Source organism: Paenibacillus sp. FSL A5-0031 (assembly GCF_001956295.1).
Classification (GTDB): domain Bacteria; phylum Bacillota; class Bacilli; order Paenibacillales; family Paenibacillaceae; genus Pristimantibacillus.
In genome coordinates this window covers 57,672-115,342 of record NZ_MRTD01000009.1, presented here as the reverse complement: position 1 = coordinate 115,342, position 57,671 = coordinate 57,672, and the positions used below count along the sequence as shown (strand labels likewise).

Sequence of the window (57,671 nt, the reverse complement as noted above, 5' to 3'; positions counted from 1 at the left end):
TGGCAAATAAATCGTCTGCGGCGCTTTGCCCGGTCCAGCATATGAAGTAACAGCCAGTGTAACTTTTCTTCCGTCCTCACTTATATCAGCCACCTTGCCATAAACCATAGCTTTCGACTCATACGCCTCTTCAAAGTTCCATGGGATAGGTGAGCAAGCATGGACAAAATTAGCGTTCACTACGATAAACAAACAGATGCAGCTAAGTGTTAGTAATAGTACTTTATTTCTCATGTTCATCACTCCCATTCATTCTTATACCCTATAACGATGGAATGGAAATAATTGTTGCTAATCTGCTGCCGACTTCAAAGCAATAACCGCAGTCGCATCTGATTTAAGTCAACGGACTAATATCTTTTCGAAAATAATAATGTTTGCTGCCTAAGGGCGCGTCTTCAAAAACCGCCACTTCTCTATAACCGTTTTTCTTATAAAATTCCGGCGCCTGAAAACTAAACGTGTTTAGCTTAATGAAGGTGCATTTCTTCTCTTTAGCTATTTTCTCTATTTGGGATAGCAGCTGGCTGCCGAGACCTGTGCCTCTAAGAGCTTGATCTACCCACAAAATATCGACCTCTATCCAATTCCAGCAAAAGACGCTTAATAGCCCGCCAAGGATTTTACCTTCGTCATCCTTTATCGTCAGGTTTATTTCCTCATAATTGTTTTTTAACTCATCAGGGACATGCCCATGATTATACTCGATCAGTTTTCTTTTCACGTATTCGCTTTCTTCTTTGCTTCCATAAGTAATTTCAGCTGACACTAGTTTCCACCGCCAAATAAGATAATATAATGATCACTTTCCAATTATAGTATATTGCACATTCAAGATGAAGCGTTTTGCTTAATCATGGAAACGGCTGCGGAAGCTGCTAGGCGACTCCCCCGTCCAGCGCTTGAACTGCCTGCTGAAGTGCGCAATATTATGGTAGCCAAGCCTCGCCGATATCGACTCTACCGTTGCTTCGGGATTCATCAGCAGCAGCTTCGCCTTTTTCAGCATCAATGAGGACAAATATTGACGTGGAGATACGCCATACACTTGGGTAAACATGCGATTAACCGATGACATGCTGTAACCAACCGAATCCGCAATTAATTTTATCGTCTCCACCTCCTCCTCCTTCTCCCCCCTCTCAGCCGTGCTTTCAACTGTACGCTCCAGCATGGCTGCGATTTGAGAGGCTGCAGCAGATTTCCGTGCGCCAGCTGCATCGCGATTAAGCTCAGATAATGTGCCGCTCAACCCGGCAAACAGCTCAAATAGCGCGGACAAAATATTCATGCGAGACTCGATTCTCACGACTGACTCTTCGGAGGTTAATGCCATTAATTTATCCAAAGCTGGCTTGATTGCTACTGCCAGCTCACTGCCAGCTTCGTGAAAACAATGGCTATTGCGAATAAGAAGCTCACGGAAAGACCTTTCATCGACGTCAAAATGCAAGCAGTAATAGGTCATTTCATCATTACAAACGACAGAGCTTTCATGATTGTCCCCCGGATTGAGCAATATAAGATCACCTGGACCTTGCTTGTAGGCATGTCCGTTAACCTTCATCTCCTGCATTCCCGATAATACGAGATTCACTTCAAATAGAGGATGCTTATGAAGCGGATATTTCCAATCCGGGTCCACTGTACGCCAGTGTGCCGCAAATACACGGAAGGTCGAGTCCATATCAGGCAGCATAAATTCCTTTCTTGCCGGTTCTCGTTTTGCTTGCATACGTTGCCCTCTCCTTCCGAAATCGCGAGTCTAATAAACTGATTGATTTGGGTAAATATCAACATGGTATGGATATGGGAACGGGTTAAAATCATTGCTATGATATAGATAGTATAGATTACAATTCATTTCCTAAAAAGGAGAAAAGATATGACTGCCATCCAAAATCCGATTTTACCTGGCTTTAATCCAGACCCCTGTATTTGCCGTGTAGGAGAAGACTACTATATTGCGGTTTCAACCTTCGAATGGTTTCCCGGCGTTGGTATTTATCATTCTAAGGATTTAAAAAACTGGAGGCTTGCCGCAAGACCTTTAAGCAGGCTCAGCCAGCTGAACATGATGGGCAATCCTGATTCTGGCGGTATTTGGGCTCCCGCACTATCCTATAGCGACAATAAATTTTGGCTCATCTATACCGATGTGAAAGTAACCGAAGGACAATGGAAAGACTGCCACAACTATTTGGTTACCTGCGACACGATTGATGGCGAATGGTCCGAGCCCATTCATGTGAACAGCTCCGGCTTCGATCCATCGTTGTTCCATGACGAGGACGGCAAAAAGTATTTTGTAAACATGATGTGGGATCAACGGGTCGGCCATCATAACTTCTATGGTATTTTGCTGCAGGAATACAGCGCGAGTGAGCAGAAGCTAATCGGCAAACCTGAAATTATTTTCAAAGGAACCGATATTAAGCTGACCGAAGCTCCTCACCTCTATAAAATGAATGGCTACTACTACTTGCTTACGGCTGAAGGCGGCACCAAATATGAGCATCAGGCGACCATCGCTCGCTCCAAACAGCTTACCGGACCATATGAGGTGCATCCGGAAAATCCGTTAATCACATCGTTCCATGCACCGCGTATTCCATTGCAAAAGGCGGGCCATGCTTCCATCGTTCAAACGCATACGGGCGAGTGGTTCTTAGTGCATCTAGTTGGACGACCTCTCTCCAGAGAAGGCCAGCCGCTGCTTGATCCGCGTGGATACTGCCCGCTTGGCAGAGAAACAGCTATTCAGCGGCTCGAATGGCGCAATGATTGGCCTTATGTCGTCGGCGGCAACCAACCTTCCCTTGTCATTGAAGGACCGAACATTCCCGAAGTGCAATGGGAGCGCGATTACCCAGTTAAGGACGATTTCGATAGCAGCACGCTAAATCTGCATTTCCAAAGCCTGCGCATCCCTTTAGGAGATCAAATTGTTTCTTTGACCGATAACCCTGGACATCTTCGTCTATACGGCAAAGAATCATTGACTTCTAAATTTACACAGTCATTTATCGCAAGGAGATGGCAGCATTTCAACTTTACAGCTGAAACAAAAATCGCATTTCATCCGACGTCCTTCCAACAATCAGCCGGGCTTGTGAACTACTACAACACGCAAAACTGGACATCCTGCCAAATCTCATGGAATGAGGAAAAGGGAAGAATCTTGCAGCTTGTTGCATGCGATAATTTTTCGTTCTCTGAGCCGCTTCAAGGTAGCGAAATAGCAATTCCAGAAGACGTTGCCTATGTGCATATTCGTGTTGACGTAGAGAATACACTGTATTACTACTCTTATTCGTTTGATGGCAAGAGCTGGACTCGTCTGCCTGTAAACTTCGAATGCTACAAGCTATCGGATGACTACATTCAAGGCGGCGGCTTCTTCACAGGCGCATTCGTCGGCATGCAGTGTCAAGATACATCGGGACGCAGCCTGCATGCAGACTTTGATTATTTTATATACGACAATCATTAATGAAGCAAGAAAGCTTTTGGGAGCTGAGCATCGTTCCTAAGAGCTTTCTTTTTTTATACTTTGCATAAACGAAAGAACCTCCATAACCACTGCTGTGATTGGAGGTTCTTGTACGATTCAGATACTGCCAAGCGGACGACGTCCCATCATCAGCTTTAGCCTTTGACTGAACCTGCCGCTATGCCTTCAACGATACGATCACTTAAGAATAGGAATGCAATCAATATTGGCAATATACTAATCATTAATGTAGCGCCGATTGCGCCCCAGTCCGTCGTATACTGCCCGATGAAGTTTTGCACGCCGACCGTCAGCGTTTTATAGGCATCTGAGCTTATAAATGTATTAACGAAAATAAATTCATTCCAATTATAAATCATGTTAATAATGCCTGTCGTTGCGATAACAGAGCCTGTCATCGGCAGTACGATTCGGAAAAATATTTTGTTCACGGAGCAGCCGTCAATAACCGCCGCTTCTTCTACCTCACGCGGCAAAGCATAATAGAAGCCAAGCAGGATCATAATCGTGATCGGCATATTGAACGCTACATAAGACAAAATAAGCGACAACGGATGATCAATGAGATGTATTTTGTTGAATATGCTGAACAACGGAATGAGCGTCGAATGCACCGGAATCATCATCGCAACCATGAATAGACCGAGTACAAAAGAGCTTCCTTTCCACTTCAACCTTGTTATCGCGTAGGTAACCAGGCTGCCTAACACAATCGTAAGCACCGTCGCTACAACCGTAATCCATACGCTGTTGAAAAAATAAACATCAATATTTCCAGCGCTCCATACCTTCTCGTAATTTTCCCACCTAGGATTCATAGGCAGTGACAGCGGAGGAAGATTGAATACTTCCTGATTGTTTTTAAGCGAGAAAAACAGCAGCCATACGAGCGGGAAAATTTGCAATATGGCAACGACCGATAACACGATATATAGTACGGAATAACCCAGTTTGCTTGCTATCCAAGCGCCGGAGCTTTTGTTTCCGTTCCTCAGCTGTCCTGCAGTTCCGGGCATCATGAAGCTTCCCTCCTTACGAATATTGAATCGTATCTTTTGTAGCAGTCAATTTTCGGATTATCCAAGTTACGATGAGACAGATGATAAGCAGGAAGAAACCAATTGCACTGCCATAACCAAAGTCATATGCCCGGAAAGCTTGGTGATACATGTACGATGCCATCACTTCACTGGAGCCATTTGGCCCACCATCTGTCATGACATAGATCAGATCAAAGTATTTAAGCGATCCAACAATCGCCAGCACGATCGTTACTTTAATGACCTCCATCGCCAGCGGAAGCTTGATTTTGTAAGCGATTTGAAAGGCGTTCGCGCCGTCAATCTTCGCCGCTTCCTCAAGTGAAGCTGGGATGTTCTTAAGCGCAGCGTAATAAATTAAAATATAAAAGCCCGCATACTGCCAGAGGATTGGAATGAATAAAGCAAACAATACCAGTGATGACTCAGCCAGCCATGCGGGAGGATTTGCAAACCCAATGGATTCGAGAAAGCTGTTCAGAATCCCATTCGTTGGATGATAAATTTTCAGCCAAAGCTGTGCAATCGCTACGGACGACAGCAGCATCGGAATCAAATATATTTTGCGAAAAAAATTGACGCCCTTTAGTTTGGCGGACAACACCATAGCAATAACTAAATAGAGAATGAGACTAAGTGTTGAAAAAACAGCTAACATAAGCGAATGGCCCGCGCTGTTCCAAAACATTTTATCCTTAATTAGAGCTTGATAATTATCCAAACCAATAAATTTCATCGCTCCAATGCCATTCCACTGGTTTAATCCATAATAGCCAGTCAGAACGATTGGAATGTATACAATAGCTAATATCAAAAGCAGGGAAGGCAGCACATACAGCGCAATGATTCTTTTGTTCGACATGACCTTATCCAAATTAGCCGACTCCTTTCTCATTCTCAAGCAGTAAGCATTTACCCGGCATCATATGCCGGGTAAACGGCTTCCCTGCTCCCTATTCTAGAAGCTGTCAGTTTCCTTTGGAAATGGCCGCATCATGCTCTTCAGAGAATTTCTCTGGTGTCACTGCTTTGCCGAATAACGCTTGAATTTGGTTGAGATGCGTTTCTGCGGCATTTGCTTGCATTTGTACATCTGCAAACAAGGTAATGCTGCTAGCTTTGTTCATTTCATTGAACAGATCTACATATAGCTGAGGCAGCTCAAGCTTGGAAGTATCCACCTTCGTTGCTGGAATAACACCTGCTCCAGTAACGGATTGCTCTCCCCATTTTTCCACAAAATATTCTACGAAAGCTTTCGCTTCTGCTTTGACGTTTGAGCTTTCTGAAACGAACAATCCAACGCCTGGTCCGCCTACCCAGCTGTTGATATCGCCTTTGCCGCCTTCAACCGTTGGGAACTTGAAGAAACCAACGCTGTCGCGGAACTCTTTAGGAATATCTTCATTCGTTGTGAAGTTAGGAAGCTCCCACGTACCCATCATGTACATAGCTGCTTTGCTGTTCAGAAACTCTGATTTTGCTTCTTCGTTGGACAAGCCGTTAAAGCCTTTTACGAATGCGTTGCTGTCTACAAGCGATTGAACCTCACTAGCCGCTTTTACTAGGTTTTCATCCTTGAAAGATCCTGAGCCGCTAATTGCTTTGGACAATGCTTCTTGTCCTGCAAAACGATCTGCAAGGTACATATACCACAATGATCCAGTCCAACGATCCTTGTTGCCAAGGGCGATTGGCGCGACACCGTTTTCAGAGAGCGTTTTCACAACTTGCTTAAATTGCTCGTAGGTTTGCGGCACTTCCAGCTTGTATTTCTCAAAAAGCGCTTTATTGTAATATACCGGTGAAATATTAAATTCAAGCGGCAAACCATACGTTTTACCGTCTACAGCATAAGCCTCTGTTGTGCCGCTGACGAATTTGCCATTAAGATTTCCGCTTAGCAAATCATCCAGCGGTGTGAACAGCTTGCCCTCTACATACGGTTGAAGGAAGCCCGCTGCCCAAGTAACGCCTACATCCGGCAGTTGGTTTGATGCTGAAAGCACTTTCAATTTATTTTTATATTGTTCGTTATCGAGCACTTCTTGTTTGATCGTAACGTTAGGGTTCTCTTTTTGATATTCAGAAATAATTTGATTCACAATTTTGTTTTGTCCAGCCGATACACCCTCAGGCCATAAGTGCATAAAGTTAACCGTTACTTTCTCGGAACCGCTTCCATTTGCACCATTCTTTGAACCCTCTTTACCGCCATTGTTCGAATTTTGACCGCAGCCTGCTGCAACAACTGCAAGACATAGAGTCAATAGGAGAATCGTCCATTTCTTTTTGAACACGTTTACAACCCCTTTTCTGCTGGTGATAGATTTGAATCTTACAAATCCATTTTATCAACACGATGTCAGCATCGTAAGGGTACATGAATTGGGGAAAATACTACTTTTATTGGATTGTCTCCTCGGAATGAGCGATCGTTCTTCGGTATTGACCCGGGCTAGTTCCTTCAAGCGAACGAAATACTTTCACAAAATATTTCGCCGTTTGATAACCGACTTGTTCAGCAATATCAGCAATCGCAAGTCTTGTCGTAGACAGTAATTCCTTAGCTCTTTGCACCCTTTTTCTCGTCAAATAATCGCTAAACGTAAGCCCCGTCTGCTCCTTAAAGAGCACGCTGAGATAGCTTGCATTCATATGCAAATGCTCTGCTGTATCGCGCATAGTGAGCGGCTTCTGCAAATTGTCTTTTAAATACTGAATCGCTTCTTGCACCTGCGGGCTATAGCGGTCTTCTTCCTGCGCAATATCCAGCAGCTTCGGGTCCATTAGCTTCTCCATGCGCTCAATCCGGTGTTTGCTTTCTTCTCTTTTCATAGCAAGCTCTACCGCTTTAATAAGTTTAGTTTTATCCAAAGGCTTGAGCAGATATTCGACCACGCCAAACTGCAGCGCCTTCTGTGCGTAATCAAATTCAGGGTGACCCGAAATAATGATGACAACAGGAGGATGCGGCAGCTGCTCGTTTATTCGCTCCACTAAATCGAGCCCTCCGATTTCAGGCATGCGTATATCGGTGATTAGCAAATTCGCCTCGTTATGCTTCAGCCACTCCATCGCTTCTATTCCATTGGATGCGGTCTCTATCCGATATTGTCCAGCTGACCATGCTTCAAGCACTTTGCGTACGCCTTCCCTCGTTCTCGGTTCATCATCCACGATCAGTATGGTTTTCAATTGAAATTTCCCTCCCATGTTCATTCGGTATCTCAAAGGCGACGGTTGTTCCACTGCCAATCTCGCTCTTTATTTCCAAGCCTTTGGTCTCCAAATGATAATAAAGCAGCAATCTTCGCTCCACATTGCTTATGCCAACTCCAGTTCCTTTGGAGGAAGCTTGATGCTGACCCTTGTCCATTGCTGCGTATAACGCCCGAATTTTCTCCTCATCCATGCCTGGTCCATTATCCGTTACAGCGATGCGAGTATAACCCGTCCGCTCAGACGGCTCGACCCGAACAACAACGGTACCTGCCCCAATTCGCTGCTCAACGCCATGCAGAATAGCATTTTCCACGAGCGGTTGAATAAGAAGCTTAGGAATTGGCACACTGCGGCAATTTTCATCTGATTCAACCTTCCATGTCAGCCTATCGATCATGCGCATATCCATTATTTTCAAATAACGCTGCGCATGTTCAAGCTCATCACCGATCGTTACCCATTCATCCTCATCCGCGTGTGAAATGACATACCGGAACAAACCAGACATCGCAATAACAACATCCGCCAGCTCCTCTTCGCCTTTCTCATCCAGCGCCCAATAAAAGGCTTCCAACGTATTAAACAAAAAGTGCGGATTAATTTGCGCTTGCAGCGCCTTCAGCTCCGTCCGGCTTTGAACAATTTCCTTCTGATAAACAACATCAATAAGTTCATTCAAAGAGCCAACCATCTGATTGTACGTATTATTAAGCTCGTTAATTTCCATCGTTTTGGACGTAACCGGTATCGGCTTCAAGGTCCCAAACTTCGCATTGCGCATCACTTTAATCAAATTCAATATCGGGCGAGTAATCATCGTTGATAAAATAAACGTTAAAATAAGAAATAACATGCCGCCTACTAAAATCGAAACAATAATAACGGTACGTAAAATCGAAATGCCTTCGGCAGCATACTTTATCGGCGTTAAAATAATAATTTTCCAGCCGGTCATTTCCGATTTTTTCTCAATGGCCATGAACCGTTCTCCGTCCAGCGCTACCGTCTCATCCCCTTTATTAAGCATCTTCTCAACGTCTACTTCCTTCGAAAAATCGGAGGTAATCGTCTGATTCTCGGCATCGAATAAACCCATCATTTCGCTGGAACCATTGTCAGCGTTTCCATTCGATTCGGTGAGCTCAAAATATTTTTTATCAATTTGCACCATCAAATACCCTGCATGCGAGAAGGAATGGTCAATAAGCCGAACATGGCGAATCGCAATGATGGAATCGGGGTACCTGGGGTCCATCCCGAACCAGACCAACCTGCCTCTGCCCTTGTCCACAAGGCTAAGCCAGTCCATAGATATCCGGTTGTCCAAGCTTATATCCGTGAGAGGGAACAGCATCCGATAGTCCGTTGTGTACAGCTCCAATGAGCGAATCCCCGTTGCATAAGCTTCTTGCTTTCGTATCTCCTGCTGAAGGGATTGACGCTCTTCAAAGCTGATCTTTCGTCCTTGCACCTCTTGTGCCATCAACCGCTGGATCGTTGCGCTTGTTGCTACCTGCATTGTAAACGTATCGATCTGCCGCAGCAGCACATCCAGCTTGCCTGTCGCTTGAACAGCCGTTTGTTGAATATGTTTTTCCGCATTGTTGCGCAGCAGAACCGAAACTTGATCATACGTAAAAAAGCCGACCGCCCCCAGCACGATAACCATAACGAGCATGAAGCCAAGGAAAATTTGATTACGCAATGTATTCATTTGTCCGAAACGATTCATGCCTACACTCCTTGTCCCATTCATTTCGTTTTTACTATACACAATTAAGATAATAAAAAGAAAGCCCTATCATTTCCACTGCTAATATATTAATTAATTAGATTAATAATCCATTGTTCACTGTAATCAGATATAATGATCATAAGCTTATGGCATATCAGAATATCTGCTTGCTAATCATCTTAGAGAGGGGAATTCCGATGACTGTCGATTTCCTAGTACGCAATAACGTAAATGTTTTAGGCAAAGGTGAACAAACGATTGTATTTGCTCATGGATTCGGCTGCGATCAAGATATGTGGCGCTACATCGTCCCGAGCTTTGAAGATGATTACCGCATCATCTTGTTTGATTATGTAGGTTCTGGAGAATCGCAAATTGATTATTATGAACCCGAAAAATATAGTAGTTTACATGGTTATGCGCAAGATGTCATTGAAATTATGGATACGCTGCATGTAAAGGATGCTATATTTGTTGGCCACTCCGTTAGCAGTATGATTGGGATGCTTGCATCCATTCACAATACGGAATATTTTAAACACATCATTATGCTTGGTCCTTCTCCGCGTTATGTAAACGACCTTCCTGATTATTATGGAGGTTTCCATAGGCATGAAATTGATGAATTGCTTCATATGATGCAAATGAATTTTATTGGCTGGGCGAGCTACCTTGCGCCAATCGTCATGCAAAATCCAGAACGCAAGGAATTAACTAGCGAATTGAAAAAAAGCTTTTGCTCTAAAGATCCCCATATTGCAAGGCAATTTGCTGAGGTAACTTTTTTATCCGATTGTCGCGCTGATCTCATTCATGCAACCGTCCCTACCCTCATTCTTCAATGTTCTGACGACAGCATTGCTCCTATTGAGGTTGGCGACTATTTGCATGCTCATCTTAAAAACAGTACTCTTCAGCATATGCTCGCAAAAGGCCATTACCCGCACTTAAGTCATCCCGAAGAGACGACGCAGTTGATCAAACAATATCTATCCACCAACTAGAACTTGAAGAGAGGCATTCGTAACATGGATACCCAGTTAAATTATGCCCCCTGTGGATTTTTCACTATTTCAAGTACAGGGGTCATTCTAGAGTTCAATCAAACGCTGTTAAACATGCTTGGTTTTGACCGGCAGGAGCTGCTGAACCGACATATTGAAACCACTATGTCTCTTACGAACAAACTGTTTTTTCATACCTATTTTTATCCGTATATCCAGTTGTATGGGCATGTGAATGAAATGTACTTCTCGTTTAAAACGAGAGATCAGCTTGATGTGCCTGTACTGTTAAACGGTATTCGTCACGAACGGGATGGCGAAATTGTTATTGATTGTGTCGTTGTGGAAATGCGCAAACGCATTGAACATGAGAACGATATCCTGCAAACCAAAACAAAGCTGGAGGAGCTTTATCGGGCAACCAATGAAGCCAACAAAAAGCTTGAACTCCTGCATGAAGAATATGAAAGCAAACAATCGCAATTGCTAAATTTGAACCACCAGTTGGAAAAGCTAGCATCAACCGATCCTTTAACTGGGCTCAAAAACCGCAGGTTTTTTCAAGAGAGCTTACTCGCGAATATCGCATTATTTCAACAAACTGAGCTGCCATTTTCACTCTTAATTATTGATATTGATCGTTTTAAAAGCATTAACGATACCTATGGGCATCCGGTCGGTGATTTAGTTCTTACAGAGCTAGCACAATTACTCGTATCCGAGTCAAGAGAAGACGACATTGTTGCTCGATTTGGAGGAGAGGAATTCGTCATTATTATTCCTAATACCAATCAGGAGAATGCCATATTAGCAGCCGAAAGGTATCGCAGCAAGACTGAAACAGCTCATTGGGGAGAATATCATGTGACGGTTAGTATTGGCGCAGCAACGATTACGCAGGAGGATACCGATCAATCTTTGCTTCAAAAAGCTGATCAAGCGCTCTACAACTCCAAAAAAAGCGGGAGAAACCGGGTTACACACTACTCCAATTTGGAGGAGGGCTAATCGCTTGTTCCCCATTTTAAAAATAGGAAATAGACCGAGAACCACATCATCGAATGGTTTCGGTCTATTTTGATTTCTAATTATCATAAAAAGTGATCATACTCTATTCGCATTCTATATAAATTGATGATTCGAACTTGTTCCTCACTTAATTGTTCATGATCCCAATACATATGCATCAGGTTGTATTCAAACAGCTGTTTCAATTTCAAAAAAAGAGGCAATGTGTCAACCATATCCGAAGATAGATCGTGCTCTTCTCTATACCCATTAAAGAGAGCTTGCGTAATGGACTGTCGATAGTCCTTTATATTCCCTCCGCCTGAGAAAGAGAATTCCATAGCAGAATAGATGGGGACAGCTAAATCAAAAATATTAAAATGTTTTTCACAATCTTGGAAATCAATCATCGTGATTTTAGAACCGTCCACTAAGATGTTTTCTAGCCATAAATCACCGTGGATCAGTCCGTAGTTTGAATTATTTTTAGGTAAACCCTTAATTTCTGTTAAAAGATGATACGCCATTTCTCGTATTACTGTTTCTTCCTTCGGGATATGTGTGAGAAAATCATATTCCTTATTTTCGTACCAATCCTTAAGATGTGCCGTAGACTCACGATAGGACCCGGTTACACGATGCATCTTGCCTATTTGTTTTCCAACCTTTTTAAGTACGGATGTGTTCCACTCCGCCCGTGGCAAATGAATGCCCGCCGCAGCTTTATATACAACGGCCAGCTTTTCTTCATCCAGCATGATCTTTTCAATATATTGATGATTAGAAGAGTGGACAGCTTTAGAAGCGCCAACGCCTTGATGGCATAAAAAATTCGTCCAGCTCACTTCCTCAAACTGCTCTTGATAGGTTTTATAGTTCGTTATTCGAACAAAAAAGGTGCCCTGCTTAGCATCGCAACGATAGATTTCATTGGTTACCGTCTCCACCTTATAACAACCAATAGAATAAGCTTCCTTAAGAAATTTCATTATTTGTGCTTCCATATTTGTATCCGCCTCGTTATAGATAGTTATCTAAACCACTTCTTTAGTTTACCATTTATAAACATCGGGCTCCGATAAAATACATTTATACTTGTTCTTGGCATGTCCGAAATACTCTTATTGCAGCTATTTTCTATAATTTATAGTGCGTGAGCGGCTAGAAGCAGGCGATTCGCAGGTGACTGCGCTTGTACGCCAAGCAGGGCAATATTTTGGCTACGCTTTAACTAACCTGCTTCATCTATATAATCCAGATGTCATCGTGGTTGGCGGCAGTACTTCGAAATATAAGGGCTATATGGAAGCTGCCAAGGCTGCTCTTGAAGAACATGCGCTGCCCGAATTGTTGAAGTGCTGCAACCTAACAGAACCTAAGGTTCATAACCGGGTCATCGCATTCGGCGCTAGAGAGTGGATAAGGAAGCTTACTCAATAACAATAAAGCCGGACACCATTCGATTGAATAGTGTCCGGCTTTATTATAGCTGCTCCGTATGCTCATTCCCGCTTCCAGGAGCAGCCTCTATGTCATTGCCCTTATTTCTTGAAAAACACTTCAGCTTCATCCAGTGCCATCTTGTTTCCAATGGCTGAGTAATCCAGCCAAGGCTGCTCACCGATGAGGTAGACATGTCCGTTTTTAACGGCCTTCAAGCCTTTCCAGATCGGACTGCTTTGCATCTCATCATAAATTTTCTTAGCGTCTGCCTCCACATTTACAACTACAAAGATTGCATCAGCATCGAAGTCAGGCAATACCTCTTGAGATATTACTTCGTAAGGAGATGAAGTAATTTTCTCTACACCGTTTGCAGGCGTGAAGCCAAGATCATCGAATAAGATAGGTCCCATTGGACGAGGCGTACCAAATACGCGCAATTCCTTCGCCGTTACTCGAATAGCCATTGCCTTCGGGTTATCGCCCAGTTCCGCTTGAACCAGACCTTTGACGCGCTTAAGCTGTTCTTCATAATCCGCAATAAATTTTTCAGCTTGCTGCTCGCGACCTAGATCAGCAGCTAGCAGCTTCAAATGATCTCTCCATGTGCCTTCATCCAGATCGAACATTTTGACCGGGGCAATCGCCTCTAGCTTAGCCGTATCTTGACCAGCAAATTCTTTATCGGCATAAATAACGTCCGGCTCAAGCTGCAGCAGTGCCTCCATGTCTACTTCCTTCGCTACGCCAAGCTTCGCTGTGTCTTTCAAGCGATCAGCGACATGAGAAAGAAAATCCTTCGCTTTTCCGCCCAAAACACCGCCAGCCGCTGTTACATCCAGCGCAAGCAAATTATTTGTAATATGGATCGATAATGAAGCGATTTTGGGCACCTCTGCCGTCTCAGGTGTATTCGTCGCTGTGTTTTGTTCTGGTGCAGCAGTTGGAGCCGTATTTGCTCCAGACTGATTATTGTTTTTTTGACCGCAGGCAGAGAGCACAAGCACCAAAGCCATACAAATAAGCAGCAAAGCATTCATTTTTTTAAACATCGTTATATTCAACCTCAATTCGTTTTGTTAGGAGCTGCTAGCAGTAAATAGAGGAAATAAGGTGCGCCGATAGCCGCAACCAATACGCCAGCAGGAATTAAACTTGGTAAAAATAAGGATCGGCCCGCTGTATCAGCCATGACTAGAATGACGAGTCCAAGCATCCCGGATATGGGAATGACGTATTGGTGCGAGGAACCAACCAGTCTTCTCGCCAAATGCGGCGCAACAAATCCGATAAAACCGATTCCCCCCGCCATCGCAACGCTTGCGCTTGAGAGGGAGACTGCCGCTATGATGAGCCAAATCCGCTTACTGTGAAGTGATACGCCAATGCTGACTGCCGTGTCGTCTCCTAATGCAAGAGCATTCAGCGTTTTGGCATGCAGCTGCGCAAATACGCCAAAGCCAATAATCCAAGGAAACAACGCATACACATGAACCCAATCTCTGCCCCATACATTTCCGACAAGCCATCTCGCAGTAAAAGTGTAGGTTTCAGAATCAAGCCTCAGCGATAAGAACAAAGATAATGCGCTGAACCCAGCAGCGATTGCGATACCTACAAGGATGACTCTGGCAGGCTGCAGCCGTTGACCCCGCTCATAGGATAACAAGCCTATAAGCAGTGCGGTAAGCATCGCCCCGCAGAAGGTAAATAACGGGATCAATAGCGCGGACATTTTCTCCAGCGTTTTAAAGAAGCTGACAAACACAATAAGACCAACAGCCGAGCCTGCATTAAGCCCAACGACACCCGGATCAGCAAGCGGATTGCGAAATACACCCTGTAGAATGGCACCCGATATGCCAAGACCAATCCCAGCCAGCATCGTGATCAAGATCCGCGGCATGCGATAGTCGAACAACACGGTCGCTTCCTTCGTTGTGCCAAGCCCCATCAATGTTCTTAAAACTTGCATAGGAGACAGCTTAATCGTCCCTGTATTCAAACTAAAAATCAGAACCGCCATACATATAGCCATTAAGATAAATCCGACGAACAGCGCCCGCCTTGTCTGCTTGCTTTCGGAATGCAACGATTTCACTCCCATTATAAATTCCTCTTCTCTTTCCTTGCCAAATAGAGGAAGAAGGGAACTCCGAGAAGCGCAACCATAGCGCTTAAAGCAAATTCTCTAGGCGGATTAACCATCCTTGCCGCCAAATCTGCAAGCACTAGCAATATCGCGCCGAGAATCGCGGAAAGCGGAATAATGCCCCGATAATCTACACCGATCAGCTTACGGACAATATGAGGAATGACAAGGCCGACGAATGAAATGGACCCAGCAGCAGATACGGATACACCAGCAAGGATGACGCCCGCTGTAATGGCCAATATTCTTGCACGTTTTATGCGGCCGCCTAAATTAACGGCTACCTCTTCCCCAAGTGAGAGCAAAGAGATTGTTCTGCTCAGCGCAAATGTAAGCAGCAGCGCCGCTATAATAATGGGAACAAGCAGCTTTAGGTGCAGCCACTTGATTCCTGCAACTCCGCCAGAAAACCAGAACGCCAAATCCTGACTAAGGTCATAATAGATCGCGATGCCTGTGCTGATCGCTCCAAGCATAGCTGCCACTACTGATCCGGCAATCGTCAGCCTCAGCGGCGTCATTCCTCCCGGCACCCTTGAGCCTATTGCAAAAATAAAGATGGTGCTAATCATAGCCCCTGCGAATGAGCATCCGATTAGTCCTAAATAAGGCATATTCGGTGCAAAAGCAAAGCAAAGCGCTACAACGAAGGTAGCTCCAGCATTCACTCCCAAAATACCTGTATCTGCAAGCGGGTTTCGCGTAACCCCTTGCATGAGCGCTCCGGCCACTGCAAAAGCGGCACCAACCACAGCGGCTCCGATGACCCGCGGAAGGCGCAGCTCATGAATGACCTGATGGCTGGTCAATGTCGCATCATATTGAAATACGGCTGTCCATATTACAGAAATTGAAAGCTCCTTCGCTCCATACGATATCGCTAGAAACATAGCAGCAAGAAGAGCCAGCAGCGCTAAAATAAAGATAGCTATTCGCAATGACAGCTTGGCGCTCCACGTTCTTTCCCAGCTGTTTTTACCGATATCCATTTCACCTCGCCCGTATACTGATTATCATTATCAATTATATGAAGTGTCATAAAGACCGTCCATGGCTTATTTTAAGAGTTTCTATTTGGAATATTCTTAGATTCATGTATTATCGCTCACCTGTTAGTTTTTTAACCGCCTCGTCCAACTGACTTTGGACCGACGTAGGAGCATAGACGATCCACTTATCCCATTCCAGAAAATGAACCTGACCGCGGCGAACTGCTGCATGCTGAAGCCACGCTTCCTGTGTCTCTAATTGACGCAAATACTCCATCGCTTTCACATCCGGACGAACAACGATAAATAAATAATCCGAATCATATTCGATAAGCTGCTCCATCGCGATCGCTTTCCAATTGAAATGTTTAGGACCCATGTGCTCTGCGATATTTTGCTGAAGCCGCTTAGACGGCATAAGCTCAAGCGATTGATAAAAGACATGGCCAATATTGCGTGTTCCGTAAATTCGCAGCCCAAAGTGCCCTATAACACAAATGGTCACTACAGCCTCTCCGACCGTTTCCTTCACCTGCTTACGTTCAGCTTCTACCTTACGAGCATGCTGCTCCAACCACTCGCTCGCTCTTTCCATTTTGCCCACGATTCTCGCAACCTCATGAAACTGCTGGAACATATCTAGTGTCCCCCATGGAATCGTAATAATCGGAGCGAGGTCACCAATTAATTCTCTCGCCTTGGAGGTCACATTGTCCTTGCCTAATATCAGATCCGGCTTTGTCTCCAGAAACGTTTGCCGACTTACCTGCCATACATCCGATCCGTGAAAGGGAAGCGCCAGCGTCCGCGTCGTCTCCGGAATATCCTTGTACACTTGAGCAGCTACGGGTGTAATGCCAAGTGTCAGCAAATGATCCGTATAGGCATAAGACAAAGAGATAATATTCGGCTTTGGCTGTTGTTTGTACAGCGTTGGCGCATAGCCGGCATATTCCTTGAAACGGCGGCTGAAATAAAATGAATCCTGATAGCCTACACGCCTTGCTACCTCGCTCATTTTGCGATTCGTTAACAGCAGCTCTTCCTTGGCACGATTCATTCGAATGTGCGTGAGAAAAGTAATAGGCGACATATTCAGCTCCTGCTTAAACATTTGCGAATAATATGAGGGGTGCATCCCTGCTAGCTCAGCCAGCTTCTCTAGTGTAAGGTCAGAGTCATAAGCCTGATGCATATATGGAATGGTCATTTGAATAGCCCGTTTTTCTCCCCCTGGCAATACGGCGGGAGTACTACCGAGCAGCAGCTCAAGCAATTCGTACATATATAATTGAGTCCGTTTTTTCCCCATACTGCCTGAATGTACACTCCGATAGGCTTCCTTTACTTCCTCTGCAATCGCAAGGACAAGCCTTTGAATTTGATACTGATCCTGCTGTATATTACCCGTTATCGGAAAAAACAGCAGCTGATCAAACACTTTTCGCAGCGCGGTTGCTTCCGACAATTGATATAAATCAAAGGTAATCCTATAGAGCTTTGTATCCTGTCCGCTCACACTTTTAGCTTCTATTGTCATGCCTGGCTCAAGCATAAATGAGCTCTTGCGATTCAACTGAATGGGAACCCCATTTAATACAAAGGTACCTTGGATTTTCTCAAAATATATAAAGGTGAACTTCTTGATCGTTTGTGACTCCAAATGCCATTCATCGGAATCTGAAAAATAATTAACATCCTCAATTTCAATAATAGTATTCGTTAAATCCAGCTGCTGTTTAAGTTCCAGCTCCATAACCTGCCTCCTTAAGGAGATATTCCGTCGTTTTATTTCTATTATAAACTAATTTACTTGTGATACACCTGAGACAAGCAGTCTCAGCTAGATTTAGCTTTCCAACACATGTACACTAAACATCGCAAAACGCAAAAAAGAGCACCAGCAAGGTGCTCTTCTTATTCAAAACACTCTTATAATGTCGAGGCGGCCTGGCCAACTAACGACGTCAGTTGATCATAATCAACTGTATTCCCCTGTTTAAGCTTAATGGTTTTCCGTTCAGGAGGACCATCAAACAATGGCTCCGGAAACGATAGCTCACTTGCGTTAAAGATCGTAAAGCTCACCGCATCCTTCGAAGTGGAAATAACGGCAGCGTATTTTCCATTTTTCAAAAAATGAGGTTTCTTATACTGAATGCGCTCCTGAACGTCTGGGATAGCTCCATGAACAAGCTTACGTAGCTCAGAACTCAGCTCCACTTGCCAAGGCTCTTTTATCGCTGCGATAAAATCCGTTACTTCTTGATTCATTTGTTATTTCTCCTTTGTAATTAAATTCTACCTGACTCTATCATTACGTCGAACGAGGATTAACAATATCGACAGCTTCATTAAAACAAACTCAACTTTTATTTAGGATGTCAATTTGGTCTCTCAAATCCGCTTCCAGTGCCATCATTCTTGAGCCTTGCAGCAAATTCGTATCTTCAAGAAGCAGGCGGAGCTCAATTTCACCCTCGCCGCCGTAGGCTGGATTGGGCATACGCATCGCAAATGCAATGGCTTCTTCCTCCGATTTCACATCAATCAGCGTATATCCCGCAATTATTCCTTTTACCTCCGCAAAAGGGCCGACTACAACATTCGGCTTCTCTCCGTATTCGGAATACGTGATCCGCAGTCCGCTCGAGCTGGGCTGCAGACCTTCAGCAGCTAAGAGCACACCAGCCTCAGTAAGAGATTCATTGAACGAAGCCATCTCATCCATTAGCTGTCGATTGGGCTTTACACCAGCTTCAGATTGCTTGGTTGCTTTAACAATCAACATATATCGCATGTATATTTCCTCCCTATCGGTTGAGAACGAGATGATTTCAAACCATCCTCTACTTCAGCAACGAATGGGGAGCTTCATAATCGACATGGTTGTTATTTTTCATGAAATTTTTTAGCTGTACTCGCTTCTATGGACAAGCACTCGGCAGCACGATTCAGCAGAAGCTCGCGCTCGCGAGCGTTGCGTGTCAACGAAGCAGCACGCTCAAACTCTATGCGCGCCTCATCCATACGGCCCAATTTAACCAGAAGATCACCGCGGACGCTCGGCAGCAAATGATAGTCTTTTAACGATGCTGCGGACGTGAGCTCATCTACAATTTGCAGGCCGAACGCAGGACCGAAAGCCATTGCTATCGCCACCGCCCGATTTAATTCTACGATAGGGGACGGCATAACGCGCGACAATGCTTCATATAAAGCGGCAATACGCGCCCAATCGGTCTCCGATGCCATCCGAGCTTTAGCATGGCACGCCGTAATCGCAGCTTGAAGCGCGTAAGGACCAAGCGGACGGCCGAGCTTTTGCGCTCGCTCAAGGGCAGTTAAGCCTCGGCGGATGAGCAGCTGATCCCATAAACCGCGGTTTTGATCCATCAGAAGAATCGGTTCACCCGCACCATTTACCCGTGTTTTGAAGCGTGACGATTGGATTTCCATTAAAGCAACCAAACCATGCACTTCAGGCTCACCGGGTGCAATCTCCGCAAGGATACGCCCTAGCCTTAGCGCCTCCTGGCAGAGCAGCGGTCGAAACCAGCTGCCGCCGGAAGTTGCCGTATACCCCTCATTAAACATTAAATAGATCACTTCGAGTACAGTAGTGAGCCGTTCCTTGAGCTCATCTCCTACAGGAACCTCGAAACCAACTCGCAAGCTGCTTAACGTACGTTTCGCTCGAACAATCCGCTGTGCAATAGTCGACTCTGCTACAAGATAAGCATGTGCGATTTCATCCGTGGTAAGCCCTCCGAGCAAGCGCAGCGTCAAAGCTACTCTCGCCTCCTGAGATAGAGCAGGATGACATGTTGTGAAAATCAAGCGAAGGAGATCATCCCCAACCTCTCCGTCCATCCCAATATGAATATCTTCCTCGGTATATAAGACAGCTCCCCGTCCAAACTCTTCATATTTCTGGTCGCGCAGCTTGCTCCTCCTAATCATATCAATCGCTCGACGTTTCGCTGCAGTCATAAGCCATGCTCCTGGATTATCCGGAATTCCGCTTTCCGGCCACTTCTCTAGGGCAATAATAAGCGCATCCTGTGCAAGGTCTTCCGCAAGGCCGACGTCGCGAACCATCCGCGCCAGCCCGGCTATAAGCTTGGCTGATTCAATACGCCAGATCGCATCAATTGTACGATGGACTGCAGACTGGCTCACGATTTTTTAGGCCTCTCCATCTGTTCTCGAAGCGCGGCTTCCATAGCCAGCGTTTCCGGGTTTTGTGACAAATCCATCGCATCAAGCACCTGCCGCAGCTCAATTTCACCCTCGCCATTACCATGGGGATCTGGCATCCTCATCGCCCATTCAATGGCTTCTTCCCTAGAATTCACTTCAATAAGCGTATACCCCGCTATAATTTCTTTGGCCTCAGTGAATGGACCGTCTATTACTTTCGGTTTTTCACCGGGATTTGGATAAGAAATCCGTATGCCGTTCGAGCTTGCTTGGAGCCCGTCTGCTGCGAGCAGCACGCCAGCCTTAGCCAATTCTTCATTGTAACGAAGCATCGCTTCGAGAAGCTCCTGACTTGGCATAACTCCTGCCTCGGAATCTTTCGTGCTCTTGACGATCATCATAAATCGCATATGTATTCCCTCCTGGTTTTATAATAGAGTCTCTATTATTGTTTTTACTCAGCTAAATATTTCGTCCTTATTTAAACGACGAATACCATTGTTCAAATTCGACTTAGCGAGTTAAAATGATGTCTATTAATTGCTCATGTTGTCCCGCTCCAGTTCATATCCGTTATTTATTCTTCATCTACAAATAAAACTCCTTTATGAAGCAAGCTTTTACGTCATGAAGCAAAATAAAAGCCTCTATGTCCGCTGCTTCTGCAAAAGAGAAGGAGCGAGGCAAATAGAGGCTCTCGTATTCGTTAAGTAATTTTATGCTTTTAACAATTAATCACATCAACAGTTCTAGTGGATGCTTTGCTTTTCATCTCACTTAAATTAATGGCTTTATTTCACGCAGCATCTCGCCTGCAAATGCCGCTAAAAGCTCACGATCAAACGTTTGTTTCCCTGTAACTCCGGCGTACTCGTCTAGGCACTTTCCAATCAAGTCCCGATACTCTTTTGGAAGAGCTTTGACGCCCCATTCTCCTCCTTCTTTTTTGGACGATATATTCCCTTCTCTCAGGTAGAACAGCACTCTACACAGGTTCAAGGTAACATACATCGGTTGATCCATAATGTCTTCCGAAGCCCCTTTAATATCATAATAAATGGACGCTAGAAAATACGTTTTATCGATAGGCTCATACAACTCATTAAGCGGCTTGCCATATAAGGTAATTCCGCGATAATAAGCGACAACCAGCTGCGATGCAAAATCATGATCCTCGTACCCGCCACAAACATAGTTTTCATCTGAGCGATATCTCTCCTTGTGGAAGTCAGAATAATGCATTTCACAGGGCGTAGGATAGACGAAGGAACTCAGGTGCGATTCCAGAACCACACTAAACTCCATGCCTCTAGCATTTGGCATTTCATCATCCAGCGCTAGCACCAACCTAGCCATCCTCTTTTTGTTTTCCTCGGTCAGACTCTCTTTGATCGCAACGATAAAATCGATATCGCTTCTTTGGGGATGAAAGCACCCCATAGCGAGTGAACCGTGTAAATAAATGCCCGACAAATTGTCGCCGAGCTCCCCTTTAAACAAAGAAACGATTTTATTCAAGTACAGCTGCATGCTTTTGCCTCCCCCAACTCATCTGTCCGCATTATTAAATCTAAACATCATTTTATGACCGTCAAATGTCATGCCAACCGCTTCTTCAAAATGGTTTTTTGTGTAGCTTGATACTGTTTTTCTCCAAAATTTTTGTCCTGTTATATTTTGCTCCATCGGGTTTGTAAAGAGCTCCCACTGGCCTTTGAACATCTCAAATACTTGCGTCGCGGCCTTTTGTGCAACACCTTTCCCTCTGAATGGCTGCAATAGAAAGAAATCATTCACAAAATAATCGACCCCTTTTGCACAATGAGGAGGTGTAGCAATAAGCATAAAGCCCGCAGGAATGTCATCGACCCTTATTAGGAAAGGGTACAAACAGTCAGGCTTTTCCCACCAAATATTCTGAACGTCATATTGCTCCGTTAATGTTCTACAATCGTTACTATCCTCGAATATACCATGGCTGTTCGGCATATGTCCGTAATGCCCAGATAGATCGTGCAAATAAAGAGGATATACATTTTTTATGATATAAGATTCTTCTTGAGCAGCCAGCTTTACTTCAATTTTCATCATCTATCCCACTCTCAATCTTTAATTTCAAAAGAAGATATATTTCAAACTTATACCAGCATGCGGCTACAAGCAAGGTACAGTTTGATTGTAACTAAACTACACGTTTTTTCGGCGCAGCCTGCTCTAGAAACAAAAAAAGGTTCAGCAAAGACTAAAATCGTCTTCACTGAACCGGAACAAAATAAATTTAGAGCTGTACGGTTGCTTTCGTTTCACTTGCCTTAATAATAGCATCTAAAATCTCTTGATTGCGGTAGCCATCCATAAAGCCAGCAATGCCATCCGGAATGCTTCCCTCAAGCAATGCCCTAAAATCAGCATACTGCGTCACTTTACAACTTGCAGGAACTTCGACAACCACTCTCGCAAGCTGGCCAGGAGCTTCCTCACGAATCCAAATCAACTCATTCGGATTTAACGTTGAAGCATGAAGCGTACCTAAATCTCCATATATGGATACTTCGTGCTGATTGCCCGATCCAATCGCATTGCGAGTCGTTTGGAAGACGCCCATAATACCGCCTTCCATACGAGCCTGGAAGCTTGCAAAGTCATCCACCTCGATGGTAACCATATTGCCGCTCGCTGGATCTTGCCGCTGCGGAATAATGGTATGCAGCTGTGCCGACAGCTCTTCGAATTCCCCAAATAGAAAACGCGCCATATCGATCATATGCGAGCCCAAATCGCCAAGCGTCCCCGTGCCGGTAATATCTTTGTTAAAACGCCAGATATAAGGGACATTATTTGGCGCTGCGCCCCATCCCTGCAAATATTGGACACTAAAGCTGCGAACCGATCCGATTTCACCCTCGCGCACAAGCTGCCGTACGTAACGGAATGCAGGTGTATAGCGGTAGGTGAACGCCATCATTGCTGGAATCGGCTGCTGTTCATACAACTGGAGCAATGACTCAGCTTCCTCAAACATGCGGGTAAAAGGTTTCTCCGCCATGAATGGCTTTCGTGCTTGCAGGCAAGCCCGGATAATGTCCGCATGGACGTTGTTCGGCGTAACGGACACTACGGCATCCACATCCGCATCCTCAATCAGATGGTTGTAGTCCAAGTAACGCTTGCCCTCAGCAACATCAAGCTGATCACCCACCTTGGCTAACGCTTCTTCATACACATCGCTTACCGCAATAATGTCAAAGCGGCCTTCCGCTCTCATCCACCGAATATGCTCCTGAGCCATTCCGCCCAAACCAATCAAGCCGATACGAAATTTTCTCATATTTCGGTTACCTCTCTCGAGTGAGGCTTGGATTTAATAGGCTCCAGCGGAGCTGCATTGCCATAAACAGGCTCAGCCGTTTGACTTGGCACTGCCCATCGCACGCCGTTCTCGATTACCTTCTGAATTTCTTTATTGTAATAGGTCGGATAGGTCTCATGCCCTGGACGAAAGTAAAAGACCTTCCCTTGTCCGCGGTGGTAAGTAACGCCGCTGCGGAACACTTCGCCGCCTTCAAACCAAGAAACAAACACCAGCTGGTCTGGAGTCGGAATATTAAAATGCTCACCGTACATCTCTTCCTGCTGCAGCTCGATGTATTCGCCAAGGCCTGAAGCAATTGGATGAGCCGGGTCTATGACCCAAATCCGCTCCTTTTCATCCGCCTCGCGCCATTTCAACTGTCCTGTCGGTGTGCCAAGCAGCTTGCTGAAAATTTTCGAAGCATGCCCTGAATGCAGAACGATAAGCCCCATTCCCTTCAGCACCCGCTGATACACCTTGTCAACGATACTGTCCTCGACCTCATGATGCGCCAAATGCCCCCACCAAATTAATACATCCGTCTGATTTAAAACCTGCTCCGTTAGTCCATGCTCCGGCTCATCGAGCGTAGCTGTTCCGACTTCAAAGCCTGCTTTCGTCAGGAAGTCTGCAATTGCGCCATGAATGCCGTTCGGATAAATGCCACCTACAACCGGATTGTTTTTCTCATGACGATTTTCATTCCATACCGTTACTCTCACCATTACGTACGAGCTCCTTTACAACAGTTACTTAACACTTGTGTAGCGTTTGTAGGCATCACTGCGAATCTCAACCAATCGTTCAAGTCCCATGCCGTTCAGCTGTTTAATATACGCGTCCCACTCTTGATCGATGTTTCCTTTTATAATCCATTTTGCACGGTTCGTTTTGACGTAGCTGTCAATATCCGTAGTAAGCGTTGGAAGTTCTTTGAATTCATCTACGTTGTACATAACATTTGGGAATGGCGTCGTTACATATTCACTTACAAGCTTGTCGATTGCAAGCTTCAGCCCGTCGCCTGTCGTTTCATCCAAAATAATATTTTTCTCAAAGCTTGGGCTTACATATTTTGGACCAAAATCACGGACCGATTGATCCCAGTACCAAGCATCCGCGCTTGTGCCTTCTGGAGGATTCATCAGCGCATAGCTGCCATCGCCTTTTTTATCAATAACGGTACCGATTGCGCCCCAGAAGTTTTGAATACTTGCTTCATTCGTGTAGAACTGATCTGCCCAGCGCGCAGCGACTTCTGGATTTTCACTGAATGTCGTAATCAGCATTTCATTGCGTCTTAAGCTTAATCCAACCGGATCGCCGGTTTGATAACGTTTGCCATCTGGACCTGCAATGGACGGAATAGCTGCATATTCATCCTTCCACTTTCCGAAGACAGCATCCGGTATCCATTGATTCGAGAAGCCGATCATAGCCGCATCTGGATTTTGCTGTTTAGCAGAAGACATGGTATTGTCCTGGGTGAACAGCTCCTGATCGATCAACCCTTCTGAATACAATTTATGCGTCCATTTCAGCGCTTCTTTATATTCGTTCGAAGTCGGATAGAAAACGGGCTCGCCGTCCTTAAGCATCATGCTGTTGCCGTTCAAATCTGTTATGCCAAATGGATTTAGAAAATCCATGCTAATATCTACCGAGCCGCTAAAAGGAATTTCATCCGCTTTCCCGTTTTGGTTCGGGTCCTTTTCTTTGAATGCTTTGAACACATTGTACAAATCTTCAATATTATTAGGAACTTCAAGGCCGAGACGATCGAGCCACGCTTTATTGATTACAGGCTGCATCGTCGATAGAGGACGTGATGGCAGCCTAGCAGGCAAAGAGTAAATTTTGCCGTCTGGGAATGTGCTGATTTGCTTCAGCTCTGGCGTTTCGTCCATTGCCGCTTTCAAGTTCGGCATATATTTATCGATGTAATCATCGAGCGGGCGGAAGTAACTTAAGTTGTTGACGATATCGGAATCCGAGAAGGCATTGTCTCCAAAAATAATATCAGGAAGCTTGCCGCTCGCCAGCATGATCGATTTTTGCTCGCCCCAGTCATTGGAGGACATGACCTGCCAGTTTATTTTAACGTTCGTTGCTTTTTCAAGGTCCTGCAGCCATTTATTATTTTTGAATGTATCTCCCATATTGCCCCAGCGCACAGTCAACACATCCAGTGTGATTGGCGCCGTTACGATCGGCAGCCCTTCTGAGCTGAATTCGGAGCCTGCTTGGGCAGGTTCCTTCTCCGTTTTGCCAGAAGCGCAGCCTATAAGACTGATTAACATGCTTAAGCTTAGAACTAGTGCAATGAACAATTTTTTCTTCATTTGAAAGTTCCCCCTAGTACTTATTGTGAATGGCAAATGGCTAAATTACTTCACAGCGCCAATCATCACCCCCTGATTGAAATACTTTTGAACAAAAGGGTACATACACATGATTGGAAGCGTCGAGACGATAATAACGGAATAGCGCATTAGGTTCGCTAAGCGCAGGGCAATAAGCGCCGCTTCGCCTGTTCCCATGCTTGACTGCATTTGGTTCGTAATTAATATGTTTCTAAGCACAAGCTGCAAAGGATACAAATCCTGATCCTTTAAATAAATGAGTGCATTAAAATAGGAGTTCCAGTAACCAACCGCCGTCCATAATGCCAAAACAGACAAAATGGCTTTTGACAGCGGCAGCACGATTTGCACATAATACTTCAGGTTGCCGCAGCCATCAAGCTGCGCGGCTTCCCACAAATCGCCAGGTATGCTCGACTGGAAAAACGTACGCGCCACAATGATATTAAACACGGCAACAGAGAAAGGCAGTACCATAACTAAAAAAGTGTCATACAAATGAAAATCGCGGATCGTCAAAAATGTAGGAATGAGACCGCCATTAAAAAACATCGTGAATATAAAAAATATATTGATGCTCTTGCGGCCTACAAGATCTTTTCTGGAAAGCGCATAGGCTGCCGAAACATTGATCGCCAAGCTAATGATCGTCCCTATTACGGTATACAGGAGCGTATTTCGGTAGCCGATCCATATGTTTGAATGATTCAATAATTCCTTATAACCATCGAGCGTAAAGCCTTTTGGCAGAACCCACATTTGACCGTTAGCGACGGCGGCGGGATCACTAAATGATGCGATGACGATAAAATAAATCGGATAAACGATTAGGATCAGCATCACAATCGCAAACAAATAGAGCAACCATTCCATGGCGTCGAAGGAACGCCTTTTTTGTTTATGCAAAGCCGGTTGTGCTGCGGTTTCCATTGTGCCCATCCGTATCCTTCCTTTCTGTTACCACAGGCTGTTTTCGCTGTATTTTTTGGCTGCCTGATTAACTAGAATTAGCAAAATAAAGCTAATGATCGTATTAAACAGGTTGATCGCCGAGGAGAAGCTGTACTGGCTGCTCAGCATCCCGATTTTATATACATAGGTTGCAATAACCTCGCTGGAGGAAATGTTCAAATTATTTTGCATCAAATAAACCTTTTCAAATCCGACACCTAGCAGTCCGCCAATTCGAAGGATCAGCAATGTGATGGCCGTCGGGAGAAGCATCGGAATATCAATGAAACGTATTCTTTGCCAGCGGCTTGCCCCATCCACCTTCGCTGCTTCATAAAGGCTTGGATCAACAGCGGATAATGCCGCAATGAAGATAATGCTGTCCCAGCCAGCGTGCTGCCAAACATCCGTCCATACATAAACGCTGGTAAACCATTCCGCTGAGCCCATCAAGTTAGGAGCTTCAGCCCCAAACAAACGAAAGATATTGCCCATTAGCCCGGTGCTCGGTGAGGATAATATGAGGATCAGGCCCACCATAACGACGGTTGAAATAAAATGCGGCATATAGGTCACTGTCTGAAACACTTGCTTAAACCGGTTCACTCGCATTTGATTGATCATCAGCGCGAGCATAATCGGTATTGGAAAAGTAGCTATGCTATAGAAGCTAATAATCAACGTGTTTTTAATTGTGCTGGAAAATTGATAGGAGTTGAAAAACTTCTCAAAGTACTTAAACCCTGCCCAAGGACTGTCCATAATTCCGAGAGCGGGACTGTAATCTTTAAAAGCAATCAGCACCCCATACATCGGCTTATAAGAAAAAAGCAGAAGCAGCACAACTGCAGGCAGCAGCAAAACATACAAGCCCCAATTCTTTCTTATCCGGCCAATCGTTTGCTGCATATTCATGTTTAATTGGCTGGTCTTCAATGAAATTCCCCCATCCTTCATTCGTCTCCGTCCATGTTGTTTCGTCACACTCTCTCTTGCCTCTTTATTATAGAGGCTGCTTTGAGAACAATTCGGACTATTCTAAATGACTATTCGGACTTTTCATCCCATTCATCTAATGGTTTGGCAGCAGGATGATAGAAATTAAAAAAAGACTGACACTATCCAGACTTTCTTGCGTTTTTTTCGGACTTTCATGTGAAAACGGGCTAGACCCGCCTCTCATTCTACTGCGTTTGCATTATAATTGGTTTTACTAGCAGACAGAAAGCCCGAAAAGAGAGGAAGCTAATGAGATCTATGACAAAGCGCAAACCCGGCAAATCCTATCCGATTAGGCACTACGTAAAAGTGATGCTCTTGATTTTAGTTTCTGTATTAGTACTGGATTGCATTATTAGCATCGTCGCTATTTCCATGGTCAAGCAGCAAACGACACGGTATTTGCAAAACACCGCGAATATGTACATTAATCAAATCAATCTTGATTTCTCCAATATTAATCAATACATGGGCTGGACGCTCGCAAACGATGAAAACGTAAAAAAGATGAAGCAATTTCGCTCCACCGATAACGAATTTATTAAAGCAAATACAGAGCTGTATAGGCGTTTCTCCGAGCTCCAAAAAAATTACGAGAAAAAGTATAATTTCTTCATCTATTTAGAAGATCAAAAATACTTTTTAAATTCCTCACCAACCAATGTGTTGTACCCCGATTATTTATCATTAAAAAAACAAATCGCAGCCTATGTACAAGATAAAAATTCGCTTGAAACCTATTATTCCAATTGGTCGCTTATCCAGCTGAATGCGAAATATTTTATCATTAATATTGTGCCGTTTCATGAAAGCTACCTGATTTGTCTTATTTCTGCTGATGAACTGATTGGTCCGCTTCAGCAAATGGATCTTGGCGGCAACGGGTTTGTATCCTTAATCGATCATAAAGGCAATGTCATCAATAATCTGTCGACGGATAAGGGCACTGAGGTCCGTAACAACGAACAAAAGAAAACGCTGCTAGGCATGATCCAGACCACAACAACCGTCAGTAAACCATTTGCAAACGCAACCTTTGGCGTGAAAATGTTCATCAAATTTGGCGCGTTTGAGAAAATTATGATTGCCCAGCTGCTCATTATGCTCCTTGCTGCAATTGTTGCCTGTGCCCTATGCGGCATCATGGTGTATTTCAATATTTTGATTTTAAGGCCGCTCAAAAACTTTTCATTCAGCTTGACGCAGTTTAATGAAGACAGCAAACCGCTCGATCTCAAGATGAACAAAATTGTTGAGCTGGAATATGCCAATAAGCTGTTCAAAAACCTGCTGGAGCAAATTCGAATTTTCAAAATCGATATTTATGAGCATGAAATTGAAAAACAAAAGATTCAGCTCGATTATATGAAATTACAGATCAAGCCTCACTTTTTTTTGAACTGCTTAACCAACATTCACAGCATGGCTCAAATGCAAATGTTCGAGGAAATTCAAAGCATGGCCATTTCAACGTCCAACTATTTTCGTTATATTTTTCAAAATGGGGAAGATTTCGTGAAGCTGGACGATGAGATTGATCATGTTCGCATTTATTTGGAAATTCAAAAACATCGTTACAGAGATGCCTTCTCGTATCATATTCATCAAGGGCAAGATACGGGCAAGATGAGAATTCCGCCGCTTGTGCTTCAGACCTTCATCGAAAATTCAGTGAAATATGCGGTTTCGCGTGTACATGAGGTTCAAATTAGGCTGGATGTTGATGTGGAAAGGGAATCCGAGGAAGAGGTTGCTGTTATTCGTATATCCGATACCGGCCCTGGTTTTGACCCAGATATATTGGAAAGGCTTGAAAGTGGACAGCCGCTTGATCAAGCAGACGGGAATCACATCGGCATCATGAACACAGTACAACGTTTGGAGTACTTATATCACCGCAAGGCTAAAATTCATTTTTCCAATATTGATGCTGGAGGGGCTTGCGTGACGATATACCTTCCTCATCCTACACAAGATGCACCGTGAAAGGAGTAACAACAAATGAACGTACTGCTTGTAGATGACGACTATTTTGTTGTGACCGCACTAGAGAAAAAGGTGAATTGGCAAGCACTATCGATTGATCATGTCTATACTGCTTTTAATATCGCCCACGCGCAGGAGCTGCTTAAGCAGCATCCGATCCACATTTTACTTTGCGACATCGAAATGCCGCAGGGCAGCGGGCTTGAGCTGCTCGCTTGGATTCGTGAAGAGAAATACAATATTCAGACCATATTTCTGACCAATTATGCTGATTTCAACTACGCGCAAAAAGCGATTGAGCTGCAAAGCTTTGATTATTTTCTAAAACCAATTGAATTCGACAAGCTGACGCTAATTATTCAGAAAGCCATCTTCAAAGCCAACGAACAGCAGGGTGTTGCCAAGGCAGTTCAAGAAGGCTACTACTGGCAAAAAAATCAGAAAAACGTACAAGAGCATTTCTGGCGCAAGCTTGTGACGGGGAAAACAACCTATTCTACCCCCTCGAACATTTCTTATTTGATTGCAGAGCAGAATCTCCCTTACGCCTTAACAGACTTAGTACTGCCCGTCCTTATTCATGTATTTCCTCATGAGGAAAGCCTAGAAAAAAAAGACAAGGACCTATTTGATTTTGCGCTTATGAATGTGCTGCATGAGCTGTTCCAGAACAAGCGCTTTACAGTCGAATCGATATTGGAGTTCAAGGAGTCCAATTGGATGGCGATACTGAAATGGAAGGACATTCCCGACAGCGGAATCATTGAAAGCATCTGTGCTACCTTCATTCAAAGAGCAAGTACTTTTCTCAAATGTGATGCAAGCTGCAATATAGCAAGCACCGGAAAACTGGAGGCCATCCATCACGTCATGAAGGAACTGCTTAGCATGAATGAGAAGATCATTAAATATCGAAATCAAACCTTTTTGCTGGAGCATTTCAATCAGCAAGAAACTTCTTATATACCGCCTAACTTAACGCTTTTGGAGCAGCTGCTGGAGCAAAATAAACCAAGCTCCTTCCTTGCGGAAACGAGCTCATATTTGCACAATATCACCCAAAAGCAAATGCTGAATGCTTCTGTGCTGAGTTTGTTCCGGCTGGATATCGTTCAGCTTGTTTATGCGTATCTCAAGAGCAAAGAAATTCAAGCACATAAAATGTATACGGGAAGAACCAACGACCAAATGTTTATGCAATCGTTGAACTCCATAGAGGATATGGAAAACTATCTTCAATATCTAGTGAATACGGCGACAGAGTACCGGAATTTCACGGAGCAGCCCAAGTCCGTCGTAGAAGAAATCAAGCAGCATATTCACAGCCATTGCGGAGATGAGCTGTCCAGAACGAGCCTGGCGGAAACCGTCTATCTTAATCCTGATTATTTGGCTCGATTGTTTAAGAAAGAAACAGGCATTTCATTAGGGAATTATATCATTCAAGTGCGTATCAAGGCAGCCAAGCATTTGCTCGAAACCACACAGTTATCGGTCAATACCATTGCCAGCAAAACCGGGTATACGAACTACTCTTATTTTACCAAACTGTTCAAGCAGGAGATCGGCTGTACGCCTAATGAGTTTAGGAAAATGCAAAATGAAAATAGATCTACAAAATAGAAAAAAATAAATCTAAAATATAGATCTATTTTCGCCAAAGGAGTTTTACTCGCAAAAATAGATCTAGATAATAGATTTATCAGCGCAAACTATCCAACAAGAGCTTTATATCATTAAAGTGGCAGATACACTCATGTTAAGAAACTTTGAATCTTCTCAAGCAGCCTATTCCATTCGATAGGCTTAGTATCAAAATCATCGCATCCCGCTTCAAAGGCTTTATCCCGATCACTTGCCATCGCATGGGCGGTCAAGGCGATAATCGGAATATGATTGGTCCCCTCAGCTGCCTTCAGTTCCCTTGTAGCGTCCCAGCCGTCAATGACGGGCAAGCTCATATCCATCAAGATGAGATTAGGCGACTCCGACTTTGCCATCTCTATCCCTTGCAGGCCATCGGATGCCATGACCACTTGATAACCTTTGCGGATCAAGCGGCGCGACAGCATATCCCGGTTCATCTCGTTGTCTTCAACCAACAAAATTTTATGCATGTTCTCCCCCCTCTGCGAGCGAGAGCGCAATCAAATGGCGTACCTCATGCAAGAGAGCCTTGCGATCCAGATGCCCCTTTTGCACAATGTTCTCTACGCAGCCATTAAGCCTCCGTCGATCTTCTTCCGTTATGCTCTTTGCTGTCACAACGACAACCGGGATTGATCGCCATTCCTCGTGCTCACGCATCGCCGCAACAAACTCAAATCCATCCATTTCCGGCATCATAAGATCTAATAAAATTAAATGAGGCGCTTCCTCTTGCATCCGCTGCAGTGCGTGATGCCCATTGCCTGCCCTTGTCACGCGGTAGCCTTCCCGCTTCAGCAGCTTTGTCATCATGTCACTTGTCACCGCATCGTCTTCGATGACCAGCACAGAATGCGACTGGCGCTCAGGTATATACTTATCTAATGTAGAGATCAATCGCTCCCGATAAATCGGCTTGGTTAGAAACTCCGACGCGCCAAGCGCATAAGCCAAATGCTGCTCATCCATCATGGAAATCATTACAACAGGAATATGCGCAAGCTCAGAATCATTCTTGAGTGCTGCCAGTACGTTCCAACCATCCATTCCGGGCATGAGCACATCAAGCGCAATGACAGCTGGCTTCAGCGTCTTCGCTAAGCGGACACCCTCTTGCCCTGATGGGGCGAGCTGTACGTTCCACTCCTCATTCCCCAAATAATACTGCATTAGCCGAAGCATAGCTGGATCATCGTCGATGACGAGAATCGTTCTAGCCCCTTCCATGGGGAAGCTTTCATCACTATGTATTAAAGCGCTTAGTTGTTCAGAATCTGCATTCTCCAGCAGAGGAAGCCAGATCGTGAATGTAGTACCCTCGCCTACTATGCTGCTCGCGCTAATGTTGCCTCCCATCATATAGCATAGGCTTTGGCTAATAGCGAGCCCCAAGCCGGTACCACCATATTTTTTCGTTGTCGACGAGTCCGCTTGTTTAAACGCTTGGAAAATTTGATCCATCTGCTCCGCAGTCATCCCGATTCCTGTATCTTGTACCCGGAATACAATGCCAGGCAGTCCCGCCTCACTCTCAAATTCCACTTGCAGCGTTACTGTTCCATCCTTTGTAAACTTGCTTGCGTTGCTGAGCAAATTAAATAGGATTTGACGGAGCTTTGTTATGTCAGTTTTAATCGAGCCTTCCGTACATTCTACCTTGATCTGGTTCTTATTCACTTCCATTAGCGGATGTACGGTCGTTACAATGTCATGAATAATGCTCGGAACATCACATTGCTCCAAGTATAGTTCCATTTTGCCCGCTTCAATTTTGGACAGATCGAGTATATCGTTTATGAGTGTGAGCAAATGCCTGCCGGCATTATTAATCTTGTTAAGGTCTTCGGCAAAAGCAGGTTCGCCCATCTCTTCCATGTCTTCCTTCAGCATTTCACTATAACCGATAATTGCGTTCAGAGGAGTCCGCAATTCATGGCTCATGCTCGCAAGAAATTGGCTTTTGATCTGACTGGCTTCCACTGCTTCATCGCGAGCTTTGGACAGCTCAAGCGTCCGTTCTTTCACAAGCTCCTCCAGCTGATCATTTAATTGCCTCAGCTCTTGGTTAACATAATAGATCTCACGAGTTTTTTCCTCGGCAATCTTCTCGGCTGCTTGGCGAGCCTTTTTCTCCCGCTCAAGCTGCCTGCGGACTACATCAATATCATTCATGGCATGGTTCACCCCACTTGGGTTAATTCAAAACGGGCAGACGTTCCATCTGCCAAATCAATTCTTTTCACATCTATTGCTTCTCCATAGTGCGCCACGCAGCCTAAAATAAGTCCTTCAGCCAAATCAGCGAACGGCCGTGAGGAGTTGTACGTCATAATCAAAGTACCTGGTATAGAAGTGTCATATTGAAACGCTGGAAGCTCCGCTCCAGGATAAAGCTTGCGAACTTCTACATGGATATAGCTGTCGACCTTTTGCAAAAACTCAAAAACGGTGCTATTCTCCACCATAAAGTCAGGATGCATATCTAACAGCTGGCCAAATAAATATTCGCCAAATGTTCGAATGAGGTCCGGCATAGGGATCTGGGTTCGAGCGTTAAGCTCCACGATCAATTTAATCATCTCATGGTGGTCATATGTGCCAACCGTTGTATAGCTTCCTCCTGAAGGCAGCTCCGCGGCTTCAATAATTTCATCTACCAGCTTTAGGGAAAACTTGTTTTCTACCATTTCCAAAAAAGATGTGAAAACCATTCCTTTCACAACTGAACACCCTCTCGTTCTCTCTCATCTTCACTGCTGCTTTCTATTACGCGCAAAAAGGCCTCTACGACCTTAGGATCAAAATGGACTCCGCTCTGAAGCTTGATTTCAGCAATGGCTTCCTCTTGTGTCCATGCCCGTTTGTACGGACGCTCATGCGTCAGGGCATCGTAGAAATCAGCGATCGCCACGATTCTGCCGGCAAGTGGAATATCTTCTCCGCTAAGCCCATTCGGATAACCTGTCCCATTCCATTTCTCATGATGTGACAGCGCGATGCTTTTGGCTAATTGCAGAACCGGGAACTGGCTACCCTCCAAAATGCTGGCGCCAATTTCCGTGTGCAGCTTCATCTTATCGAATTCCTCCGGCAAGAACCTTCCCGGCTTCAGCAGAATGCTGTCTGAAATTCCGATTTTTCCGATATCATGCAAAGGTGCTGCCCGTCTAATAAGAGCTGCTTCCTCTGCCGACAACCCTAAATCAGTTGCAAGTCTTCCAGCCATATCACCCACTCGCTGCGTATGCTGCCCAGTCTCATCATCACGATATTCCGCTGTACGCCCCAGTACGTTCAAAATTTCATTTTTGGCCTGTTCGATTTCTTTCGTGCGTTCGCGAACCCGCTGCTCCAAATTGTAGTTTTGCTCTTGAAGCTTCAGATGGTAATATCTTGTCTTCAAAAAGTTTTGAATGCGCAGGACAACTTCCATCCGATCAAAAGGTTTTGTAATAAAATCGTTGGCGCCTTCATGCAGCACCCGCGTTCTAGCCTCAGGTGTCACATCCGCTGTTAGGACAAGAACCGGCAAATATTCGCCTTCTTGCTTCCATTTCCTTAAATGCTGCAGCGCCGATAATCCATCCATAACAGGCATATGTAAATCTAACAAAATAATATCGGGCTGATTGGCCCGGTATAGCGTCTCTAGCTGCGTTGCATCTGTGGTCGTGAACAAATTCGTATAACCCGCTCGTGACAATATACGCTCTAGGAGACTGATATTATATTCCTGATCATCTACAATCAGAAACTTTGCGGATTTCATCCATAGCTCATCCATAATTTATCCTCATTTGTTCTTTTGGTTATTAGATAATCTTTCCATACTTGCTATCATTATAGATCATCATTCGACATTAATCGAGAGAGTTCTTGCTAGGCTTTTTATTTCGAAAACAGGATAAGGAAGGGAATTTCTCATATTTTGTCGAAATGTAACCATTGCCATAATGAACCGAGTAGGAGTTGGTTAGCAAATGAATCATGCTCATGGAACATACGATATCGTATTGGTCATCTTTTCATATCTTGTAGCGGTCGTTGCCTCTTATACGGTGCTTGATTTGGTCGGACGAATAAGTACTACGCATAATAGAAAACGATGGTTATGGCTCCTATTTGGCGCTTGCGCTATGGGTATGGGCATTTGGTCGATGCATTTTGTTGGAATGCTCGCCTTTTCGCTGCCCGTTCCCATTGCATATCATATGCCAACCGTTGTTCTCTCGGTTATTGTAGCTATAGTAGCGTCTTTTTTGGCCCTTCATATCGTCGGTAGAAACCAGCTTTCGCTGCCTCAATTGCTGAGCGGGGGGATATTGCTGGCAAGCGGTATAGTAACGATGCATTACATCGGCATGGAAGCTATGATGATTGAGATCACCTACGATCCTATTTATTTCTCGTTATCTATTATTATTGCTGTTGTGGCCTCAGTTGCAGCCTTGTGGCTTTCATTTTATTTTCGTAAAAGCAATGAGAACAAGCGCGGACATATGTGGAAGAAGCTCGGTAGTGGATTGTTAATGGGAGCTGCAGTCGTTGGCATGCATTATATCGGCATGATGGCTGCGCATTTTGATATAGACAATATTCATATGCACAGTGCTGAATCTGGGATGATTCTGAATCAACAGTGGCTCGCTTATATTATTTCCGGAGGAACGCTATTTACATTAGGCATGTCGCTAATCGGTATCTATATTTCCAATAAGTTCTCTGTTAAAGACTCTGAAATACAAGATAAGTCGGATGAGATTCTAAAAATAAACCATGAATTGCGGCAGCTCAACGAACACTTGGAGCAGATGGTTAAGGAGCGGACAGCGCAGCTGGAGAAGGCGCATGATGAAGCGATTAAAGCCAATCGAATCAAGAGTCAATTTCTTGCCAATATGAGCCATGAGCTTCGGACACCGCTAAACGCCATCATTGGCTATAGTGAGATGCTGATCGAGGAGGCAGAGGAGCTTGGTGAGCAGACGTTTGTAGAGGATTTAGGCAAAATCGGCAAAAGCGGAAGGCATCTGCTCTCCCTCATTAACGATATTTTGGACATTTCAAAAATTGAAGAAGGCAAGATGGAAATCCATGAAGAGATGTTTCAGGTTCATGATTTAATCCAAGATGTCATTACAACCATAAAACCGCTTATTGAAAGTAATGGCAACCAGCTGCAGACTCACTATGTACGAGGTGAAATGACGGCTGATGTTACAAAGCTGCGCCAAATTCTATTAAATTTGCTTAGCAATGCTAGTAAATTCACCCATAATGGAGCTATTCAGTTTAATGTCTATGAAGAAGATAAGGAAGGAAAACCAGGCTTTAGCTTTCTTATCAAAGATTCCGGCATCGGCATGAGCCCTGAGCAGCTAGACAAATTATTTCAGCCGTTCACCCAAGCCGATGCTTCCACCACTCGCAAATACGGCGGTACTGGGCTTGGGCTTGCCATAAGCAGCCGATTCTGTACCGTAATGGGCGGACATATTTCCGTTGAGAGCGAGCCCGGGGTGGGAAGCATCTTCATTTGCTGGATTCCAATCTCGCGAGCCTAGAATTCGTGAAAGCTCTAATAACGGCTTTAAGTAAAATTCAAATATAAAAGAAGCGCCGGGTTCTCTTTATGAGACTTTTCCGGCGCTTCTTTTTGAATACTTTTCTTGAAATATTGCATGTAACTATAAAGATAGACTGTCTATTCTTTATTTCTCATTACTTTCGAATGCTTTAAGAACAGCGTCTATTGCATAGCTGTTAGCAAGCGGAGACATGCCTAGGCTAAACCATTCTTTGCCGCCCATCATGTATACCTGATTGTTTTGAACTGCCTTCATGTTTTTCCATAATGCGCTGTTCAACATATCTTTGTACGATTGTTGGATGACTTCATTATTCTCGTCGTCCAGCTGTACGATAAGATGGTCAGGATTGTATTCTGGCAATTTCTCAAGCGATATAGAGAGAGATTGCTCCGCCTGAGGAAAGTTCGCAATCGGCTTAAGCCCCAGCGTCTTGTGAATAAAGCTTCCGCGATCAATATTTTCGCCGTACAAGACAACTGCCTTGGGCATAATCATCATGTACATAACGGTTTCGTCACCAACGAGAGTATCAAGCTTTGCTTTGGCTGCTGCTTCCTGATCAACTAAGTCTTGAATGACTTTATCCGCGACATCCTCCTTGTTCAGTACTTTTCCAATATCCTTCAGTTCATCACGCCAGTCATCACGCTGCGGCAGCAACACCGTTGGTGCAATCTTGGTTAGCTGATCATAGTCTTTATCCGACCACCATGCTGGTGCGATAATAAGATCAGGCTCGGCTGCTAATATCATCTCAAAATCTGGTGTTTCGGCAATGCCCATTTTTTGCACATCTTTGAAGGCTTCTTGCAGGTATGAAGGGAAATCGGCATGATAATTTTGCACCGCGATCGGAGTAACCCCTAATGCTTGTAGAAATTCCGGATAAACAACAGAAAGCCCAATGACCTTGCTCGGATTGGACGGAATCGTAATTTCGCCCTTCTCACTTGCTACGACACGAACATTATTCGATGGTGTTTCTGTTTCTGCATTTTTCACCGTTCCTTTTGTTGACTCATTATACCCTGAACAAGCGACCATAAGTACCATCAACACCACGGCCAAAACGATGAAAGAACCTATTTTTGAATATTTCATTTTTTCTATACTCCCCCTGAGCGCTCGATGTTCATTGATTCTCATTTGAAAATGAGAATCAGTATCACTTCTAGCAGTATAAATGAAATACGTCTATACGCCTATCGACGATCTCGCCAACATTTTATGCACGATTACGCCAAAGCTTTAACACTTCGTCCAAGATTAGCTCCTGCGTGAACGCCGTGTATTCTGTCCAAGGGTAGGGTGGAAGATAATCGATTCGATTGTTTCTAATTGGCCGCATCTTCCCCCAAAACGCTGATTGCTTGAGGTCCTGCCAGGCTGCCTGCGACTGAGCATCTTCATCCACGATAAGCAGCAATCTGTCCGCATCTGTCTGCGCAAGCTCCTCTTGTGTCAAGTGTTGATCATTAATATCCCTATTTACCTCCCTTGCAGGCAGCATATGAAGATCATCATAAAACACCTCGCCAAGACTCCGATTTGCCAGTACGCTAATATTTTTTTGGGAAATTCTCACAATAAGCAGACGCTCATTATACAATATGTTTTTGGTTTGCTCCCGAACTGCTGCCGCCTTCCTTTCATACCGATCCAGCCACACCTCTGCTTCTGCTGTTTTACCTAGCTTTTCTGCGATTAATCGCATATGCATGCGCCAATCGTGTTCCCACGGCAAGAAATAAGTTGATGTTATCCCATTAAGCGTCTTCTGCATATCCAAGCTCGTGAAACTCTCTAGCCCAACGATAAAGTCAGGGCTCATGCTTCTGATCTGTTCTATTTTCACAACATCATCTTTCGCAAGGGACAACACCGAACTTGTATCATATTTCCTTCGGTAATATTCGACCCAAGGATGATCCTCGGGAGCCGCATGAGGAGTAATGTTAAGCGCGAGAAGAATGCCAATCATATTTGCGTGGAACGCCACGATCTTTTGCCTCGCGTTTCTCATAAACGCCGCTGGGGGAGTACCTGTTATTTGCTTAAATTTGCGGCGGAAATAAACCTCATCCTGATAACCTACATAACTGGATATATCCTTGAGCTGATAATCATGGTGAGGCCTCATCAATTCTTGAGCTTGTCCAATTCGATATCTAGACAAATACTCGATAGCACTGCAGCCATATCTTTGCTTAAACAGTCTAATAAAATGCCGAGAGCTGACTCCAGCTTCCTTCGCTAACTGCTCGATGGTAAGGTCCTCCCGATAATGCTGCTCGATGTACGTTTTAGCACGTTCCAAATCCGCTTCAGAGTTATTGTCCAGTAAGCGCCGGCCATCTCTCAACAGACTATATACCAGTTCATAAAATTCGATTTGCCCGCGCAGCCGCTGTATATCATTATCGCTTCGCATAGACTTCGCCATCGCTTCGCAGAGTGCACTTATGACGATCATCGAGGATATAACGACTTCTCCAGTGATCGGAAACCTCATATTTCGGCCAAGTGGATAGTTATGTTCTTGTTTTGCGGGCAATTGAGGCTGCTCAAATACATCGAAGCGCACAATGTATAGCCCTCGCTCTCCTAAATCCTTCATTGATGCCTCAACGAGCTGGCCAGGCGTGCATACATAGGCACTGCCTGCCCGAAGTTCGTAATATCGACCATCTACAGTAATCCATCCCTTGCCTGATGCTGCGATGAGCAGCATATGCGACTCGATGAATTGCATTCGAAGAGACCAATTGCTAGTCAGACTATTGTTTTTTTCGACTGCTCTAAGCTTGAACCATATGCCCTCTAGCTGCTTATAATCACTCTTTTGCTGGTCATCGTACATACCGCTCATCACCTGCATCTCGTATTTATTTGCTCTCTATAGTATTGCGGAATAAATAAAGAACGCAACCCTTCTGGAAACACCAGATGCTGCGTTCATTTAATTTACAGATATTAAAGGAAGAGCAATAGCTCTCTAGCTTTCCTTCGCTGCTTCTACTTATCCTGTGTCAATAATTGAACAGCTTCCTTTATTTGAACTTCAATATCATGAGGCGTGTAGCCTAACCAAGTGTCCATGCTAATATCGTAAATATGTTTATCTTTAACGGCCGTGAGATTTTTCCACAACGAGCTTCGCTTAATTTCGTCCAAACGCTTAGTTGTATCCTCTCCCTCAAGCAAAGTCAGAAACACATAGTCAGCATCGTAATCCGGAAGCACCTCCAATGAGATCGGAACTGCCCACAAATTCGGATCCTTCTCTATTTCCTTCTGAACGAGAGCAGGCGGAGTAAGTCCAAGCGCTTTATAAAGCGTAAAGCCCATATTGCGAACGCCGTAAACGTAAAATTGTTTCGGGTCCACTCTATAAATAGCAAAAGTTTTGCCCTCGCCAATTTTACCGATAATTTCATCTTTTGCTGTTTTCATTTTCTCATCGAAATCCGTTTTCCATGCTGCTGCTTCCTGCTTACGATTCAGAATATCTCCTATAACCTCAACGTGGCCGAATACATCGTAATCCATCCATGGAACAACAACCGTTGGAGCTATTTTAGTAAGCTTGTCATAAACGTCCTTCTCAATGTCACCAGCAATAATCAAGTCAGGCTGCAATGACACGATTTTCTCGTAGTTTATTTGATCTGCGCTTCCAACGTCTTCTATACCTTTAAAGTCCGCATCCGTTGTTTCAAGCAAATGGCTTGAAGCTCCGATTGGTTTAAGTCCTACTTTAAGCATATGGCTGGCATATTGGAGTGTAACGACTTTCTCCGGGTTGACCGGGATCTTCGTTTCTCCAAAGAAATGTTTATAAACCCGCGTTTCGGTCGTACTTTCATTAGATGCCTTCTCATTCTGTGAAACTGCGTCGTTCTGCTCAAGGTTTGACGTTGCTTGTGGATTCGTTTCTGCCTTCCCGCATGCCGCTAATGCTAATACAAATAAAAGCATACTCATGCATATGAATACGTTTTTCTTCAAGATGATATCCCCCAGTAATGTTTATCTATATTTTTGAACGCAGCTAAGCTTACTTTTCCCCAGTAATACTGGTCTAAAAGTTCTCATCCGCCCCTTTTATTGATAAAGATTATCATTATTAATTAGAAGCGTCAATGAAATATATTGGGTATATTTCCGCGCTGTTTTATAACCCTATTAACATTTGGGACTCCCTTCCTTTTATGTATACACATAGCCATCTGTACGATATATTGTGGAGAATATTAAATGTCCCGATTGACTGTTATCAAGTGTTATATAGATTAGAAAGCACCATTCGCGAAGGGAGGAGATTTCATCGAAGACCAGACCATTGAGCAGTTCATCGTACGGGTGCAAAAAGGCGATTCGAGTTACTATGTCGAGGTCGTTCAAAAGTATCAGCAGGCTATCTACCGCTACTGCTTGCGGTTACTTGGGAATCAGCAGGATGCTGAAGATGCAGCCCAAGATATTTTCATAAAAGCGTTCGAGTCTATTATGCAATATAAGAACACGGTCAGTTTCTCTTCATGGTTGTACAAAATTGCCTACCGTCATTGTTTAAACCTATTGCGTAAGCGTAAATACCAGCTTCGTCTGCTGCTTCGATTGTTTACTCCAGAAGTGAAAGCAGAAAGTCCAGAACAAACGTTGGACAACCGATTATTCAGCCCGCAATTAATGTATGCACTGACTGCGTTATCTCCAGAGGATCGATCTATGCTCATTCTTCGCATTTTTGAAGAACGAACTTTCGAGGAACTGGGTGATATTATGGGATGCAAACCGGAGGCTGCCAAAAAAAGAGTAAGCAGAATGAAAGAAAAGGTTAGAAAAAAAATGGCGGAATGGCAGGAGGAGCTAAAATGGGACGAGAACAATCAGACGATCCATATAAAAACTTAAGGCAGCATTCCATATCCGATCAACAGATCAATACTATTAATTTATCAGACGCTGTAATGAACCATATTTCTGCTTCGCAATCAGACGCAAAGGCCCGAAGCTACAACCTAGCAAAGCCATTTCCAATATACGTCACTATTCTATTCATCGTGCTTCTAACATCTGCATCCGTATATGCTGCAAGTGAGCTGATTCAAATTCGTGATCGTGCGGGAGATGTCAAAATTAAATCCATTGTGCTAGAGTCAGAATCGAAAATTGTACCTTATACGCTTCAAAATGACCCTCCGCTTCCAACTTATAGAGATCGCGTACTGGAATTGGTTAAGCCCGGACAAATGCTCGCCTATTATGTTAGGAATGATAGTTCGCCTCTAACTATACAGTACCTCCACAACACAAATACGAACACTTCTTACAACGATTTCAATGTACTTCTCGCTCGAACTTCCGCGCCTGTCATTAAGGAGCCAGTAAACTTGCCAGATGGGTTCACGTTCAAGTACGGCAGCGTTATGCCGCTCATTCCGAATGAACATGACGCTTCCCTTTCTGAAGAACACGCTAGATTGCTTGCGTTGTTCAAACAAAGGGCTGCGGCGGAGCCGGATCAGAATTTATTCATCGAGGAGGTAAACTGGACAAAAGCAAATATATCGGAGCTCGAATACACGAAAAACAACATGAGCATTCGAATCCAAGCCATGAAAAACATGATTGGCATGGAGGTTGCTCTCTCCGCTGAATATACACAAGAAACAGTCGATATCAACGGCATAGAAACCATTTTTGCAAGCGGCAGTATACACGGCTTTCAAAGCTATCAAGCGATATGGTATGACGAAGCGCAAAAAACACATTATCAGGTGACAGCATCAGACAATGTAGACCTGACAGAAGAGCAATTTAAGCTCGTCGTGAAAGGCTTGATCTAGGGCTAGAGACAGGGTTAGATAAAGCAAGTGTAATAGCCGTTCTCCCTCCAGTATTCACTGGAAGGCGAGCGGTTTTTTTTCTATTCATTCCACTGAATCGTATGTTTAGATCTTGTATAGAAGCATAGTGTAAAATAACCATTGTTGTATGTATATTGCCATTTAAACTGGTCTTTTTGAGCTAAGTTCTATTAAATACTTCATTTTTTGGCGCTATGCACAAATTGGTAGTCTATGCGAGTTGCATCCGGAGCATTTTGCATACTGTTGAAATGGCTGTTTAGTCCCATTCCACATGTTGGAACATGTCGGATAAAATAGAATCAAGTTGAGAATAAAGGGGAAAACGTGCTTTGAATCAGAAAATTACACGCAGCAATAACCGTCAAAAAGGCAGCTTTGTATCTTTGAAAAAAACGACTCTCATCATCTACTTGGCAATCGTCATTATTCTCATTGGAGTCTGCGGAGTTCTGTACGGCAAATATTTGAGTGCGCTTGATTTCAACCTGCAATCCGCTGTTGCTAATAAGCTAGAGCAATCAAATGAGCAAGCGCTCAATAATGAAACCGCTAACTCGAATTCAAGCAAAAACGAAAATGGCGGGCTTGAAACGATTGTAGACGAGCTTATCCCCGCAGGATCTGTAGACGAGGAAGAAAAACAAGAACCAACTGAAGAAAAGCAGGATACCCATACGGGTTCTAAACCTGTTGAGACTAATAATCCAAATCCACCGGTCAAAGAGACCGTAAAAACACCTGACACTTCTAAGCCCGTTGTGACAGAAAAGCCCGACAAGGTGGAAAAGCCTGTACAAGAACCAAAGGACAGCGACAAGACAACAGGCGCCTCCAATGAGACGATAAAGCTTCCAACTACCTATATCGTTCAAAAAGGCGACACCCTAAGCTCAATATCCGAGAAATTTTATCAATCGAAAGACCACTATGCACTGCTTGCAGAGCATAACCATATTTTGTTTATTAATGATATGAAAGCTGGAGATAAGCTAACTATTCCCGCGTTATCCTCTGGCACTGGATCAACAGGCGGCAGCTCGCAAGGGTCAAAGGATTATTCCAAAATCACCCTGCCAGCAACCTATTTGGTACAGGCTGGCGATACCCTCTCCAGCATATCCAAAATGTTTTATAAATCCGCGGAATATGTAAGTTACATTGCGCAGGAAAACAAAATTGACAAAAACGCCGGATTGAAAGCAGGCAGCAATCTCATCATTCCTTCTCTTAAAAATTATAAGAAAGAGGAAGATGACAACTCATGGGGCGTATCTCCAGGTTTTGAGACAGTAGATCATACCGTTAAAAACGGCGAGACGCTTTACAGTATTTCTAAAACCTATTATGGCTCTAACAAATACGCAATGTTTATTGCCGACTTCAATCAAATCATAGATATTGATAATGTAAAAGCCGGCACGGTATTGAAAATCCCTAAATGATTAGCTAAACGAAAAACGACGCTCTCCTTCGCGAGAGGCGTCGTTTTTTTGTCTATTTCTTCCTTCCATATTGCTTGGCATAAGATGTAATGCGTCGATACATGCTTTTGTCCCTTAAATGCTTCAGCGGATAAAACTGCGGTCTCGTATTTACTTCAAGAATCCAAGCATTTCCGGTTTTGTCCAAGGCGACGTCGAGACCCAGCTCACGAAATCTACTTCCATGTCTGTCAAATATACGTCCAACTGATCTGCCAAGCCGCTTCAGTTCTGCTTCCTTTCTTTGTACTCTAGCATAACTGAACCCTGCTTGAGAAAGTGTATTCTTGAAATATCCGATCTGACCGCCTTGGTGATAGTTTGTTGTAACTTTCCCCCGCTTGCCTATTTTCGTGAAGAGCGCACTGCTCTTCCATATGCCGTTGTTCGTCTTTTGAACCATGACGCGTATGTCGAAAGAGTTGCCATTCACAGTGGCAAGATGAATGCCTTTTTGCAGCAAATAAGAACGCTTCCTCGCATGCTTTTTCAATTTTCCATAAAGGCTGTCGAGCGTTGAGCAATGATTTTTTTCGGAGTTGTGTTGGATCTGATAACCATTTCCCTGCTTCTTTATCCGTATAATATTAAAGCCGCCTGAACCAGTGGTCGGCTTGAAATAGACAGTAGGATATTGAGAAAGGATCATACTAAGATTCCTTCGGTTAAAGCGCAGCGTCTTAGGAACATACGCTCTTACATCTGCATTTTTAAGCAGCCATTTCGTTTTTGTCCACTTGCTCTTTATCGTGGTACTCTTGTAGCTCATAATGTACATTCCCTCCTTATCCCTAACATATGAGGAGGTATGATTGTCTGATCGTGCTCTTGTCTAGTCGGTGATAGATATGTATGCAGCTCACTTTAATGGAAGCATGATTCCATAATTTAATAAGGGAGCGAATAAAATCTATCCGTACTGACTTGGGCAAGCACTGTAAAAAATGGGATACAACTGTTTAAAGGATGAGGCTTGTATGGCATATCATGCGGCAGATACTCATAATCCTATAGTAAACAACTAAGAATCAGCGTACATCCATCCGGCTTTTCAGCAAAAAAGTTAGGAAACCCCATTAAGGAGGTTATTTCTGATGAAGGCACTTAACGTTATTAGTCTTATTCTGATCATCCTAGGCGGCTTAAATTGGTTATCCGTGGGCTTATTCAACTATGACGTCGTCAGTGAGGTTTTTGGGGGAACAGAAGAAGTTGGATCGCGAATTGTATATATCATCGTCGGTGTCGCTGCGCTTTACGCTCTATCCCTTTTTGGAAAAGTAACAAGCGAGGACTAAGGAACAACGGCAGTAACCACAGGTCACGCCTGGCTAAGCCAGACGTGGCCTGTCGTTGTTTACTATAATCTTGTGATGTATGAGAAACGTGCATCTCCTTTTTTAAAAATTCATTCTGCAAGCAAGAGCATCATCATTCTTATCTCACTCGAAACGTTCTCGGCCCGTACCTGCGGACAAGTACTGGCGCAGCAACTAAGTAAATCAGCGTCAGAGCAGCTATACTCACCGTAAATGGCACTATCGGAATTCGCAAAAAGATACATGCCCCGCTAGCTGCTGATATCCCCATATTCACTATATAATATAGCGGATTTTTCACATTCAGCTCTGTAGAATACGGTTGGAAAATATAATACATAAACAAATGATGTATGGTGAAAAACACGGCCAACGAAATAACACAGATCCAAAGCATAAGCAGTTCGCTGTTTAGCCACTCCCCGCCCGCTGCTGCCATAATTGCTGTTAGTGACACCCCAAAAGCGGCGGCAATACTCAGGTTCAAGCCCATCATTTTTTTTAGCCGAATGAGGAAATGACCAAATGCCGAGCCGCGATAGAAGCTATAACGCATTAGGCTAAGATCGCAGTTGTAGAACATGGCCTTGCAAATGTTTTCTCCAACGGACATGTAGTACATAATCAGAACTAAGAACGGAAATACCGTTCCCGCATTCCATTTTAGACTCTGCAGCTGCTCTCGGAATAGGAAGGTAAGCAGAACACCCACAACTCCAAAAGCACCAACGATAACTAATCGTTTGTTAACCGGGCTGCTGATTAGGCTGCGATGCCGGAGAAAAAATATAGCGTTCAAATACGCATAACCTTTTTTGCCGTCTAACTTGCCTTGCTCATTTACGTCTATGATATAATCGCTTTCCTTCGATTTGACGCTCTTCTTCTGTGACTCTGTCACCATACGACCCAGATCGAGCAGAGGGTCATCCCTTTTAGTTGCCGCATCAACCACTCCACCATAACCGGTATAACGGGCCAGTTGAAAGACAGCAATCAAGCCTACAGCTGTAATGACAATACAAACCGGCAGACTCAGAAGAAACGTACCAGTAAACGGAACCTTGCCGAGCAGCAATGGCAAATACGCCCCGGCATAACCAATTAAAATAATCATCCATACGAGAGCTGTTTGTTTAATTAGTACAATTCCCGTTTTCTCAAAAAGCTTGAGATGTGCATACTCCGCAAGAACTCGCCACATTGTGACCATAATGGTTAGCAAAATCGCTTGCAAAATGGAGACTCCCGCGAGTGATCCGAACAAAAGCATGGCTGGCAGCAGATATAGCAAAAAGGTTGTATAACGATAGGCAAGCGACGCCTGCATATATCTTTTTCCAGACAGCCTCATCAGCTTCACCGCTACGTACTTCTCTCGCTTTGGTTCGAGCACAGTCGCGCTGCTGATCGCTGCCACAACAAAACTGATGATTGCAAAAATATGTACAAACTGCTGGTGCTTTTCTTCCTCAGACAATCCCACAACGAATTCCGCTATAGGCAAGTAGATAAGTATCCCCAAATATGCGAATCTAAGCATGAATCCCCACAGCTGGGTAATGATGAGCGCTATTATAGAAACAGCCTTCTTGAGCCCCAAATTGGCGTAGAAGCTATTGTGCACCAGCTTGCCGAGCAGCGGCAGCTTCTGAATATAATAAATGAGCATATTTGCCGTAATAGAGGTTCGAATGGCCAGCAGCGTGTTAAGCGTTCTCAGCATGGGCTTCATCCTTCAGCAGGTTAATGACGGATTGCTCAAATTCCGCGCTATGCAGCAGCTCTGACGGTACGGCAGACAACTTCCCTTTGTTCAAAACAACCAGCTCATCGCATAGATCTGAAGCTAATTGCAAAATATGCGTAGAGAATATAAGAATGTGATCACTCTTCATCTCCCTCAGCATGTTCTTCATCTCCAGAGCAACAATAACATCGAAGGAGGTAAGCGGCTCATCGAGCAGTATAATTGGCGGTTTCGTTATGAGAAATAGCAGCATTTGCAGCTTGTTCTTCATGCCGTGTGAGTACCCTTTGATCAGCAGATGGCGATCCTCCATTGTCATGCTCATCATGTCAAAATAATAGTCAATGTTCTTATCCATTTGCAGCTTGCCTTTGTTAATATCCATAAAAAACTTCACGAACTCATAGCCCGTAAGAAACTCGGGAAGAATCGGCAGCGAGTACACATATCCGACGTCCTGCTCGCTTAGCTTCCTCGTGTGGCCATCCACCTCCAACAGCACTTGCCCGCCATCCATGTCCTTCTCTCCGCTCAGACAGTCGAATAGCGTCGTCTTGCCTGCACCGTTTCGGCCAAGCAGACCATATATTTTCCCTTTCTCAAAAGTAAATCCGGCTCCTTGGAGCACTTGTTTATCCTCAAATCGCTTAACGATATCTTCAATAATCAGACGCAATTACAGCTCCTCCATTCATCCCATTAATTTCATCTCCTATTTTGTACGATAATGAGAACGAAAGGTCTCGAATTGTAAGGCTGCTGAAGGAAAATTATATGTAAATACGTAGAATGACTTGCAGGGAGTAAGCACAAAAAGAGCAGCCAGCCTCCCTTCGACGGGAGAGCCGACTGCTCTTCATTGCAAAATATTATAAGCGGCTGATAATGATTGGTACCTGAACACCGCTAGGCAGCCCTTCCGCAGACCTATTGGCTCAGATGCATACATTATCGTCCTTTCGCTACTTGCTGATTTTTCCCTTCAGTTCGCCAAGCTTCTCCTGTGCAGTACCTTTCAGCTTATCCAGCTTGCCTTCAGCCTGCAGCTTCTTGTTATCTGTCGCTTTGCCGTAGCTATCCTTCATTTCGCCTTTGCTTTGATTCGCAATACCCTTCACTTTATCTTTCAGTCCGTTTGTATTCATCTTCATCATCTCCTCGATAATTGTATGCTTCTTCTTACCTCCAAGGGGTGATTTTGAAACAGGGCTATATTGGAAGTCGATAGTACTAGAGATGAATTACCATTTATTTAGTCTATTAAATACTCAAAAAAAAGCTCGTTTACAATGTCATTTTTGATATCGATATAGAGATTAGTGGTGTGCGTGAATCGATGGTCGAGTGTAAATAAGCGCAGAAGTGCACCTGTTTTTAACAAACGAGATGAAAATGATTCGAATAAGTGTATAAATGCATCTAGTTGAACAAAATTGAAAAATATTTAGTTAAATAAGTGCATTTATGCTCTTAGATTCAGCTACCACTGACTGATGTGCACATTTAGCTAACTTGCTTTGCAGTGTTAAATTCATTAGACAGTGCCTTGGCAAGTTTTTTCATAAAGCGCAGTTGCTTATTTTCAACTGAAAACCTCTAATATATAGACCCCGTTTATCTAAACAATAATATTACACACGATAATCGTAGGAATGCATATTCAGCAAGCTGTGTAACTGATTTATGCTAGTACTATAAGTTTGTTTGCAATATCGTTTGATCGTGCAACATTATCCGCTTATTTAGTAAACCAATATTAAATCAATATTGGTTTTATTGCATTGCGGTCTAGAATCGCGATGACTTCACACATTTAAGGAGGTGATTAAGAAAGAATGTAATGATGTGCAAAATTGAAAGCGCATTAATTCGAGGTTAAAACATCTGACTAGGAGGTTTTTTATGTTATCAATGAACGAATTGGTAAAAAGAAATCCATTCGTCATCATGTCTTTGGCATTTGTTTTATTGCTGTCGCAGCTTACGCTGTACCCCTCCGTATCTTCAGCCGCCGGAGGCCCTAATCTTGCTCTGGGCAAAGTTGTATCAGCCAGCGGCTATGCCGATGTGTATGTAGCGAGCAACGTTAATGACAACAACCAGGGTACCTATTGGGAGAGTGTAAACAATGCATTCCCTCAATGGCTCCAAATCGATCTTGGTGCGAATACGAGCATCGATCAAGTTAAACTAAAGCTGCCTGCGGGCTGGGAAACACGTTCACAAACCTTAGCTGTACAAGGCAGCACAAACGGCACAACGTTCTCTACTATTGTTGGTTCTGCATCCTACACATTCAATCCAGCAGTGAGCAGCAACACCGTGACAATCAACTTTACAGCCACCAGCACCCGTTATGTTCGCTTAAACTTTACGGCTAACACGGGTTGGCAAGCCGGACAAATTTCTGAATTCGAAATTTACGGTTCCACAGTAACGCCAACACCTACTCCTACTCCTACTCCTATACCAACAGCTACTCCAACCCCTACACCTGTGCCTACACAAACGCCAACTCCTACACCGACGATTACACCTACACCTACAATTACACCGACGCCTACCATTACACCAACGCCACCTGCTGGCGGCAACTTAGCTCTAGGTAAATCAATCACTTCCAGTTCTACCGTCCACACATTCGTAGCAACGAACGGCAACGACGGCAATACGGCTACATACTGGGAAGGCGGCAGCAATCCTAGCCAATTAACCGTCGATCTCGGTTCCAATCACAACATCACATCGATTGTTGTGAAGCTAAACCCGTCTAGCGAATGGGGTACGCGAACCCAAACGATTCAAGTGTTAGGCAATACTCAGAACTCTTCCACATTCAGCAGCTTGGTTTCCGCGGCATCTTACACGTTTAACCCCGCTAACGGCAACTCGGTAACGATTCCGGTAACCGCTACGGCGAAACAGGTCCAATTGAACATAACGAACAACTCCAGCGCTCCTGCTGGCCAAGTAGCCGAATTTGAAATCTATGGCGCTCCAGCTCCAAATCCGGATCTTACGATTACAGGAATAACTTGGACGCCTACAGCTCCGGTAGAGACGAATGCGATTACCCTGAACGCAACCGTTAAAAATATCGGCACTGCAAACGCCCCTGCGACTACAGTCAATTTTTATCTCGGCAACGAGCTGGCAGGATCTGCTCCAGTAGCCGCATTGACGGCTGGCGCTTCAGCTACCGTATCGCTGAATGCCGGAGCAAAAAATGCTGGAACCTACGCCGTTAGCGCCAAGGTCGACGAGAGCAATGCAATTATTGAGCAGAACGAGACTAACAACAGCTATAGCAGCCCGTCTGCATTAACCGTAGCTGCCGTGTCCAGCTCCGATCTAATCGCAACCGCCTCTTGGAATCCTAGCAATCCAAGTGCCGGCAATACAGTAACCTTTACCGTAAATCTTAAAAACCAAGGAAACATTGCTTCCGCCGGTGGTGCTCATGCCATAACATTAGTTCTTAAAAATGCTGCTGGTGCAACCATTCAAACCTTAAATGGTTCCTATAATGGCTCATTAGCTGTAGACCAATCCGTCAATGTCAGCCTGGGGACTTGGACCGCTGTCAATGGCAGCTACACAGTAACTTCCACTGTTGCAGCTGACACAAACGAAGTACTCATTAAGCAAGCTAACAACTCAAATACAACAAGCCTTTATTCCGGCCGCGGCGCTAATATGCCGTTTACCATTATTGAAGCTGAGTCCTCTTCCAATACAACGAACGGAACAAAATTAGCTCCGAACTTCAAGCCTGGCGATTATGCGGGCGAAGCTTCTGGACGCTCCGCCGTGCATCTTGATGCAACAGGCGAATATGTAGAGTTTACGCTGACTTCTTCTGCTAACGCTTTTGTCCTTCGCAACGCAGTTGCAGAAAATACGACCGGAACGATTAGCATTTATGCTAACGGTGTGAGTAAAGGCAAATTCACGGTAACCTCCAAGTTTTCTTACGTATATGCAACACCAAGTACGCTTGGCCGCCTGGGTTACGACAATGCGCCTGGGGCAGGATTAACAGCTTACTGGCTGTATGAAGATTCCCAGTTGCTGCTTGACCAAGTATATCCGGCAGGAACGAAGATCAAAATTCAAAAGGATGCTGGTGACGTTTCGGCAATCTATGTTGACATGATTGAAACCGAAAATGTCGCTCCTCCAGCCGCCAACCCTGACACGACTAAATATATTTCGGTTTCTTCTTCCAAATCCATAGAGCAAGCGCTTAATGAATTTAGACAGGATTCCACGAAAAAAGGTATTTACATCCCTGCAGGCGAATGGGTGATCAACAGTAAAATATTTCTTTATGGACGTGCAACCGAAATCATTGGTGCTGGTCCATGGCATACCAAATTGGTTGCGCCACAGAACCAATCCAATACGGATGTAGGCTTTAATATTGGTTCTACCGCTAACGGTTCAACGATTAAAGACCTGTCTGCATGGGGCAACTATGTATACAGAACTGACGGTCCTGGTAAATTCATCGATGGCAACGGCATGCAGAATGTAACCGTTCAGAACGTCTGGGTTGAGCACTTCATCTGCTTGTATTGGGGCGTGAATTCCTCCAACAACACGTTCAAAGACAATCGTATCAAAAACACATTCGCAGATGGAATTAATATGACCAACGGCTCATCCTATAACGTGATTGACAACAACTACTCAAGAGGCGCCGGTGACGATGCCTTCGCCTTATTCAGTGCAGTTGATGCTGGCGGTTCCTACAATGTAGGCAACAAATACACGAATCTTACAGCAACCTGTGTAAGACGCGCAGCAGCTTTCGCCGTATACGGCGGCTCGGATAACCTATATCAAAACCTCTATGGTGCAGATACGTTGACTTATCCAGGCATTACCATCAGCAGCTTAAGCTTTGGTTACAACACATTAGGATTTGGCGATAAGGATACTGTAATTGATGGCGTAACATTAGACCGGACGGGTGGAGATTTCTGGACCAGCGTCGGCGCTGATGACAAAATTAATGAATATCAAAACTTTGGCGCTATCTGGTTCTTCGGCGGAGACAGAACCTTCAAAAACATTCTCGTAAAAAATGTGGACATTAATAATCCCGTGTACTTCGGTCTAATGTTCCAGACAAAATCGCCAGAGAACCTTGCTATGCAAAACGTTCGCGTAGAGAACGTTAACATCAACAACCCTTCCCGCTACGGCATCAAGCTCGTGGTTAGAGGAGAACAAGGCCAAGGGCCAGCTGTCGGCGGAGCAAGCTTTACGAATGTGAAAGTGAATAACCCAGGTGTCGCAGCCATTTATGGTGAAAGCGGCAGCCCGAACTTTACAGTGACAAGAGTATCAGGAAACAACTGGTAATCTAGTGCAATGAAGAAGGAAGCAGCGTACTCAGGTAACTGTGTACGCTGTTTTTTTCTAGTAGTATACGATTCGAATGATTGCTGCGGCTGACGGCATGTAAAAACATTTTCATCAGAATAAATCACAACTTTTTAATTTTATAAATTCAGTATATTGGAGCTATTGGATAGAAATATGCATCTTCTTCCGCTCCCGCATAACAAGGAAAACAATTAAGCTTAAGCTAACCGCTATAACGCTGAAGCTAGTCCACTGACCGGCTGTCCAATTAAACAAGTAGCGAGGCGAATCTCCCCGCAGCCATTCCAAGTTAAAACGACCGAATGAATACAGGATATTGTAAGTTAAGAATAATACCCCGGCTCCCCACTTCCTGCTTTTTAATAAGATTAGCAAGACGAATACGATGAGATCCCACTGTCCCTCCCATATTTCCGCAGGCCACAGCGGTTGTGAGCCGTAAACGTCGTAAGCCATCGTTCCTTCTGGATAAACAATACCGAAGCCCGAGCTAGTTGGCGAACCATACGCATCTCCATTCAGAAAACAGGCAATTCTGCCAATCGACTGCCCCAAGACGATTGCTGGAGCCATTATGTCGGCCAGCTCCCAAAAGGATAAACGATGCTTCCTCGTATAGACGATCAAAGCCACGAAGCTGCCAATCAATGCTCCTTGAATCGAAATTCCGCCATGCCATATGTACATGATTTCGATAAGATGCTTCGAGTAATACTCCCATTGAAAAAAGAAAACATGCCAGATTCGCGCAGACAAGATTGCACCAACGAATAGATATGGAACCATGTTCAGTATATGCTCCTGATACAAAGTACCGGCAGCCAAATGACGAGCCATCCCCAGCGCTAGCAGAACCGCCAAAGCCACCACTACCCCGTAAGAATGTACTTGGAACTCTCCAATTGAAAATAAAATAACTCTCATTCACTTATCCTCCCTGGGTTCATATCGCCATGACCTGTCGCCTTCCTCAATACTACAGTCTGTAGTATGATTGCATAAAAAAATTTATGAGTCCCCGCCCAACATAAATAGCAGTAGCAACGATAAAGAGGCAAGCAGTGGTCTGCGCAAGGCTATCTTTACCTTCACTGTTTTTTCAGGCTCTAGAACTTGCATGATGCGATAATGCATCGTTGTATTTGCAAAATGAACCGATGCCGCATGCTGCTTCATTCCCCCCAGCTTTGACAACTTCAATAGTACACTAGCCAAATGCAACTCCGAGCCCATTTGGCGGATCGCAAAGCGGTCGGCGAGCAGCTCGGTCCATGTTTGATAATAGCGAAAAATCGGCTTCATAATGGGCCAATACGCAAAAGCTTCCGTCAGCATGGTCATCAGAAACAGCTTGAAATTATCACGATTGAGACAATGATGCCATTCATGCAGCAATATCGCCTTTACCTCATCATCACTGAATATATCGAGAACCGCTGTTGAGACCACAATTTTCGGCCGTCGCATGCCGATCGCCAGCGCGACAAAAGCATCATCCTTCACCACGATGATTTCTGTTTTTAAGCTGCGGTACTTATAGTTAAAGCGTTTCGTTAGTCTGTCATGTTTAATAGCATAAAACAGCTTTAGCCATTTCCTCGAAAAATACGTCTGCGTTATCATTCGCCAGCTCACCCTTATGAGCGTATACAAGGCGACCATGACAAGCAGGGCAAAAGTCAAAGTAAAGCCATGCAGCCTCTCGTCTTCCATTTGGCGAGCAACAAAAATCCCCATCTGCATGCTAAACAAAGCCATGCAGAAGATCATCAGTGCAAAGATCCATTTCAGCTTAACCGGAGGGTTCATTCTTTTTTTCCTCTCTTGATTTCGCTTAGTTTGCGTTCCAGCTTCGCGATCGTTTCCTGATCAACGTCATCCAGCGCATCGATCATATGGTTCACGACTAAACTGCCATACTCCTGTATAAGTCCTTGTGATACTGCTTTCGTCTGTTCCGATAAAAATTGTTCCCTTGACTGCACCGTGCTGAACTGTGCAGCTTGGTTTCTACCCGTTCCAGTCTGCCTTTTCGTAAGATGGCCTTTGTCCAGCAATCGGTTCATCACTGTCATCACTGCGTTAACAGAAATCGGATTATCCTGATTTAAAATTGCCTGTACCTCTTTGATACTCAAACCATCGGAAGACCATAGAATATCCATAATTTTAGCTTCAAGCGACCCAAAAAATCGATTTAGTCCCTCACCGCTCACGTTCAATCTTTTTATTTGCATGCGATCACGTCCTAACATACTACACAGTGTAGTATGTTAGGACGTTCATGTCAATATTTGTATCTTTATTCAAGGGTTATTCGGAGCAATGTAATATTAAATCACTATTCCATCTCGTTTATTTCTCCATAAATAACAAAAGAGGCGTAAAATGAACCTAGGTTCATTCTACGCCTTTATTCCTTAATTGCTTTGTTGCAGCTTTTCCAAATGAACATCCAAGTTTTCAAACGTTTGCGTTATACCTGGAATCATTCCCATATCGATCACCGTTTGCAAAGCTTCTGGCGATGCATATTTCGCGGTATTAATTAGTTTCGTCTTGCCATCTTGCTCAATAAAATCGAGTGTAACCATCATTTGCGGCATATTTTCCGCAATATTGCCTTCCGCATCCGAGAAACAATCTTTATAGACGATCTGCTCCGGTGCTGTAATCTCCTGATAGAATGCTTTACCCCACGATTCCATACCGTAGAAGTCGCCTTGGTTCTTATCTTCACACTTCATGCAATAATGCCAAGTTCCACCTGGACGGAAGTCGACGTTGCATACAGGTAAAGTCCAGCCTTTTGGTCCCCACCAATGTTTTAAATGCTCTGCCTCCGAGAAAGCTTTGAATACAAGCTCGCGCGGTGCTTGAAACACACGCTCCAATATAAGTGTGCTGCCTTCTACTTTCGATACCAATTGATTAGTTAGGTTAGGGTTAGTCATAATAAACATCCTCCTCAAATTTGTTTATATCATTAATCCGTTGATTTCTTATAGCTAATCTTACTTATCTGTTTCCTTGTTTTGCAGCTCCAGTAAATAATCGTCCAGCCGATCGTAGCGTTCCTCCCACATACGTCGGTATGATTCCAGCCAAGCGTCTAATTCCTTAAACGGGTCAGGACGCAGCTTGTAAATACGACGGTTAGCAATCGCCTGCACCTCAACAATACCGGCCTCGCTAAGGACGCGCAAATGCTTGGAAGCTTGGGGCTGGCGTAGGCCAAGCCTTTCAGCAATCTCCCCAACCGTTAGAGGACTCGCTCGCAATAGGTCAACAATCTGCAGGCGGTTAGGCTCAGCCAAGGCACTCATAACGTTAGCATTCATAAGAAAAACATCCATTCACTTGATTTAATTAAATAAGCCTTCTCTAAAGCAATCATTACTTTATCGAATCCTTTAAGCCCTCCCTCCTTGTATTTCCTTTTGTTGAATTAAATATACCACAACGGGAATATTCCTGTAAAGGAATATTCAAATTTTTTTTAAAGCTTGCTTATGTTCCATGAAATCAACCTAGCAGCGGATTTAAGAACCATCGATATCATCGATGTTCTTATTCATCCTACATCGCCTCATCTAATTCAGTTTAAAGTAAAATGAATCAAATCGCCGTTTTCACTCGCAGCTATCAGTTAAAATACTATACTTTCCGATATAACATTAGGAAGTTTTTAACAATATAAAAAAACAGTACTTATTTGGATTCGGAAGGATGAATTTTATGTTTAAGATTAAGCGTATAGTCACATGTCTGATCATCGTATCTTCATTATTTTGGTTAACAACAACAGCAACTTTGCATGCTCAGGATCAAAAAGATGACGGAAAATACGATTTTCTCATTATCAAGCCCTATGGAATGAAAGGACACTGGGCTGAGCGTTTGTTTCAATGGGCTATGGCACAAAATATTATAAATGGATACCCTGACAGCAGCTTAAAGCCTGACGAGCCAATAACTGAAGCAGAGTTTTTAAAAGCTCTTTATAGAGCCTTGGGTATGGCTTTGCCATCCGCAAGTTCCCCTGAGGGTAATGATGATTGGACAGGCGGTCCCTATCGCATGGCAGAGAGCTTTAATCATCCTACATCCGGCGCTTCGAACCATAAGCTGAGAATGGAGCCACTCACGAAGTCACGAGCTTCAGAAATCATTTGTGCCGTGCAAGGGGTTCATTTTGAAGGTGAAGACGCCGTTGTTTACCTCATTGGAAACGGTATGGCTAACAGTGACGCTATAACGCCAGAGCAATTCAATGGACAGGACTCTTTTTCACGAGCAGAAGCCATTCAGTGGATTAGACAGCTCACCTTTAAAGGAGTACTGGATATAGAAAAAAGGCCAACCGCTCCATCGGATCGCACACTTCTACCGTCTTTACCATCTGCAGCCATCCAGCGTATTCCAGATTTCAGCGCCGAACCCGTCACGAGAAATGACTTCAATTTATTTGGAAATAGTCCTTTTACTGAGGTGAAGATAGGAGATTCAAAAAAAACAATAGAGGATCTATACGAGGTTTCGGATGAAAAGGATGTCTTTAATAATAACATTTACCCTTTATTCTCAGCACACTACAACAAAGATGGGCTGATTGATTCTTGGAAAATAGATCAAGACACTATTGAACC

General features: G+C 44.1%; 53 protein-coding genes (2 of these 53 cut by a window edge). 13 read left to right on the top strand and 40 right to left on the bottom strand.

The features are described 5' to 3' along the window. From BK120_RS17240 to BK120_RS17230, 3 genes are all read right to left on the bottom strand, one after another. Positions 1–234, bottom strand: the 5' end (the start) of a protein-coding gene (locus tag BK120_RS17240) for a hypothetical protein (protein WP_076268738.1). The gene continues 354 nt to the left of window position 1, outside the view; 234 of the gene's 588 nt are visible here — the first part of the coding sequence; its start codon is at positions 232–234; the stop codon falls past the left edge of the window. A 103-nt stretch (positions 235–337) separates the two neighbouring features. Continuing rightward, a complete protein-coding gene (locus BK120_RS17235; protein WP_076268737.1) occupies positions 338–769 on the bottom strand; it encodes a GNAT family N-acetyltransferase in 432 nt (143 codons plus the stop codon). Positions 770–850: 81 nt separating this feature from the next. Further along, a complete protein-coding gene (locus BK120_RS17230) occupies positions 851–1,735 on the bottom strand; it encodes a helix-turn-helix domain-containing protein (protein ID WP_076268736.1) in 885 nt (294 codons plus the stop codon). Positions 1,736–1,885: 150 nt separating this feature from the next. Here BK120_RS17230 and BK120_RS17225 point away from each other — a divergent pair, with 150 nt between their 5' ends. Beyond that, on the top strand, positions 1,886–3,493 hold the full coding sequence (locus BK120_RS17225) for a glycoside hydrolase family 43 protein (protein ID WP_076268735.1): 1,608 nt from the start codon (positions 1,886–1,888) through the stop codon (positions 3,491–3,493). 155 nt (positions 3,494–3,648) lie between these two features. On the opposite strand, the gene BK120_RS17220 is transcribed toward BK120_RS17225, so the two are convergent. From BK120_RS17220 to BK120_RS17200, 5 genes are all read right to left on the bottom strand, one after another. Then, positions 3,649–4,533, bottom strand: a complete 885-nt coding sequence (locus BK120_RS17220) for a carbohydrate ABC transporter permease (RefSeq protein WP_076268734.1) — start codon at positions 4,531–4,533, stop codon at positions 3,649–3,651. A gap of 13 nt (positions 4,534–4,546) precedes the next feature. Beyond that, positions 4,547–5,428, bottom strand: a complete 882-nt coding sequence (locus BK120_RS17215) for a carbohydrate ABC transporter permease (protein ID WP_076268733.1) — start codon at positions 5,426–5,428, stop codon at positions 4,547–4,549. 94 nt (positions 5,429–5,522) lie between these two features. Beyond that, positions 5,523–6,854: an extracellular solute-binding protein gene (locus BK120_RS17210; protein WP_076268732.1), complete on the bottom strand. Its 1,332-nt coding sequence runs from the start codon at positions 6,852–6,854 to the stop codon at positions 5,523–5,525. Positions 6,855–6,960: 106 nt separating this feature from the next. Next, positions 6,961–7,752 carry a response regulator transcription factor gene (locus BK120_RS17205; protein WP_076268731.1) on the bottom strand — a complete coding sequence of 264 codons (792 nt, stop codon included), beginning with the start codon at positions 7,750–7,752 and terminating at the stop codon, positions 6,961–6,963. Continuing rightward, positions 7,727–9,511, bottom strand: a complete 1,785-nt coding sequence (locus tag BK120_RS17200; protein ID WP_076268730.1) for a sensor histidine kinase — start codon at positions 9,509–9,511, stop codon at positions 7,727–7,729. The genes BK120_RS17205 and BK120_RS17200 overlap by 26 nt, the downstream gene beginning before the upstream one ends. Before the next feature lie 200 nt (positions 9,512–9,711). Here BK120_RS17200 and BK120_RS17195 point away from each other — a divergent pair, with 200 nt between their 5' ends. Continuing rightward, a complete protein-coding gene (locus BK120_RS17195; protein ID WP_076268729.1) occupies positions 9,712–10,518 on the top strand; it encodes an alpha/beta fold hydrolase in 807 nt (268 codons plus the stop codon). Positions 10,519–10,542: 24 nt separating this feature from the next. Further along, positions 10,543–11,526, top strand: a complete 984-nt coding sequence (locus BK120_RS17190; RefSeq protein ID WP_076268728.1) for a sensor domain-containing diguanylate cyclase — start codon at positions 10,543–10,545, stop codon at positions 11,524–11,526. An 83-nt stretch (positions 11,527–11,609) separates the two neighbouring features. Here BK120_RS17190 and BK120_RS17185 read toward each other — a convergent pair whose 3' ends face one another. Beyond that, positions 11,610–12,530, bottom strand: coding sequence for a phosphotransferase enzyme family protein (locus tag BK120_RS17185; protein WP_076268727.1), 921 nt, complete (start codon positions 12,528–12,530; stop codon positions 11,610–11,612). 145 nt (positions 12,531–12,675) lie between these two features. Here BK120_RS17185 and BK120_RS17180 point away from each other — a divergent pair, with 145 nt between their 5' ends. Next, a complete protein-coding gene (locus BK120_RS17180) occupies positions 12,676–12,966 on the top strand; it encodes an ROK family protein (protein ID WP_256710929.1) in 291 nt (96 codons plus the stop codon). 101 nt (positions 12,967–13,067) lie between these two features. On the opposite strand, the gene BK120_RS17175 is transcribed toward BK120_RS17180, so the two are convergent. The 15 genes from BK120_RS17175 to BK120_RS17105 form a co-directional block, all read right to left on the bottom strand. Next, positions 13,068–14,021: an ABC transporter substrate-binding protein gene (locus tag BK120_RS17175; RefSeq protein ID WP_076268725.1), complete on the bottom strand. Its 954-nt coding sequence runs from the start codon at positions 14,019–14,021 to the stop codon at positions 13,068–13,070. Positions 14,022–14,035: 14 nt separating this feature from the next. Continuing rightward, positions 14,036–15,076 (bottom strand): FecCD family ABC transporter permease, encoded by a 1,041-nt coding sequence (locus BK120_RS17170; RefSeq protein ID WP_076268724.1) that lies wholly within the window; start codon positions 15,074–15,076, stop codon positions 14,036–14,038. Beyond that, positions 15,076–16,110 carry a FecCD family ABC transporter permease gene (locus tag BK120_RS17165; RefSeq protein WP_083682102.1) on the bottom strand — a complete coding sequence of 345 codons (1,035 nt, stop codon included), beginning with the start codon at positions 16,108–16,110 and terminating at the stop codon, positions 15,076–15,078. Before BK120_RS17165 ends, BK120_RS17170 begins: the two co-directional genes overlap by 1 nt. Positions 16,111–16,219: 109 nt before the next feature. Next, entirely contained in the window at positions 16,220–17,866 is a 1,647-nt protein-coding gene (locus BK120_RS17160; RefSeq protein ID WP_076268723.1) for a helix-turn-helix domain-containing protein, read from the bottom strand. A 176-nt stretch (positions 17,867–18,042) separates the two neighbouring features. After that, entirely contained in the window at positions 18,043–18,384 is a 342-nt protein-coding gene (locus BK120_RS17155) for a DUF1801 domain-containing protein (protein WP_076268722.1), read from the bottom strand. Positions 18,385–18,475: 91 nt separating this feature from the next. After that, a complete protein-coding gene (locus BK120_RS17150) occupies positions 18,476–18,910 on the bottom strand; it encodes a YciI family protein (RefSeq protein WP_076268721.1) in 435 nt (144 codons plus the stop codon). A gap of 92 nt (positions 18,911–19,002) precedes the next feature. Beyond that, a complete protein-coding gene (locus BK120_RS17145) occupies positions 19,003–20,292 on the bottom strand; it encodes an RNA polymerase sigma factor (protein WP_076268720.1) in 1,290 nt (429 codons plus the stop codon). Continuing rightward, positions 20,289–20,723: a YciI family protein gene (locus BK120_RS17140; RefSeq protein ID WP_076268719.1), complete on the bottom strand. Its 435-nt coding sequence runs from the start codon at positions 20,721–20,723 to the stop codon at positions 20,289–20,291. Before BK120_RS17140 ends, BK120_RS17145 begins: the two co-directional genes overlap by 4 nt. Positions 20,724–21,090: 367 nt before the next feature. Then, positions 21,091–21,843 carry an aminoglycoside adenylyltransferase domain-containing protein gene (locus BK120_RS17135; RefSeq protein WP_076268718.1) on the bottom strand — a complete coding sequence of 251 codons (753 nt, stop codon included), beginning with the start codon at positions 21,841–21,843 and terminating at the stop codon, positions 21,091–21,093. A gap of 18 nt (positions 21,844–21,861) precedes the next feature. Beyond that, on the bottom strand, positions 21,862–22,404 hold the full coding sequence (locus tag BK120_RS17130; protein WP_256710928.1) for a GNAT family N-acetyltransferase: 543 nt from the start codon (positions 22,402–22,404) through the stop codon (positions 21,862–21,864). Positions 22,405–22,591: 187 nt separating this feature from the next. After that, positions 22,592–23,641 (bottom strand): Gfo/Idh/MocA family protein, encoded by a 1,050-nt coding sequence (locus tag BK120_RS17125; protein ID WP_076268717.1) that lies wholly within the window; start codon positions 23,639–23,641, stop codon positions 22,592–22,594. After that, positions 23,638–24,390, bottom strand: a complete 753-nt coding sequence (locus BK120_RS17120) for a ThuA domain-containing protein (RefSeq protein ID WP_076268716.1) — start codon at positions 24,388–24,390, stop codon at positions 23,638–23,640. Before BK120_RS17120 ends, BK120_RS17125 begins: the two co-directional genes overlap by 4 nt. A 24-nt stretch (positions 24,391–24,414) precedes the next feature. Continuing rightward, the gene (locus tag BK120_RS17115; protein ID WP_076268715.1) at positions 24,415–26,007 is read right to left on the bottom strand and encodes an extracellular solute-binding protein; all 1,593 of its coding nucleotides are present in this window, start codon (positions 26,005–26,007) and stop codon (positions 24,415–24,417) included. A 45-nt stretch (positions 26,008–26,052) separates the two neighbouring features. Then, the gene (locus BK120_RS17110) at positions 26,053–26,967 is read right to left on the bottom strand and encodes a carbohydrate ABC transporter permease (protein WP_076268714.1); all 915 of its coding nucleotides are present in this window, start codon (positions 26,965–26,967) and stop codon (positions 26,053–26,055) included. An 18-nt stretch (positions 26,968–26,985) separates the two neighbouring features. After that, entirely contained in the window at positions 26,986–27,894 is a 909-nt protein-coding gene (locus tag BK120_RS17105) for an ABC transporter permease (protein WP_076268873.1), read from the bottom strand. Positions 27,895–28,227: 333 nt separating this feature from the next. Here BK120_RS17105 and BK120_RS17100 point away from each other — a divergent pair, with 333 nt between their 5' ends. Together BK120_RS17100 and BK120_RS17095 are read left to right on the top strand one after the other, a co-directional pair. After that, positions 28,228–29,964: a sensor histidine kinase gene (locus tag BK120_RS17100; protein WP_305953889.1), complete on the top strand. Its 1,737-nt coding sequence runs from the start codon at positions 28,228–28,230 to the stop codon at positions 29,962–29,964. Between the two features lie 15 nt (positions 29,965–29,979). Next, on the top strand, positions 29,980–31,587 hold the full coding sequence (locus BK120_RS17095; RefSeq protein ID WP_076268712.1) for a response regulator transcription factor: 1,608 nt from the start codon (positions 29,980–29,982) through the stop codon (positions 31,585–31,587). A 131-nt stretch (positions 31,588–31,718) separates the two neighbouring features. Here the strand turns inward: BK120_RS17095 and BK120_RS17090 are convergent, their stop codons facing one another. From BK120_RS17090 to BK120_RS17075, 4 genes are read right to left on the bottom strand one after another with little or no spacing between them, the layout of a single operon-like run. Further along, positions 31,719–32,081 carry a response regulator gene (locus BK120_RS17090; RefSeq protein ID WP_076268711.1) on the bottom strand — a complete coding sequence of 121 codons (363 nt, stop codon included), beginning with the start codon at positions 32,079–32,081 and terminating at the stop codon, positions 31,719–31,721. Beyond that, positions 32,074–33,783 carry a hybrid sensor histidine kinase/response regulator gene (locus tag BK120_RS17085; protein ID WP_076268710.1) on the bottom strand — a complete coding sequence of 570 codons (1,710 nt, stop codon included), beginning with the start codon at positions 33,781–33,783 and terminating at the stop codon, positions 32,074–32,076. The genes BK120_RS17090 and BK120_RS17085 overlap by 8 nt, the downstream gene beginning before the upstream one ends. Positions 33,784–33,791: 8 nt before the next feature. Then, complete coding sequence (locus tag BK120_RS17080) at positions 33,792–34,322, bottom strand: heme NO-binding domain-containing protein (protein ID WP_256710937.1); 531 nt, start codon at positions 34,320–34,322, stop codon at positions 33,792–33,794. 5 nt (positions 34,323–34,327) lie between these two features. After that, positions 34,328–35,395 carry an HD-GYP domain-containing protein gene (locus BK120_RS17075; RefSeq protein WP_076268708.1) on the bottom strand — a complete coding sequence of 356 codons (1,068 nt, stop codon included), beginning with the start codon at positions 35,393–35,395 and terminating at the stop codon, positions 34,328–34,330. A 196-nt stretch (positions 35,396–35,591) separates the two neighbouring features. Between BK120_RS17075 and BK120_RS17070 the strand changes: the two genes are divergently transcribed. After that, positions 35,592–37,175 (top strand): sensor histidine kinase, encoded by a 1,584-nt coding sequence (locus tag BK120_RS17070; RefSeq protein ID WP_076268707.1) that lies wholly within the window; start codon positions 35,592–35,594, stop codon positions 37,173–37,175. Between the two features lie 147 nt (positions 37,176–37,322). Here BK120_RS17070 and BK120_RS17065 read toward each other — a convergent pair whose 3' ends face one another. The 3 genes from BK120_RS17065 to BK120_RS17055 all read right to left on the bottom strand — a co-directional run bounded on the left by BK120_RS17065 (position 37,323) and on the right by BK120_RS17055 (position 41,210). After that, positions 37,323–38,303, bottom strand: coding sequence for an ABC transporter substrate-binding protein (locus BK120_RS17065; protein ID WP_076268706.1), 981 nt, complete (start codon positions 38,301–38,303; stop codon positions 37,323–37,325). A 124-nt stretch (positions 38,304–38,427) separates the two neighbouring features. Next, positions 38,428–40,071, bottom strand: a complete 1,644-nt coding sequence (locus tag BK120_RS17060; protein ID WP_179089818.1) for a helix-turn-helix domain-containing protein — start codon at positions 40,069–40,071, stop codon at positions 38,428–38,430. Positions 40,072–40,217: 146 nt separating this feature from the next. Further along, positions 40,218–41,210, bottom strand: a complete 993-nt coding sequence (locus BK120_RS17055) for an ABC transporter substrate-binding protein (protein WP_083682100.1) — start codon at positions 41,208–41,210, stop codon at positions 40,218–40,220. Between the two features lie 318 nt (positions 41,211–41,528). Here BK120_RS17055 and BK120_RS17050 point away from each other — a divergent pair, with 318 nt between their 5' ends. The 3 genes from BK120_RS17050 (at position 41,529) to BK120_RS17040 (ending at position 44,520) form a co-directional block, all read left to right on the top strand. Then, entirely contained in the window at positions 41,529–42,119 is a 591-nt protein-coding gene (locus BK120_RS17050; protein ID WP_076268704.1) for an RNA polymerase sigma factor, read from the top strand. After that, positions 42,080–43,054: a hypothetical protein gene (locus BK120_RS17045; protein ID WP_076268703.1), complete on the top strand. Its 975-nt coding sequence runs from the start codon at positions 42,080–42,082 to the stop codon at positions 43,052–43,054. The genes BK120_RS17050 and BK120_RS17045 overlap by 40 nt, the downstream gene beginning before the upstream one ends. Before the next feature lie 353 nt (positions 43,055–43,407). Then, complete coding sequence (locus BK120_RS17040; RefSeq protein ID WP_076268702.1) at positions 43,408–44,520, top strand: LysM peptidoglycan-binding domain-containing protein; 1,113 nt, start codon at positions 43,408–43,410, stop codon at positions 44,518–44,520. 52 nt (positions 44,521–44,572) lie between these two features. Here the strand turns inward: BK120_RS17040 and BK120_RS17035 are convergent, their stop codons facing one another. Continuing rightward, entirely contained in the window at positions 44,573–45,328 is a 756-nt protein-coding gene (locus BK120_RS17035; protein ID WP_076268701.1) for a YheC/YheD family protein, read from the bottom strand. Between the two features lie 325 nt (positions 45,329–45,653). On the opposite strand from BK120_RS17035, the gene BK120_RS17030 reads away from it, so the two are divergent. Beyond that, positions 45,654–45,857, top strand: a complete 204-nt coding sequence (locus BK120_RS17030) for a DUF378 domain-containing protein (protein ID WP_076268700.1) — start codon at positions 45,654–45,656, stop codon at positions 45,855–45,857. Between the two features lie 139 nt (positions 45,858–45,996). Here BK120_RS17030 and BK120_RS17025 read toward each other — a convergent pair whose 3' ends face one another. From BK120_RS17025 to BK120_RS17015, 3 genes are all read right to left on the bottom strand, one after another. Continuing rightward, positions 45,997–47,604 carry a hypothetical protein gene (locus BK120_RS17025; RefSeq protein ID WP_076268699.1) on the bottom strand — a complete coding sequence of 536 codons (1,608 nt, stop codon included), beginning with the start codon at positions 47,602–47,604 and terminating at the stop codon, positions 45,997–45,999. Next, positions 47,588–48,304: an ABC transporter ATP-binding protein gene (locus BK120_RS17020; protein WP_076268698.1), complete on the bottom strand. Its 717-nt coding sequence runs from the start codon at positions 48,302–48,304 to the stop codon at positions 47,588–47,590. Before BK120_RS17020 ends, BK120_RS17025 begins: the two co-directional genes overlap by 17 nt. Before the next feature lie 286 nt (positions 48,305–48,590). Further along, entirely contained in the window at positions 48,591–48,779 is a 189-nt protein-coding gene (locus BK120_RS17015) for a CsbD family protein (protein ID WP_076268697.1), read from the bottom strand. Between the two features lie 751 nt (positions 48,780–49,530). Here BK120_RS17015 and BK120_RS17010 point away from each other — a divergent pair. Continuing rightward, positions 49,531–52,998 carry a galactose-binding domain-containing protein gene (locus BK120_RS17010; protein ID WP_076268696.1) on the top strand — a complete coding sequence of 1,156 codons (3,468 nt, stop codon included), beginning with the start codon at positions 49,531–49,533 and terminating at the stop codon, positions 52,996–52,998. Between the two features lie 162 nt (positions 52,999–53,160). Here BK120_RS17010 and lgt read toward each other — a convergent pair whose 3' ends face one another. The 5 genes from lgt to BK120_RS16985 form a co-directional block, all read right to left on the bottom strand. After that, positions 53,161–53,946 carry a prolipoprotein diacylglyceryl transferase gene (gene lgt, locus BK120_RS17005; RefSeq protein ID WP_076268695.1) on the bottom strand — a complete coding sequence of 262 codons (786 nt, stop codon included), beginning with the start codon at positions 53,944–53,946 and terminating at the stop codon, positions 53,161–53,163. 84 nt (positions 53,947–54,030) lie between these two features. After that, entirely contained in the window at positions 54,031–54,831 is an 801-nt protein-coding gene (locus tag BK120_RS17000; RefSeq protein ID WP_076268694.1) for a M56 family metallopeptidase, read from the bottom strand. Continuing rightward, the gene (locus tag BK120_RS16995) at positions 54,828–55,259 is read right to left on the bottom strand and encodes a BlaI/MecI/CopY family transcriptional regulator (protein ID WP_076268693.1); all 432 of its coding nucleotides are present in this window, start codon (positions 55,257–55,259) and stop codon (positions 54,828–54,830) included. Before BK120_RS16995 ends, BK120_RS17000 begins: the two co-directional genes overlap by 4 nt. 183 nt (positions 55,260–55,442) lie before the next feature. After that, entirely contained in the window at positions 55,443–55,976 is a 534-nt protein-coding gene (locus BK120_RS16990) for an SRPBCC domain-containing protein (protein WP_076268692.1), read from the bottom strand. A 60-nt stretch (positions 55,977–56,036) separates the two neighbouring features. Beyond that, positions 56,037–56,363, bottom strand: coding sequence for an ArsR/SmtB family transcription factor (locus BK120_RS16985; protein WP_144376785.1), 327 nt, complete (start codon positions 56,361–56,363; stop codon positions 56,037–56,039). Between the two features lie 397 nt (positions 56,364–56,760). Here BK120_RS16985 and BK120_RS16980 point away from each other — a divergent pair, with 397 nt between their 5' ends. Beyond that, positions 56,761–57,671, top strand: the 5' portion of a protein-coding gene (locus BK120_RS16980; RefSeq protein ID WP_076268690.1) for an S-layer homology domain-containing protein. 295 nt of this gene lie beyond the right edge of the window; only the first 911 of its 1,206 coding nucleotides appear in the window; its start codon is at positions 56,761–56,763; its stop codon lies beyond the right edge, outside the window.

Excerpts from the sequence above, each read along its gene's own strand:
- BK120_RS17150 (WP_076268721.1), bottom strand. The coding sequence starts at position 18,910 with ATGCGATATATGTTGATTGTTAAAGCAACCAAGCAATCTGAAGCTGGT.
- BK120_RS17130 (WP_256710928.1), bottom strand. The coding sequence starts at position 22,404 with ATGATGAAAATTGAAGTAAAGCTGGCTGCTCAAGAAGAATCTTATATC.
- BK120_RS17025 (WP_076268699.1), bottom strand. The coding sequence starts at position 47,604 with ATGCTGAGAACGCTTAACACGCTGCTGGCCATTCGAACCTCTATTACG.
- BK120_RS17175 (WP_076268725.1), bottom strand. The coding sequence starts at position 14,021 with ATGTTTAAAAAAATGAATGCTTTGCTGCTTATTTGTATGGCTTTGGTG.
- BK120_RS17185 (WP_076268727.1), bottom strand. The coding sequence starts at position 12,530 with ATGGAAGCACAAATAATGAAATTTCTTAAGGAAGCTTATTCTATTGGT.
- BK120_RS17085 (WP_076268710.1), bottom strand. The coding sequence starts at position 33,783 with ATGAATGATATTGATGTAGTCCGCAGGCAGCTTGAGCGGGAGAAAAAG.
- BK120_RS17155 (WP_076268722.1), bottom strand. The coding sequence starts at position 18,384 with ATGAATCAAGAAGTAACGGATTTTATCGCAGCGATAAAAGAGCCTTGG.
- BK120_RS17220 (WP_076268734.1), bottom strand. The coding sequence starts at position 4,533 with ATGATGCCCGGAACTGCAGGACAGCTGAGGAACGGAAACAAAAGCTCC.
- BK120_RS17075 (WP_076268708.1), bottom strand. The coding sequence starts at position 35,395 with ATGGATGAGCTATGGATGAAATCCGCAAAGTTTCTGATTGTAGATGAT.
- BK120_RS17080 (WP_256710937.1), bottom strand. The coding sequence starts at position 34,322 with ATGGTTTTCACATCTTTTTTGGAAATGGTAGAAAACAAGTTTTCCCTA.
- BK120_RS17225 (WP_076268735.1), top strand. The coding sequence starts at position 1,886 with ATGACTGCCATCCAAAATCCGATTTTACCTGGCTTTAATCCAGACCCC.
- BK120_RS17110 (WP_076268714.1), bottom strand. The coding sequence starts at position 26,967 with ATGGGCACAATGGAAACCGCAGCACAACCGGCTTTGCATAAACAAAAA.
- BK120_RS17010 (WP_076268696.1), top strand. The coding sequence starts at position 49,531 with ATGTTATCAATGAACGAATTGGTAAAAAGAAATCCATTCGTCATCATG.
- BK120_RS17195 (WP_076268729.1), top strand. The coding sequence starts at position 9,712 with ATGACTGTCGATTTCCTAGTACGCAATAACGTAAATGTTTTAGGCAAA.
- BK120_RS17095 (WP_076268712.1), top strand. The coding sequence starts at position 29,980 with ATGAACGTACTGCTTGTAGATGACGACTATTTTGTTGTGACCGCACTA.
- BK120_RS17030 (WP_076268700.1), top strand. The coding sequence starts at position 45,654 with ATGAAGGCACTTAACGTTATTAGTCTTATTCTGATCATCCTAGGCGGC.
- BK120_RS17160 (WP_076268723.1), bottom strand. The coding sequence starts at position 17,866 with ATGGAGCTGGAACTTAAACAGCAGCTGGATTTAACGAATACTATTATT.
- BK120_RS17060 (WP_179089818.1), bottom strand. The coding sequence starts at position 40,071 with ATGAGCGGTATGTACGATGACCAGCAAAAGAGTGATTATAAGCAGCTA.
- BK120_RS17165 (WP_083682102.1), bottom strand. The coding sequence starts at position 16,110 with ATGGATATCGGTAAAAACAGCTGGGAAAGAACGTGGAGCGCCAAGCTG.
- BK120_RS17135 (WP_076268718.1), bottom strand. The coding sequence starts at position 21,843 with ATGCAGCTGTACTTGAATAAAATCGTTTCTTTGTTTAAAGGGGAGCTC.
- BK120_RS17070 (WP_076268707.1), top strand. The coding sequence starts at position 35,592 with ATGAATCATGCTCATGGAACATACGATATCGTATTGGTCATCTTTTCA.
- BK120_RS17190 (WP_076268728.1), top strand. The coding sequence starts at position 10,543 with ATGGATACCCAGTTAAATTATGCCCCCTGTGGATTTTTCACTATTTCA.
- lgt (WP_076268695.1), bottom strand. The coding sequence starts at position 53,946 with ATGAGAGTTATTTTATTTTCAATTGGAGAGTTCCAAGTACATTCTTAC.
- BK120_RS17120 (WP_076268716.1), bottom strand. The coding sequence starts at position 24,390 with ATGGTGAGAGTAACGGTATGGAATGAAAATCGTCATGAGAAAAACAAT.
- BK120_RS17170 (WP_076268724.1), bottom strand. The coding sequence starts at position 15,076 with ATGGGAGTGAAATCGTTGCATTCCGAAAGCAAGCAGACAAGGCGGGCG.
- BK120_RS17000 (WP_076268694.1), bottom strand. The coding sequence starts at position 54,831 with ATGAACCCTCCGGTTAAGCTGAAATGGATCTTTGCACTGATGATCTTC.
- BK120_RS17140 (WP_076268719.1), bottom strand. The coding sequence starts at position 20,723 with ATGCGATTTATGATGATCGTCAAGAGCACGAAAGATTCCGAGGCAGGA.
- BK120_RS16985 (WP_144376785.1), bottom strand. The coding sequence starts at position 56,363 with ATGAATGCTAACGTTATGAGTGCCTTGGCTGAGCCTAACCGCCTGCAG.
- BK120_RS17065 (WP_076268706.1), bottom strand. The coding sequence starts at position 38,303 with ATGAAATATTCAAAAATAGGTTCTTTCATCGTTTTGGCCGTGGTGTTG.
- BK120_RS17015 (WP_076268697.1), bottom strand. The coding sequence starts at position 48,779 with ATGAAGATGAATACAAACGGACTGAAAGATAAAGTGAAGGGTATTGCG.
- BK120_RS16990 (WP_076268692.1), bottom strand. The coding sequence starts at position 55,976 with ATGACTAACCCTAACCTAACTAATCAATTGGTATCGAAAGTAGAAGGC.
- BK120_RS17100 (WP_305953889.1), top strand. The coding sequence starts at position 28,228 with ATGAGATCTATGACAAAGCGCAAACCCGGCAAATCCTATCCGATTAGG.
- BK120_RS17105 (WP_076268873.1), bottom strand. The coding sequence starts at position 27,894 with ATGAATATGCAGCAAACGATTGGCCGGATAAGAAAGAATTGGGGCTTG.
- BK120_RS17125 (WP_076268717.1), bottom strand. The coding sequence starts at position 23,641 with ATGAGAAAATTTCGTATCGGCTTGATTGGTTTGGGCGGAATGGCTCAG.
- BK120_RS17200 (WP_076268730.1), bottom strand. The coding sequence starts at position 9,511 with ATGAATCGTTTCGGACAAATGAATACATTGCGTAATCAAATTTTCCTT.
- BK120_RS17035 (WP_076268701.1), bottom strand. The coding sequence starts at position 45,328 with ATGAGCTACAAGAGTACCACGATAAAGAGCAAGTGGACAAAAACGAAA.
- BK120_RS17045 (WP_076268703.1), top strand. The coding sequence starts at position 42,080 with ATGGGACGAGAACAATCAGACGATCCATATAAAAACTTAAGGCAGCAT.
- BK120_RS17090 (WP_076268711.1), bottom strand. The coding sequence starts at position 32,081 with ATGCATAAAATTTTGTTGGTTGAAGACAACGAGATGAACCGGGATATG.
- BK120_RS17230 (WP_076268736.1), bottom strand. The coding sequence starts at position 1,735 with ATGCAAGCAAAACGAGAACCGGCAAGAAAGGAATTTATGCTGCCTGAT.
- BK120_RS16995 (WP_076268693.1), bottom strand. The coding sequence starts at position 55,259 with ATGCAAATAAAAAGATTGAACGTGAGCGGTGAGGGACTAAATCGATTT.
- BK120_RS17115 (WP_076268715.1), bottom strand. The coding sequence starts at position 26,007 with ATGAAGAAAAAATTGTTCATTGCACTAGTTCTAAGCTTAAGCATGTTA.